Origin of the sequence: Paenibacillus sp. UMB7766-LJ446, from assembly GCF_030226665.1 — a bacterium.
Lineage (GTDB): Bacteria > Bacillota > Bacilli > Paenibacillales > Paenibacillaceae > Paenibacillus > Paenibacillus vandeheii.
The window spans coordinates 746,538-804,208 of record NZ_JASOYM010000001.1; the positions used below are offsets into that span (position 1 = coordinate 746,538).

65 protein-coding genes and 1 pseudogene (1 of these 66 only partly in view) are annotated in these 57,671 nt (G+C 38.1%); 5 read left to right on the plus strand and 61 right to left on the minus strand.

Features of this window, described 5'->3' with window-relative positions; all coding sequences use genetic code 11:
• On the plus strand, positions 1-31 hold the 3' portion of the coding sequence (locus QP794_RS03760; protein ID WP_285074992.1) for a response regulator transcription factor. It extends 1,580 nt beyond the left edge of the window; 31 of the gene's 1,611 nt are visible here — the last part of the coding sequence; the start codon falls outside the window, past its left edge; the stop codon is at positions 29-31.
• A 104-nt stretch (positions 32-135) separates the two neighbouring features.
• Positions 136-1,818, plus strand: a complete 1,683-nt coding sequence (locus tag QP794_RS03765) for a type 2 periplasmic-binding domain-containing protein (RefSeq protein WP_285074994.1) — start codon at positions 136-138, stop codon at positions 1,816-1,818.
• A gap of 84 nt (positions 1,819-1,902) precedes the next feature.
• On the opposite strand, the gene QP794_RS03770 is transcribed toward QP794_RS03765, so the two are convergent.
• Complete coding sequence (locus tag QP794_RS03770) at positions 1,903-2,793, minus strand: DUF6973 domain-containing protein (RefSeq protein WP_285074996.1); 891 nt, start codon at positions 2,791-2,793, stop codon at positions 1,903-1,905.
• Positions 2,794-3,221: 428 nt separating this feature from the next.
• Between QP794_RS03770 and QP794_RS03775 the strand changes: the two genes are divergently transcribed.
• Positions 3,222-3,455, plus strand: coding sequence for a hypothetical protein (locus QP794_RS03775; protein WP_483311867.1), 234 nt, complete (start codon positions 3,222-3,224; stop codon positions 3,453-3,455).
• A gap of 93 nt (positions 3,456-3,548) precedes the next feature.
• On the opposite strand, the gene QP794_RS03780 is transcribed toward QP794_RS03775, so the two are convergent.
• The 14 genes from QP794_RS03780 to QP794_RS03845 all read right to left on the minus strand — a co-directional run bounded on the left by QP794_RS03780 (position 3,549) and on the right by QP794_RS03845 (position 14,311).
• Positions 3,549-4,148, minus strand: coding sequence for a hypothetical protein (locus tag QP794_RS03780; RefSeq protein ID WP_285074998.1), 600 nt, complete (start codon positions 4,146-4,148; stop codon positions 3,549-3,551).
• 180 nt (positions 4,149-4,328) lie between these two features.
• Complete coding sequence (locus tag QP794_RS03785; RefSeq protein ID WP_285075000.1) at positions 4,329-4,631, minus strand: hypothetical protein; 303 nt, start codon at positions 4,629-4,631, stop codon at positions 4,329-4,331.
• A gap of 36 nt (positions 4,632-4,667) precedes the next feature.
• Positions 4,668-4,853 (minus strand): aspartyl-phosphate phosphatase Spo0E family protein, encoded by a 186-nt coding sequence (locus QP794_RS03790; protein ID WP_285075002.1) that lies wholly within the window; start codon positions 4,851-4,853, stop codon positions 4,668-4,670.
• Positions 4,854-5,512: 659 nt separating this feature from the next.
• On the minus strand, positions 5,513-6,214 hold the full coding sequence (locus QP794_RS03795; RefSeq protein ID WP_285075004.1) for a hypothetical protein: 702 nt from the start codon (positions 6,212-6,214) through the stop codon (positions 5,513-5,515).
• Positions 6,204-6,512 carry a hypothetical protein gene (locus tag QP794_RS03800; protein WP_285075006.1) on the minus strand — a complete coding sequence of 103 codons (309 nt, stop codon included), beginning with the start codon at positions 6,510-6,512 and terminating at the stop codon, positions 6,204-6,206. Before QP794_RS03800 ends, QP794_RS03795 begins: the two co-directional genes overlap by 11 nt.
• A gap of 379 nt (positions 6,513-6,891) precedes the next feature.
• A complete protein-coding gene (locus QP794_RS03805) occupies positions 6,892-7,467 on the minus strand; it encodes a DUF4238 domain-containing protein (protein ID WP_285075008.1) in 576 nt (191 codons plus the stop codon).
• On the minus strand, positions 7,457-7,822 hold the full coding sequence (locus QP794_RS03810) for a DUF4238 domain-containing protein (RefSeq protein ID WP_285075009.1): 366 nt from the start codon (positions 7,820-7,822) through the stop codon (positions 7,457-7,459). Before QP794_RS03810 ends, QP794_RS03805 begins: the two co-directional genes overlap by 11 nt.
• Before the next feature lie 322 nt (positions 7,823-8,144).
• Positions 8,145-9,140 carry a DUF4062 domain-containing protein gene (locus QP794_RS03815; protein ID WP_285075011.1) on the minus strand — a complete coding sequence of 332 codons (996 nt, stop codon included), beginning with the start codon at positions 9,138-9,140 and terminating at the stop codon, positions 8,145-8,147.
• A 225-nt stretch (positions 9,141-9,365) separates the two neighbouring features.
• On the minus strand, positions 9,366-10,526 hold the full coding sequence (locus tag QP794_RS03820; RefSeq protein ID WP_285075013.1) for a DUF4062 domain-containing protein: 1,161 nt from the start codon (positions 10,524-10,526) through the stop codon (positions 9,366-9,368).
• A gap of 203 nt (positions 10,527-10,729) precedes the next feature.
• The gene (locus QP794_RS03825; RefSeq protein WP_285075014.1) at positions 10,730-11,494 is read right to left on the minus strand and encodes an HNH endonuclease; all 765 of its coding nucleotides are present in this window, start codon (positions 11,492-11,494) and stop codon (positions 10,730-10,732) included.
• Between the two features lie 307 nt (positions 11,495-11,801).
• Positions 11,802-12,194: a DUF1643 domain-containing protein gene (locus QP794_RS03830; protein ID WP_350338846.1), complete on the minus strand. Its 393-nt coding sequence runs from the start codon at positions 12,192-12,194 to the stop codon at positions 11,802-11,804.
• Positions 12,116-12,313, minus strand: coding sequence for a hypothetical protein (locus tag QP794_RS03835; RefSeq protein ID WP_285075015.1), 198 nt, complete (start codon positions 12,311-12,313; stop codon positions 12,116-12,118). The genes QP794_RS03830 and QP794_RS03835 overlap by 79 nt, the downstream gene beginning before the upstream one ends.
• Before the next feature lie 215 nt (positions 12,314-12,528).
• Entirely contained in the window at positions 12,529-12,858 is a 330-nt protein-coding gene (locus QP794_RS03840) for a low molecular weight protein tyrosine phosphatase family protein (RefSeq protein WP_285075209.1), read from the minus strand.
• 238 nt (positions 12,859-13,096) lie between these two features.
• Positions 13,097-14,311: a hypothetical protein gene (locus QP794_RS03845; RefSeq protein WP_285075016.1), complete on the minus strand. Its 1,215-nt coding sequence runs from the start codon at positions 14,309-14,311 to the stop codon at positions 13,097-13,099.
• Between the two features lie 529 nt (positions 14,312-14,840).
• Here QP794_RS03845 and QP794_RS03850 point away from each other — a divergent pair.
• Positions 14,841-15,221, plus strand: coding sequence for a hypothetical protein (locus QP794_RS03850; RefSeq protein WP_285075017.1), 381 nt, complete (start codon positions 14,841-14,843; stop codon positions 15,219-15,221).
• Between the two features lie 195 nt (positions 15,222-15,416).
• Here the strand turns inward: QP794_RS03850 and QP794_RS03855 are convergent, their stop codons facing one another.
• The 43 genes and pseudogenes from QP794_RS03855 to QP794_RS04065 form a co-directional block, all read right to left on the minus strand.
• Positions 15,417-17,222, minus strand: a complete 1,806-nt coding sequence (locus tag QP794_RS03855; RefSeq protein WP_285075018.1) for a serine hydrolase domain-containing protein — start codon at positions 17,220-17,222, stop codon at positions 15,417-15,419.
• Between the two features lie 110 nt (positions 17,223-17,332).
• Positions 17,333-17,707 carry a hypothetical protein gene (locus QP794_RS03860; RefSeq protein WP_285075019.1) on the minus strand — a complete coding sequence of 125 codons (375 nt, stop codon included), beginning with the start codon at positions 17,705-17,707 and terminating at the stop codon, positions 17,333-17,335.
• Positions 17,708-17,819: 112 nt separating this feature from the next.
• Positions 17,820-18,275: a hypothetical protein gene (locus QP794_RS03865; RefSeq protein ID WP_285075020.1), complete on the minus strand. Its 456-nt coding sequence runs from the start codon at positions 18,273-18,275 to the stop codon at positions 17,820-17,822.
• 45 nt (positions 18,276-18,320) lie between these two features.
• Entirely contained in the window at positions 18,321-18,740 is a 420-nt protein-coding gene (locus tag QP794_RS03870) for a hypothetical protein (protein ID WP_285075021.1), read from the minus strand.
• 155 nt (positions 18,741-18,895) lie between these two features.
• Complete coding sequence (locus QP794_RS03875) at positions 18,896-19,840, minus strand: hypothetical protein (RefSeq protein WP_285075022.1); 945 nt, start codon at positions 19,838-19,840, stop codon at positions 18,896-18,898.
• 182 nt (positions 19,841-20,022) lie between these two features.
• Positions 20,023-20,640 carry a hypothetical protein gene (locus QP794_RS03880; protein ID WP_285075023.1) on the minus strand — a complete coding sequence of 206 codons (618 nt, stop codon included), beginning with the start codon at positions 20,638-20,640 and terminating at the stop codon, positions 20,023-20,025.
• Between the two features lie 132 nt (positions 20,641-20,772).
• Positions 20,773-21,255: an SRPBCC family protein gene (locus tag QP794_RS03885; RefSeq protein WP_285075024.1), complete on the minus strand. Its 483-nt coding sequence runs from the start codon at positions 21,253-21,255 to the stop codon at positions 20,773-20,775.
• 18 nt (positions 21,256-21,273) lie between these two features.
• Complete coding sequence (locus QP794_RS03890; RefSeq protein WP_285075025.1) at positions 21,274-21,582, minus strand: hypothetical protein; 309 nt, start codon at positions 21,580-21,582, stop codon at positions 21,274-21,276.
• Between the two features lie 86 nt (positions 21,583-21,668).
• Positions 21,669-22,073, minus strand: coding sequence for a hypothetical protein (locus QP794_RS03895; RefSeq protein WP_285075026.1), 405 nt, complete (start codon positions 22,071-22,073; stop codon positions 21,669-21,671).
• A gap of 210 nt (positions 22,074-22,283) precedes the next feature.
• On the minus strand, positions 22,284-22,889 hold the full coding sequence (locus tag QP794_RS03900) for an oxidoreductase (RefSeq protein WP_285075027.1): 606 nt from the start codon (positions 22,887-22,889) through the stop codon (positions 22,284-22,286).
• Positions 22,890-23,332: 443 nt separating this feature from the next.
• A complete protein-coding gene (locus QP794_RS03905; RefSeq protein WP_285075028.1) occupies positions 23,333-23,647 on the minus strand; it encodes a hypothetical protein in 315 nt (104 codons plus the stop codon).
• Positions 23,648-23,653: 6 nt separating this feature from the next.
• A complete protein-coding gene (locus QP794_RS03910) occupies positions 23,654-24,241 on the minus strand; it encodes a chloramphenicol phosphotransferase CPT family protein (protein ID WP_285075029.1) in 588 nt (195 codons plus the stop codon).
• A gap of 184 nt (positions 24,242-24,425) precedes the next feature.
• Positions 24,426-25,181 carry a hypothetical protein gene (locus QP794_RS03915; protein ID WP_285075030.1) on the minus strand — a complete coding sequence of 252 codons (756 nt, stop codon included), beginning with the start codon at positions 25,179-25,181 and terminating at the stop codon, positions 24,426-24,428.
• A gap of 256 nt (positions 25,182-25,437) precedes the next feature.
• Positions 25,438-25,971 (minus strand): GNAT family N-acetyltransferase, encoded by a 534-nt coding sequence (locus tag QP794_RS03920; RefSeq protein WP_285075210.1) that lies wholly within the window; start codon positions 25,969-25,971, stop codon positions 25,438-25,440.
• Between the two features lie 221 nt (positions 25,972-26,192).
• Positions 26,193-26,627 (minus strand): ApeP family dehydratase, encoded by a 435-nt coding sequence (locus QP794_RS03925; RefSeq protein ID WP_285075031.1) that lies wholly within the window; start codon positions 26,625-26,627, stop codon positions 26,193-26,195.
• Positions 26,628-27,203: 576 nt separating this feature from the next.
• Positions 27,204-28,040, minus strand: a complete 837-nt coding sequence (locus QP794_RS03930; RefSeq protein ID WP_285075032.1) for a carbohydrate ABC transporter permease — start codon at positions 28,038-28,040, stop codon at positions 27,204-27,206.
• A gap of 17 nt (positions 28,041-28,057) precedes the next feature.
• Positions 28,058-28,993, minus strand: coding sequence for a carbohydrate ABC transporter permease (locus tag QP794_RS03935; protein ID WP_285075033.1), 936 nt, complete (start codon positions 28,991-28,993; stop codon positions 28,058-28,060).
• A gap of 70 nt (positions 28,994-29,063) precedes the next feature.
• Positions 29,064-30,365: an ABC transporter substrate-binding protein gene (locus QP794_RS03940; RefSeq protein ID WP_285075034.1), complete on the minus strand. Its 1,302-nt coding sequence runs from the start codon at positions 30,363-30,365 to the stop codon at positions 29,064-29,066.
• A gap of 385 nt (positions 30,366-30,750) precedes the next feature.
• Positions 30,751-31,869, minus strand: a complete 1,119-nt coding sequence (locus tag QP794_RS03945; RefSeq protein ID WP_285075035.1) for a GntR family transcriptional regulator — start codon at positions 31,867-31,869, stop codon at positions 30,751-30,753.
• 322 nt (positions 31,870-32,191) lie between these two features.
• Positions 32,192-32,746: an ATP-binding protein gene (locus tag QP794_RS03950; RefSeq protein ID WP_285075036.1), complete on the minus strand. Its 555-nt coding sequence runs from the start codon at positions 32,744-32,746 to the stop codon at positions 32,192-32,194.
• A 296-nt stretch (positions 32,747-33,042) separates the two neighbouring features.
• A complete protein-coding gene (locus QP794_RS03955; protein ID WP_285075037.1) occupies positions 33,043-33,432 on the minus strand; it encodes a VOC family protein in 390 nt (129 codons plus the stop codon).
• Between the two features lie 238 nt (positions 33,433-33,670).
• Positions 33,671-34,075 carry a DUF4259 domain-containing protein gene (locus QP794_RS03960; RefSeq protein ID WP_285075038.1) on the minus strand — a complete coding sequence of 135 codons (405 nt, stop codon included), beginning with the start codon at positions 34,073-34,075 and terminating at the stop codon, positions 33,671-33,673.
• A 240-nt stretch (positions 34,076-34,315) separates the two neighbouring features.
• Positions 34,316-34,645 carry a low molecular weight protein tyrosine phosphatase family protein gene (locus tag QP794_RS03965; protein WP_285075211.1) on the minus strand — a complete coding sequence of 110 codons (330 nt, stop codon included), beginning with the start codon at positions 34,643-34,645 and terminating at the stop codon, positions 34,316-34,318.
• 340 nt (positions 34,646-34,985) lie between these two features.
• Positions 34,986-36,257, minus strand: coding sequence for a Gfo/Idh/MocA family protein (locus tag QP794_RS03970; protein WP_285075039.1), 1,272 nt, complete (start codon positions 36,255-36,257; stop codon positions 34,986-34,988).
• A 42-nt stretch (positions 36,258-36,299) separates the two neighbouring features.
• Positions 36,300-37,931: a type 2 periplasmic-binding domain-containing protein gene (locus QP794_RS03975; protein WP_285075040.1), complete on the minus strand. Its 1,632-nt coding sequence runs from the start codon at positions 37,929-37,931 to the stop codon at positions 36,300-36,302.
• Between the two features lie 43 nt (positions 37,932-37,974).
• Entirely contained in the window at positions 37,975-38,859 is an 885-nt protein-coding gene (locus QP794_RS03980; protein ID WP_285075041.1) for a carbohydrate ABC transporter permease, read from the minus strand.
• A gap of 15 nt (positions 38,860-38,874) precedes the next feature.
• Positions 38,875-39,834 carry an ABC transporter permease gene (locus QP794_RS03985; protein WP_285075042.1) on the minus strand — a complete coding sequence of 320 codons (960 nt, stop codon included), beginning with the start codon at positions 39,832-39,834 and terminating at the stop codon, positions 38,875-38,877.
• A gap of 619 nt (positions 39,835-40,453) precedes the next feature.
• The gene (locus tag QP794_RS03990) at positions 40,454-41,497 is read right to left on the minus strand and encodes a LacI family DNA-binding transcriptional regulator (protein WP_285075043.1); all 1,044 of its coding nucleotides are present in this window, start codon (positions 41,495-41,497) and stop codon (positions 40,454-40,456) included.
• Between the two features lie 429 nt (positions 41,498-41,926).
• Positions 41,927-42,310 (minus strand): RidA family protein, encoded by a 384-nt coding sequence (locus tag QP794_RS03995; protein ID WP_285075044.1) that lies wholly within the window; start codon positions 42,308-42,310, stop codon positions 41,927-41,929.
• Between the two features lie 77 nt (positions 42,311-42,387).
• Entirely contained in the window at positions 42,388-43,875 is a 1,488-nt protein-coding gene (gene nhaC, locus QP794_RS04000) for a Na+/H+ antiporter NhaC (protein ID WP_029881437.1), read from the minus strand.
• A gap of 32 nt (positions 43,876-43,907) precedes the next feature.
• Positions 43,908-45,040: pseudogene (locus QP794_RS04005) on the minus strand (MalY/PatB family protein).
• 35 nt (positions 45,041-45,075) lie between these two features.
• The gene (locus tag QP794_RS04010) at positions 45,076-45,756 is read right to left on the minus strand and encodes a helix-turn-helix transcriptional regulator (protein WP_285075046.1); all 681 of its coding nucleotides are present in this window, start codon (positions 45,754-45,756) and stop codon (positions 45,076-45,078) included.
• A 445-nt stretch (positions 45,757-46,201) separates the two neighbouring features.
• Entirely contained in the window at positions 46,202-46,651 is a 450-nt protein-coding gene (locus QP794_RS04015) for a DUF1569 domain-containing protein (protein WP_285075047.1), read from the minus strand.
• 192 nt (positions 46,652-46,843) lie between these two features.
• Positions 46,844-47,035, minus strand: a complete 192-nt coding sequence (locus tag QP794_RS04020; RefSeq protein WP_285075048.1) for a hypothetical protein — start codon at positions 47,033-47,035, stop codon at positions 46,844-46,846.
• 88 nt (positions 47,036-47,123) lie between these two features.
• Positions 47,124-47,309: a hypothetical protein gene (locus tag QP794_RS04025; protein ID WP_285075049.1), complete on the minus strand. Its 186-nt coding sequence runs from the start codon at positions 47,307-47,309 to the stop codon at positions 47,124-47,126.
• A 121-nt stretch (positions 47,310-47,430) separates the two neighbouring features.
• On the minus strand, positions 47,431-47,964 hold the full coding sequence (locus tag QP794_RS04030; RefSeq protein ID WP_285075212.1) for a GNAT family N-acetyltransferase: 534 nt from the start codon (positions 47,962-47,964) through the stop codon (positions 47,431-47,433).
• A 148-nt stretch (positions 47,965-48,112) separates the two neighbouring features.
• Complete coding sequence (locus QP794_RS04035) at positions 48,113-48,496, minus strand: hypothetical protein (RefSeq protein ID WP_285075050.1); 384 nt, start codon at positions 48,494-48,496, stop codon at positions 48,113-48,115.
• A 262-nt stretch (positions 48,497-48,758) separates the two neighbouring features.
• Complete coding sequence (locus tag QP794_RS04040) at positions 48,759-49,160, minus strand: GNAT family N-acetyltransferase (protein WP_285075051.1); 402 nt, start codon at positions 49,158-49,160, stop codon at positions 48,759-48,761.
• 321 nt (positions 49,161-49,481) lie between these two features.
• Positions 49,482-50,264: a nucleoside phosphorylase gene (locus QP794_RS04045; RefSeq protein ID WP_285075052.1), complete on the minus strand. Its 783-nt coding sequence runs from the start codon at positions 50,262-50,264 to the stop codon at positions 49,482-49,484.
• Between the two features lie 233 nt (positions 50,265-50,497).
• The gene (locus tag QP794_RS04050; RefSeq protein ID WP_285075053.1) at positions 50,498-51,217 is read right to left on the minus strand and encodes a ferritin-like domain-containing protein; all 720 of its coding nucleotides are present in this window, start codon (positions 51,215-51,217) and stop codon (positions 50,498-50,500) included.
• Positions 51,218-51,404: 187 nt separating this feature from the next.
• Complete coding sequence (locus tag QP794_RS04055) at positions 51,405-52,172, minus strand: nucleotidyltransferase (protein ID WP_285075054.1); 768 nt, start codon at positions 52,170-52,172, stop codon at positions 51,405-51,407.
• Positions 52,173-52,303: 131 nt separating this feature from the next.
• Positions 52,304-52,687, minus strand: coding sequence for a nuclear transport factor 2 family protein (locus QP794_RS04060; RefSeq protein WP_285075055.1), 384 nt, complete (start codon positions 52,685-52,687; stop codon positions 52,304-52,306).
• A gap of 337 nt (positions 52,688-53,024) precedes the next feature.
• Positions 53,025-53,477, minus strand: a complete 453-nt coding sequence (locus QP794_RS04065; protein ID WP_285075056.1) for a VOC family protein — start codon at positions 53,475-53,477, stop codon at positions 53,025-53,027.
• A 763-nt stretch (positions 53,478-54,240) separates the two neighbouring features.
• Between QP794_RS04065 and QP794_RS04070 the strand changes: the two genes are divergently transcribed.
• Positions 54,241-54,948: a CAP domain-containing protein gene (locus QP794_RS04070; RefSeq protein ID WP_285075057.1), complete on the plus strand. Its 708-nt coding sequence runs from the start codon at positions 54,241-54,243 to the stop codon at positions 54,946-54,948.
• Between the two features lie 339 nt (positions 54,949-55,287).
• Here QP794_RS04070 and QP794_RS04075 read toward each other — a convergent pair whose 3' ends face one another.
• From QP794_RS04075 to QP794_RS04085, 3 genes are all read right to left on the minus strand, one after another.
• On the minus strand, positions 55,288-55,800 hold the full coding sequence (locus tag QP794_RS04075; protein WP_285075058.1) for a P-loop nucleotide/nucleoside kinase family protein: 513 nt from the start codon (positions 55,798-55,800) through the stop codon (positions 55,288-55,290).
• 218 nt (positions 55,801-56,018) lie between these two features.
• Positions 56,019-56,495, minus strand: coding sequence for a DinB family protein (locus QP794_RS04080; protein WP_285075059.1), 477 nt, complete (start codon positions 56,493-56,495; stop codon positions 56,019-56,021).
• Between the two features lie 209 nt (positions 56,496-56,704).
• Entirely contained in the window at positions 56,705-57,448 is a 744-nt protein-coding gene (locus tag QP794_RS04085) for a barstar family protein (protein ID WP_285075060.1), read from the minus strand.
• Between the last annotated feature and the right edge of the window lie 223 nt (positions 57,449-57,671).

Consider the following 57,671-nt stretch of genomic DNA (forward strand, 5'->3'; position numbering starts at 1 on the left):
GCCGCAAGAGTACCGAGACCAGCATAAATAACATAATAGAGTCCTATCGAAACTAACAAACTCATATAGATGCCCTCCCGTCCAAATTGGTACAGTTACACTTGTAAAGATCATACATCGTAGGGGGATTGAACAATGATCAAATTCAAAACATGGTGGTCACTGCTCATGGTTATCGCGCTCATCACGATCACTGCGTGCGGCAGTGGCGATACAGCCAGTGACAATGGTACCAAAGATGATACACCGGCGCCCGTCGGTTCAGCTGAAGCAGAAGCTGCTTTTGCCAAAGGAAAATACGACCCACCCATCGAATTCAGTTCGGTATTAATGCCGAAGAAATACGTGCAAGGGGATACCAAAGAAAATAACGTTCACGATCGCTGGATGCTGGAAACGCTGGGTATGAAGCATAAAGATACCTGGTATCCGGCCAATGACGATCAATACAGACAAAAGCTTCAACTGGCTATCGCCTCTGGCGAAAAGCTGCCTGATTTTGTAACCGTACCGACCAATGCAGTATTGACCAATCAGTTGATCGACTCCGGTCAATTCATCGCCATCGATGAGTTGTTCGACAAGTACGCTAACAAAACGCTGAAAGATCACGCTGCAACTCATCCAGAGCTGTGGTACCCGTTCACCAAGGACGGTAAGAAATACAATATGCCGATCATGGAGTATACAGATAATGACGATACCCTGCTGTGGCTTAGAGAAGACTGGATGGAGAAACTGAATCTGGAAGCTCCAAAGACCATCGCAGATCTTGAGAATATCATGGACAAATTCAAAAACGAGAACCCGGATGGCCTGTCTCCTGACAAAGTATTCCCATTAGCGATCTCGCTGAAAAGTAATACGAATACCTGGATGGGCTCGCTCGACTGGTTATTCGGCGCATACGGCACCATTCAAGAACAATGGAACAAGGACGCGAGCGGTGATCTGGAATACGGCTCCATTAATCCCGGTGCGAAGCAAGCCCTTGCCAAGCTGAGTGAATGGATGGAAAAAGGATATATCCATGTCGACTCTGCCCTGTGGGATGAACGTAAAGCATCAGAAAGCTGGACGAAAGGCCAAGCAGGCATTCTGCCTGGTGCGAACTGGGTTCCTGACTGGCCTGCACCCGATCTGCTCAAGAACGTACCTGGCGCAAAAATCAAAGCCTATCCGATTCCAGCAGGTCCAGACGGCAAAATCGGTACGAAATGGCAGAACTCTGGCGTCAACGCAAGTATCATGATTAACAAGGATGCCAAGCATCCAGAAGCAATCTTCCTGTACTACAACTACTTGCTCGATAATCTGGCTAACCCAGCTGCAGGCAGTGAGTATGAATACGGCTTTGCTAAAGGTTATGACTGGGATATCGTAGACGGACAACCGACCAGTGACAAAGAGAAGATCAAAGACTTCTCCAACGAGTTCCCGTTCCTGACCGGCCCGGCTCGTATTCCGGATCTGTTCATGAAAACACTCGTGAAACTTGCTGACGGCGAGAAACCCGAAACACCTTACGAGAAACAAATGGCTGAGTTCCGCAAACCGGAAAACTGGGCCGCTGCCAAAGTCGTAATGTCGCAAATCGACATTCGTAAACAAAACTATTTCACTGGCGCTGCAACGCCAACCATGGTATCCAAATGGAACCTGCTCCGCCAGTCCGAGATGGAAACCTTCAACAAAATCATCTACGGCCAACTGCCGGTTGATGCCTTTGATCAATTCGTCGCCAACTGGAAATCTAATGGTGGAGATCAGATCACGCAAGAAGTGAATGATTGGTTTAAATCGGTAAGTGCGAAGTAAGAATTGAAAGGTTATATTATTAGAAACACTTATGAAAACGTAAAATCCCCACCTCTTACTATAAGTAAGAGGTGGGGATTTTACCTAATTTGCTTGGTTTACAAAGTCACTATCCTTACCCACGAAATTTACCCTTGACCCATTTACAATATGTTGCAATTTCCCACTTTTATAAACTGCTTTGATCGCATTTCTAGTTGCAGTAACAGAACTAGAAGTTGAAATATTTGAATTTATAGCCTGTACTCTACCTTCGGTGTTATTATTTATATCCATGTTAAATTCGATTGCGGGCTGATTACCGGGGGCATGTGTTTCGTGAGCATCAGTCCAAGATTTTGCCCAACCAACACTATCAGTAAATCCTACAATCCAGATGTTCCAAGCAGCATGTCTAAAAGCATCTGTTTTATCGTTGTGTCCATTTCTTCCAAACTTATATTCTGTATATTTTGCAGCTTCATCCCCAGCTACAATGGCTTTGAACCCTCTACTTGGATTCTCAGCATACAACTCTTTTTCTTTAGAATTTAAATCTACCATTCCCTCCACAAGATTATAAAATGTTGAATCAATCCCAGCAGTTGCAAGAGTATTATTTCTTGAAGGACTTTCACTGTATTTCTCACATAGGCTTATAAAGTAATCATTAATTTGATCCTCTGATGCCTCAGGATTCGATTTCTCAAAAGTTTTCAGTTCTTCAAAAATAATATCCTTATTGTCATAATTCAATTTAGAAATTGCATCAGGATATGTTTTATTAGATTTCAAAGATAGCTTTCCTTTATTTTCTCTTTCAATAGCTTGTCTCTCTATATCAGTTGGTTGGCTTACATCCACCTTTACCTCTTCCTTCTGAATCTCATGTCTAGAATCTTGTGTAGAAATCCCTTCAGAAGCAAACACAGCGCTACTCATCGAAAACACTAAAACAGCTGACATAAGAGAAATAGAAACTTTTTTATATTTCACTAATTAACATCTCCTTTTAATGTAATATATGTTATATAATCTCTAAATTTAAATAAAAAGTCAACATTTATCCTATAATTTTATAAGAATTATTGAGATTTTCTCCAAAGCGATTAAATAATAAAATAGCAACTCCAGCTACAATAATAAGTACTAGAATAACTATTAATAGCTTCCTCCAGTTCATACTTCACCTCCTTAACGAATTTCAATGTTACTCTAAATATAGACACCACTAACTTATCATTTGTTTTGTTTATCTTGAAAAATAATCCATTTGGACTACATATTTCAGGATTTTTATTTCAGTAAGTGTATCTCTGATCTCATTTAGATAGTTTAGCAACAGACGAGAAGCCTGAAACACCTTACGAGAAACAAATGGCCGAATTCCGCAAACCGAAAACTGGTATGCAGGTAAAGTCGTTATGTCCCAGATCGACATCCGTAAACAAAACTACTTTACTGGCGCTGCCACACCAACCATGGTATCCAAATGGAACCTGCTCCGCCAGTCCGAGATGGAAACCTTCAACAAAATCATCTACGGCAAACTGCCAATTGATGCCTTTGACCAATTCGTCGCCAACTGGAAATCCAATGGCGGAGATCAGATCACGCAAGAAGTGAATGATTGGTTTAAGTCGGTAAGTGCGAAGTAAGGATTGAAGAAGTAACACGGGTCAAAATAACAAGCCGAAGCGTGCATTGCCATCGCTTCGGCTTGTTTTTCTATATCTAGTTAACCCAGCACTTTAAAATACAGGAACTTCAACAGAATCTGTACCCATAACTCTTTTTCCATCTTTCTCTTCTGATCCGACCTCAATACCAATCTTTAATGAATTAGAGGTGAACACACCCTTTTGATCTGGACTTAATTCGATCACAATCGTTCCAGTGCCTCCGCCATTTGCTATGTAATTTCGTTCTCTCCCAATCTCAATCATCGTACGCCATGAAGAGTCATCAGAAGAATTCATCCAGGTTGATACATACTCAGCAGGCTTCAACTTCGATTGATGTTCAGGGTAACTGCTGGTGATGCTGAAGACACTCCATTGATCAGGGATATAAAATGCAACACCACCCCAGTCAGTGGGGTCAATCTCTACATGTGCTACTATCTTGATATGATCAATATGCTGCTTCTCACCTGCAACGAATATCGATCCTTGTGTCATAGTCTTTAAATTCGTTGATTTGGCATCCAGATCAAAGTTTTTGACTTGAATGCTATTGCCATTAACCATTGGCTCATTGGCTTCATTTTTATTGGTATTTAAAAAAAGCAGAATAAACACAATCGCAATAAACATAAAAAGTAAGATTAAGTATTTAGATCTTTTTTTCATATAACCATACCTCACTTCTGCCTTTGTTTGTTTAAGCTTAACACATACTCAATGCCCTCCTTTCCTTAATTTAGAATTTGGAAAAGTAGAGCATTAAAACCGGAACCGAAGCGATGAATTCACGCTTCGACTCCGGTTTTTAAGTTAAGATCGAGGTAGCTTCGGGTTCCTATTAGTGGATCAAGCCTCTGTATCGGTCTCCTCCGGCATCCACTGACCCAGCAAGGATACTGTGAGCTGAATGCCATCTCGTAGTCCCTGCATATACAACCGCTCATTTTCTATGCCTTTGCTGACAATATAACGATTCTCCCACTCGGTATATTCAGGTGTCTGCTCGACATCCTTACCTGCAAACAAAACTTCAAATGCTTCGTCTGTTCCCCCACGTACTCGACTCAGTTCAGGATCATGTTCGATCCGGGCAGTCACCTCATCCAGCCTTGCTTGAATCGCTCGTTGCATCCACCGTGGAAAATCCATTGCTTCTCCTCCCCTACGCGTTATGTACCTCGCTCATCATCGTACAAATCGGTTATGTCTCGCCTTCATCTCACTCACTTGGGCCACCAGTTCATCCACCCTCCGGCTCTGTTCCTGAACCTCAGGGTTCTCCCACAACGGAATCGCTTGCTTCAAGGATGCCTCACCAAGCTGATTAAGCTTGCGCCGTTCCTCTTCCAATAAGTCAAGCAACCGGCTCATACATGCACCTCTCTGATGGGTCTAAACTGCGCCATGTCTTGTTAAGACTAGACGTGAGCAGTCAATTTTAATGCGAATATCTATACCCGATACTGAATACTAATATTTTCATCTAATCCAAATTTTAAGATAAATTATGATTGCTTTAATGCGGCAATCGAATTAAAAATAAAAAAAACCGATATAAACTTCGGTGTCAATAATAAGACCAACTCTCAGCTTCTTATCCAACCTCACAGTCACAGCAAATTCACTGGTCTGTTAAGAAATCTCTCCCCCTCCAACCAAGGCTTTAAAAAGCTCCTACTCGATCCTCCATTAATCTCATCCTCAACTTTCAGATGTGTTGTATCTTTTTGTTTTGTTTGGTTTAGGGGTTTTGTATAACGGACCGCATTCATGACGTTGATTTCCCTAAGATAGCTATGTCTAAGGGAAATCAATGAGTCTGCCTGAATTTACTTCCCTGAAAATCCTTCTGCAGACCAAGGCGAACGCCGCCGCATGAATGTTTTGTTATAAGATGTAGCCGCCTTCTTTGAATTATTGCAAGTTTGTTCTTTACAACATTCCCGCTATCGTTTCCGTTAGCGGAATCATAATGGGTCTACAGCAAAAATTGTTATTTCGTGTATATCAAAGATTCTTGATTATGCAATTTAGAAAACAACCGGGTAAAGCCCCTCATAGTTGCTTTTTTTAAATTTCTTATTTTTGATCCAAGTTTTTTTATAAAAAGGGTTGCCATTATAAAGAGTCACGCCATCCGAAATATATACTACTCCGTTTTCTGTATAATCAATTACAAATAAAAGTAGATTCATTTCATCATTGAAACCGATATAAAATATCGTCGAATCCAACCATGGGATCGATTGAGTGTAAATGGTTATTTCATCCGCATTATCAATATCAATACAAATCATACCGATATCTACGTAAGGTTTTACAACTTCTTTATCAACTTTATTGTTATATATTTGGGCAGCTATCTGAAGATGTTCAAGAGTATCTTCTAACTTCTCTCTGGAAAAATGCTTCCACAATTGTTTTTCAGTTACTCTTGCAGTAAATAAAGTGTTAGCCAGATTATTCTCCACCGTATCTTCATCAGAACCTAAAAAATCCTGCTTCACCTCTAAATAATTTTGTACTATAAATGTAAGGGCATTATTTAATACATTTATCACCTTATGATAATCACTCTTTTTTGAAATACCAAAATGGGTTATCTTATTCCTAATGTAACCCAGTTCAATTAAATCAACATAAAAGGAGTCCTTAATAGAATATAATTTGTCTATTCTGTTAATACACTCTACGTACTCAATTGTCTTAACTTCAATATTATTAGAAATCAAGTAAGTTGTGCAGTTGAACTCCTTCTTTTTTACTTTTAAGTAATGTATCTAATAAATCTGAGGGCAAATCCCTATAGATCAGTAATTCGTTCAATTGAGATAAGGCGTCTTTAGTCAATATTTCTATCGCATTATGAATACAAATGACAGATAGTTTTAAATAGCTGTCTTTGCTAAATTCGTCAGTATGTATTTCGGTATGAAGGTCTTCAATCATCACATAGTTTAAATACTTATTATAAAAAGATAGCCCCATACTCAATGAATCTATTCCATTTTCTTTTAAATGAAATTCCACGTTATTTCCTCCATTCTCAATCTAATCCATTGTCCGTTCATTTAATTGCGTAATTTATGATAAGGTTCTTTGTGGAAAAAAATCAAACTCTTCTGCCAGTTAGCTTAAAGTTTAACTAAGCTTATATGCTTTGCGGCTTTTTCTTATAACGTTCCTGTATTCACAACCAGACGTAAATATATTGTTATATGATGTCAGCATCTTCTTTGAAACACTTCAAAAATCAATCTGATTATCCTTAGATATACAGGTGTAGGAATCTAGCAATTTAATTATCAAAATACAGAGCTAAATTTTGTTCTCTCAGAATGTACGCTTCATAGCAGTTATCTTTAAGTTTATTATTGTAGTAAAAGAGTTCTTCTTTAGAAAGTTTTTTTTAAATATAGTCACTTTGATTATCACCTTTTGAAATTCTACAAGCGATTTTCGGAGTCAACGGAAAGACGTACTCTGTGGCTCCATCATCATTTGTAAATCTACATACAGGATTGTCACTGGTTATAAACTCGAATCCATCAGGAGCCAAAAATAATTCAGTACAAAGTTCATTAATGATCTTTTTTGCTTCAAGCATAATAGATCCTTTTCCATCGAGGAAATCACGGAATAATTTCAGAATATAACTATGAGCCATTTCGTCGTACCATGTTTCCAAGAAAGGATACAAACGTTCCTCCTCCGGAATATGAATAGATTTAAAATCAAACACATTTTCACAAAAAGCATCTAAAATTTTACTTAGGACTGGATGATATGGTTTCGTCCTCCACTCTAACGAGACCATAAATTTGATAAGATCATCACATCTAATAGCAGTGAGTTTTTGAGCAGTAGGATTCTTATATACTTCTTTTGAAATATCTGTAACAATCGAATTCCAATAATTTTCATATTCTGTATTCCAATCCCCCTCAATATCTCTGATATGAATGGATAGAATTTCATCTTTCAAGGCTTTTTTTTTCTGCTTCAGTCACAATATCACCATCAGGCTGATATATACTCCAAATATCAAATTCATAAAATCTATTGTTCATTTCTTCCGTATCATTAATTAAGTCTTTATCTATCTTCACTACGTAGTCTTTTAATGGTTCAAAAAACCTTTTGCAATCTTCTTTAGTACGAGAAAGAGCGCCTGCTCTTAAAGAATGATAATGATCAATGCCGCCAAATTTTTTTGTACTCTTCTCATTCCCAACGCTCTTAGTTCCTTTCTCTACTAAATACACAGAGGATTTCCCGTGCTTCCATCCTCTCATATATGTTTGAGGTATGAGGTGATGATATACTGCTTTCGACTCCATATAAATTCTCCTTACTTTTAGTTTTGTTTATGCTGATTTCCTATAACGTTCGTGCATTAACGAACCCGAAAGGCTTAAGTGGAGCGCATGCGGAACGGGTCGGCAGACTTAGCCTTGCAGGGTTTTCACGTAAGTTCGCTTCTCTGCCAAATGCTTCATCGTGATCTGGGAGCGTAGTGACGATGCGTTAATGCTATGTTAAAAGATGTTCTCGCCTGCTACGATTAACTTACCAAATCTAATGTTCTCAATACTTTTTCTCTTTGTTCTATGTTTAAGGCAGTAAATGAACTAAAAAGAGTTTCCATTTCGTTATTAGTATTTATAGTAATTTCGTCATATATTCACTCTTAAGCACAATTAGATAATTACCTTTATCAGAAAGTAATGTCAATTCATGCTTGTAATCATCATCTTGGCTTGAATATATTTCAGAACTATAATAGAAAAATTTACTTTTTATTAAATATTCATGCCACGAGATTCCATTATCAATCATACTGTTCACTTCAATTAATTCACTCAGTATTTTTTTTATATTATTTCTCGATACACTAAAGTAACTAAATACTCTATTAAAAAATTTCTTTGTATCTGCTTCGTTATCCAAGTTACTAATAACTTCTTCAGCTTGTTGTTCTCCTAATTCTTTTGTAATTATTTTTTTGATTAATTCTTCGGTCTTCACAGATGCAATTGTTAGATTTTCTATTAGCTTATTTGTTGTAGAGATTTCGTTATTTCTTTGTCTTTCAATTAAAAAGTCATAGAACATTCCTGCCCATTGTTTAGCTAAATTTTCTTGAATTTCTCTAGCATAATCAAAAGAAAAAATCGCATTATTATTTGTAGAAAACCTTACATTATCTATAAATTCAAAAATTAATTTACTATATTCTTGTTTGTCAATTGCAGAATAATATACAGACTCTGCTTTTGGATTGTGCTTTAAATTATCCTTATAAATTAAATGGTTCTCCATTACGTTTCTTTTGATAAAGGTAAAAACAGGAATATTATTATCTTTAGCAACCAAATATTCTTTATTAGTTATTGACTTTGGTAGGTTAACTCTTTTCTCTTTGTCTTTATAATACTCTCCACCAAATCTTCCACCGATTATCAAAATAAAGAGTTGACAACTCTCAACTTCTTTTATACATGCATCATGAGAATGTAAATCTGGACTATAAAACACATCTCCTTTATCACTTAAAACTGGGACAAAATTATAGCCTCTTATAAAAGTTTCAAGACTATCCCTGACTTCTGATAAATCAAAACAAGTAGAACTTACAAAAACCCTTGGAGTTGCCATATTATCCATCCTTATCTATTAGTTAGTTTTTGCGGGGATTTCTTATAACGTTCCTGTATTCACGAGCCGACGCATGTCGGGTGTCCGGCGGATGCCGGACCAAGGACGAATGTCCGCAGCGTGAATATTATGTTAGGCGAAGGGACTGGTCCCTTTAAATATACGAAACAATAAGAAGCCAGAATTATTATCAATATTTAATTTCCCTAGCTTTTTACCAAAATATTAATCTGATGAATTTTCTTCATCTTGTACTAAATTCAAATCGCCGTCTTGATTTTCAATAAACACATCACTAAATTGCTTATTAATGTATCGAAAATTTCTCATTGGTCTATTATCATCAATATCATAGATAGCATTTATTATTGCTTGTCTACTTGTTTGATTTAGAATAATGAATTCCATCCAGTCATCTTTAAGCCTTTCAATGAAACCAATCGGATATCGCAATTCAAAAAATGTCCCATCTTCAAGTATTAAAGCAGTTAACCGATTAAACCTATTTGGATTATCAATGGGAATAATATCAATAATGCTTAATCTTGTTAAGAGTTCTTTAAATGTTATGTCTAATAATAGTAAGTCTCTTGTATTTGAATTCTTAAGCTGTCTAAAAAAATCCACTAAATGTCTAAATTTTATAGCACCTCTTGCTGTATCTTTTAGATCGCTACTAGAAATAGATGTCATTATCGCAGTTTTTATGTCGGCAATTTGATTTGCCAAATAATCTATTTTGATTTCTTCTTGCTTTTTAAATCTTTGTTCATACAATAATCTTTGAAGTAATCCTGACCACTGTTTTCTTAGATACGATTCTATGTCCTCCATTTTATTGAAACTAACTATGCTGTTATTTTCGATTCTGTGCCTTAAGAAGTTTATAAATTCAAAGACATACTTCGCTGTTTCTGGTTTATCAGCAAAAGATGGGAAATCTAAGCTTTCAATAAATTCTTTGTCTTTATTTTTCTCGTAAACTAGATGATCATGCATGACCTTATTCTCTACGAAGGTGAATATTGGAATCCCTGACTCTATTGCCCGAATAACTTCTAATTGAGTGATAGACAGGTTAGCAGAATCGTCAAGTATTTTATTACTTTTACTCTTATCTTTCAGATACTCCAGATTTACTACTTCGGCTGCTTTAGGAATTGCTTTCCCTCCAAAACGGGAACCCATAATTAAAATCAAGACGTCACAATTTGTAACTTCTTGAACACAACTTGTGTGAGTATGTACTCGCGGATCGTATAATACATCAGCATAATCGCTCATGACTGGGTCATAACCGAAATTATTAACGAAATTTCTAAGCTGAGATCTTACTACGTTTAAATCATAACAAGTTGAAGATATAAACACTTTTAAATTAGCCATTGTATAGCCCCTTTTTTTGGTAATAATCTAGTTGAGTTAGTTCAAACTCTTCACTAGTGATTCAGAACTTTCGCCTAACGTTCCTGTATTCAAGAACCCCTGAGGGGGTTGTCTGCTGTAATGCCTCTTCGAAATCCTTCCGCAGACCAAAGCTCCACAAGGAGCTTTAGCTTGAATATTATGTTAGATGATGTTCAAATCTTCTATGAATTAGCTTTCAGTTGATTAATTTCTTCCCATGACCAACCTTCAACCATCCTATGATGTTTTGGACAAACTAAAACCACGTTCTCTTCAACATACTCGCCACCATTTTTCCCTGGAATCACTCTATGCATATTCAATTTCTTAATGTATTCGGGTATTCCACAAATAAAGCATTCGTAATCAAATTTTTCTAGAATCAATTGCCTAAATTTAAATTTAAAATCCATCATTTCTGAAAATTCAAATGCTCGATGTCCATTAGTTCTTGCATATTCTAAATTTTTGTACGCTCTTTTGATCACGCTCTTATCATGCTCTTGCGGAGAGGATTTACTATATCGTCCAGATTCAAAATACCATAAATTATCATCTGGATTAAAAACGCCGCATTCACTACGAGAAATAGAAAACTGTTTTTCAACTTCTTCAGTATCTTCAATCAAATGTTTAATAGCCCACTTTGCTCTTTCTTTCATAGACCTTGGTAAAGACTCAATATCTCTTAGTCCAGACATTTGAATTTCTAAAATTAGTTCTTCTTTATCAATGCTTAAATCACCAGAACTAATAGATTCGTTCAAGTCATTCAGCTCATCCAAATATTTAGAGGGAAGTAACCAACATTTTTTTGTCGGACTCCATTTACGTTCTTCTTTAGGGATCATCACTTTTAATTTATCTAGTATGTGATTGAAAGGAATACCATTACTACTGGAAATTTTCACTTGTAAAACATCTTGATCTTTTATAATTTCTAACATATTGTTACTCCTTGTTTGAATTTCATCTAACGTTCCTGTATTCACGACTCGACGACTGTCGGGTGTCTGGCGAATGCCAGACCAAGGACAATGTCCGCAGCGTGAATATTATGTTAGATGATGTTCATATCCTTATATGTTTATAAGGGATTATTCTATTTAAGGCGTCAATCTTTATTTTTATCATACTTTTGATCTCACCATTAGAAGGATGAACAGGATTTTTTAAGCTTGTCAGTTCATTGTCGTATGCTACTCCTCGAGCTTTAGCTCTCTTGTTCTCTACATGAAAAATAAATGTTTTTTTCTACTCAAATTTCTTCAAAAAATTCATTACATATTCTATTTCTCTAAAGTAAGTTGTTGCATAAAAATCAATTGGGCAATCTCCCCAAGCTAAAACTATAAATTCACTATCTGAAATCTTTGTTTCTATCATGCTTCTATTACTAAAAATTATATCTGACACTTCTATTACATTATTTAAAATAATTTTTTCGAGTTTTTCGTTGAGTTCTTTAGATTTTGAACTACAAATAGAAAATAAATTCACTATATTTATTGTTTTTATATCCCTATATAACTTGTTATCATTTTTATTAAAGTGCTTTACTATTTTATTTATGGTTGCATCTGATTCTTCTGATCTGCATTTGATGGATTCATCATAATAACTGTTAATTGTTTGATTCCACTCGATTTCAAAGTCACACTTAAATATTCTCGCTTTTCAATTTCATCTCCATGTTGTAAATCCTTCCAAACAACTTCTTTGTGACACTTTACTTTCTCAATGTTGGTCCAATCGTAAGCAATCATCCATTCATCCTCTTCTTTGCATGAATTTCATCTAACTTTCCTGTATTCACGAACCCCAACGGGGTTGTCTGCTGAAAATCCTCTCCGAATTCACCTCGCAGACCAAGGCTCTATAGGAGCCGCAGCATGAATATTATGTTATAAGATGTCGGGGTCTCCCTTAAACTACTTACAAAATGCTCTTTTTCGTACTCCGTTGCTTTTATTCTTAACTATTATTCCGGTACTTCAATGTATTCCGATACTCTAGATTTCAATATCTCTATTAATTCTTCATCCATGTATTCATAATCATCCGGTATATTTAAGCATATCAACCGTTTGTTTATTAGTTTATTTGAGAATTTATCTTTAAGCCTTCTTACATGTTTTTTCTCCATTACAAAAATTATTTCTGCCCATCCAATGTTTCCTTCAGTGACTCTGATTCTAGCTCCCTCTTCTGTTCCAGCAGATCGTACTTGATATCCATTGTATCCTTCAAAAATCTTCTCTGCTGTTAAGCTACGCCATTTGTTTCGACTACAAATAAATAGTAATTTAATGTTTCGTCACCTATCTCATATCTATTATTTTGGTTTATTATAGCACCTGAATTTAAGCAATTTACCCGATTTCTTATAACGTTCCTGTATTCACGACTCGACGCATGTCGAGTGTTCGGCGAATGCCGGACCCAGGACGTATGTCCGCCGCGTGAATATTATGTTATAGGATGTTCCTTGCTTTTTAGTACTTCATTTCAATGTGATGTTATTATAACGATTACTTTTTAACAATCATTTATCTACAATCAATTCTTATATTTAATATTTGATTAAGAACATATTCTTTATATAGTCGCTCTCTCTCATTCTTCGGGTTTCGTTGAACATTGTTATCTATTTTTTGTCGCTCGATTAAACGTGTAGATTCATCTACATATTTAATAAAATCAAGACGCAAATCATCAAATATAGATAAGTCGTAATCTACAAACACATTTTTATCATGATTATAGACAATGTCTTCTTTAATTATATTGAGGCGATTAGTAGGAATTGAATTAATAATTCTAGGATCAATAAACCAATGCTCAAATTGAATCATGCTACTTTCAATTCTATTTAATAGGTTAATTTCAGTAGCATTCATTTCATCCCATTTCTTAGATAATGTTTCATAATAAGCATCTTCAAATATCCAATATATCTCAGTTGAATCTGCATATGGTACTACCGTGAAGAGTAAGTATGTTTTGTTTCCATTAATTCGTAATATATGTTGGTTTACAACCGCCACTGGAATTTTAACCGCTACTTTTCGATAGAAAAAAGAGAACCCCAATAGGTTACACCGTTGTTTTAAAGTATGGTTGAAAGGATCTTCAAATTTCTTTTCTTCTATCCATTCTAATAAAAATTCCATTTTCGTTTTCAGATCATAGAATATACGATGTTCGTAATTAATTGAATCAATTGTTTTTCTAATAATGTCTTCTAAAATCTCTTCTTTTTTTTCTAAAACTTTGACATTTCCTTTAAAAAATTCTGATTCTGAAGAATTAAAAACAAAATTCCTCACGAAATCAAAGGAAGAGTCATCAAATACCTTTGTATAGTAATTATTATGATAATCTGCATAACACACGCTTCTATAACATTGAAGTAAAATTTGTTTAACACTATATTTATGTGGGCTATTATCAATGTCTATAAAAATTGACGTATCATGTTTTTCGCAAAATCCTTGAAAAGTACTTGCCACTCCTTTTCCGATAGGTTTAATAAATAAGCTTTTACTTTCAAAACCATTTCTTTTTGATTCAAAGTAATTCATTTCTCCGTTAACAGAAATTTTTGCAAGAGAAATACTTTCGGATATAGCATGTGAACCAATTGAAATTTCTTTGCAATCTTTTTTGTAACATTTGTGATCCGCTTTTTGATAATTAATCCATTGTCTTTCAGCATCTTTGTTTATTTTACTTTTTTCTTCATCACTAAATTGAAAGTTCAAATTGATAACTCCTTTTCACTATTAAAATTAAATATATTTTTATGAATAATTTTTTTTAGGAATTTCCTATAACATCTACTCTATGTACTTCGTAAATACCACACTTCCTATCAGATATCTGAACTACGTATATGATAACCTATGCGGTGATATTTGCGAAGAAAAATTTGGTGAAAAAGGGAAATTATTAGGATAATGTATTTCTGCATGATATCCCAGGTGAGAATTAAAAGAGATCCAACCCTATCATTTTCCCCTTACCTTGTCAGATGATGAGTGTTTGCTTTTTAATATCTAACCACTACAACACAGACGCACAACGAAGCCCGGAAAAATATACTGCACCCTCGTAAGTTTTACGCCTTCTGCAACGGTTCTTTGATCGTTTGGTTGTTTATTTACTACCATTTCATACGGAATGAAACAACCCACTTACAGATAACGGAAAATGCTGATAAAATATAACGGATGATCAAGTTGTTCTCATGGAGCGGTATTGTCAGTAGTACAACATAAGGATGGTGTTTATTTGAATAACAAGATGTTATTATTTAGCGTCGTTACACTTTGTATTTTACTCATATTGGGTTTTCTGAGGTGGGACAATCTTGAATCCAGCGCAGACTTTCATTATAAGTATGATCGATGGGCAGGTCAGAAATGGGTAGAGTTCTATCCGCCGCTAGCTGCTTCTTCCAACAGCATGGAGTTTCCACTTATATATAGGGATGAAATAAATCAAAATGATATAGATAAATATTTAGGAAAACAAGCTCTCTCTGGAGAGTTAGTGAATAAGTGGATTGAAAGAACAAAGTTAACGGATGGATATGTAGGTCTATTATTATTGAATATTCTAGTGGTCATTTACAGTTCTATTAAAATATTTATTTTGAGAGACAAAAAATAGGATGATCTTGATCCCCCTTCAATATGCCGAGGCACAAGTTGCCAAAAGACATACTAACACAAAGGCAGCAGTCCCACATAAGGAACTGCTGCCTCTACTCTTTATAATTTTCCCCACTTATAATATCAATGATGTATAGAAATCATCCGCGAGCCATTGCAATGCTTTGAATATCTATATTCAGCGTTTAATCTTCTAAACATACAAATTCCATCCCACAATAAAAGCAGCCAAGATGAACGCTGAGATGCCAGACATGATGTACATCACCTTTTGCTTTTTGCTGTAACTGTTCTTCCGCAGTTTGTAAATAAGCAAGCCAAGAAACGCCACTGCTAGAACCACATAAAGTAGGTTAAACATTAAATTGATACGTAAAGAAGAATAAGCCGGAAAACTTTGATAACTAATCCTGGTATGAATGATGAACAGATTAAGAGGTAGTACCACCCCTGCAAAATTAATAACAAGATGATATTTATCAAAATTGGTTGGAGGATTTCCTCGTTTATATAGTTTGTTAAGAAGCATCCGGATTAAATAGCCGATCAAAGCACATAAACTGAAAACGATAGCAAGCGCAACAGGAATAAGAGATATCTTAATCAAGTTTACCTTTAGATTCGATACAGGCAAATAATCAATATAAGGAGTGACGGAAATTTTCTCAACAACACCATTATGCTCGACAACATTATAAGATTTTGCTATGTCAGCTTTTGTATATTTCGTTATATCAAGAAACGTAAATAAATTAGTAAATCTAGCGGCTACGCGTCGTGCGGATTGGAAATATCCTCCCCCCTCCGACGTAACTCTATTAGAATTGACGTTATCACCAAAAATTCCTTTAATAAGTCCATAATAATAAATTTCCTCAAAAGACTGGTTTGTCATGACGACCATTCCAAATTTAGATACGGGATCAAAGACAAGTTTGCTGGAAAATCCTTTCAGATTCCCCTCATGCATCAGTGTAGGCACCCAGTATTCCATCTCAACGAACCCATGCGCAAATCGCGGAGTAGAGGTCCCGTCATAATATAGACTTGTTGATAACATTTCGTTCAACGTATCCTTGTTCTTAAATAATACATTGTTATCATCCACAGGCATCAACGCAGCAAGAAATTTGCCTAAATCTTCTGCTGTGCCTATGGCTGCCCCTGTAGGATAAAACGTAACGTATACTCTGTTCTCAGGGATCAGTTTCAAATCTTTTGTATACCCTTCAACCTCATTCCTTCTCTGTACGATGTCTGGACTATCTCGCCCCGTTGGATGAATCGTAGTGTCGTTCATATGAAGAGGTTCGAAAATATGTTGATTAACATATTCATAAAAAGGTTGTCCACTTATCTCTTCCACGATGTAACCAGCTAGACCAACACCGTAGTTCGAATAACCCACTATGCTATTCGGTTTATAGATCTGTTTTGGCTCATTTCTACGCAACGTTTCTCCTAATGCTAACGTTTCTTTCTCGGAGTAATACAAAACCCCGGCCGCTGTTTGATCTTCCCAACCCGCATTGTGATGCATCAGGTTCAAGAGGGTAATTGGATCATCGTATTTCAGCTTTTTGAAAAATCCATCTGGCAGATATTCTTGGATATCTGTCTCCAAATCAAGCTTTCCTTGTTCGACAAGCTGCATCACACTCGTATAGACCAACAGTTTCGAGATTGAAGCCCATTCAAACACCGTAGAGGTATCTGCCTTTCGCTGATTCTCAATATCTGCGTAACCATATGCTTTATTCACAATGGTTTCACCATCTTTGATAGCCACAACCGACACGGCAGCGGTATACTTCTCATACGAGGCAACATAAGCATCAATCGTTTCCTCTAAATTGGATAAAGGAATCCTGGATGGTGTAGTCTCAACCTGTTTCTCATTAGCGTGGGCAGGTACTGCTATTGCCATAATGATAAATATGTATGAAAGAACACAAACGATTACTTTGTTAACCGTGTGATGTCCACGTTTCATCTGCATTAGCTTCTCTCCTTTTATATTAAATGTTAATTACATCTCTTGTTTCAAGTATGCGTTTTCAGAACAGCCCCCATGAATCCAAGTTATTTTCAAATGCAATTACACTCCATTCAGGAGAGAGGTCGAAGAAGTTCACCTTTCCAATTCACGATGGTTATCTCTTTATCTTTCAAGAGGCACCAATCAATAATCTCACCTATCAATTTTGGCGTGATGATATCATCCCTCCATTTCGGTGTTAGTACTCTTCTGTATCCTATATATTCTTTTGTCCAGCCTTCGAATTCTTCTCCGATGATGACTATGAATGGGATCTTATTCTTAATACTGTGTTGTCCCACTTCATAAGTGACGATTAACTTCTTATCCTCAGAAACAATATGTAATTTGATTATTCCTTCATCGTCAATGTCCGGTTCAACATACCAGTAAAATAATCGATTGAAGCGAACGATTTTACGTTTATATTTTTTTCTTACGCCCATAACTCACCTCACATATTCCTTTTCGTCTGTAGCAGTATTTGACAGTTTGCCAACCCACAACATGAACACTTTGTTATCCGATGTTGACGGGCCTTATGATTCATTCATTTCATTACTTTGTTAATCTTTCTTTATTGCCTAATACAATTTCATGAATTTCATCATATAATTGTAAATCTATAAATTCTTTATGAATCCATAGTCCTTCCTCAACATCTCCTCCCCCCATACCTCCACTAATCCCATCACCAGGAGAATGTTTTTCGTAATATAGTCCTTGACCTTCTCCGTCATTACAGTCCCATGCAATGGTATCTAAATCTTTTAATAAAGTATGTAGTGTCTCTTCACTGCAGTTTACTAATTTCATAGGGCAAGACAAGTATATTTGTCCTCCATAATCACCCTCCATAATTACATATGCATCTGGAGTATCCACAGCTTTCTTAAAACTATCTATAAATTGATTGTTTGGTAGTCCATTTGCTTCATTAAGGATATGTCGAATAGGGCTATGGTGCTCTGGAATTACATCCATCTCTTTGTTTTCATCTTTTTTTCTTTCCATAAAGATACACCTCTTTATTGATATGTTTTCGTCAATTTCGGATAATTAATCACTTTTGCAATTAATCACATCTTGAAGATCCATAGTTGCAAGTTCAAGTGCAATCGCTAATCTAATCTGTGGATATTTCCTAAGTCCTTTTAAATAGGTATTGTCAAGTTGTTTGCTTTCAATTATAGGTTCAATATTAGGGTCGTAACGATCAATTTCTACACTTGCAATAGTATCGTTATTAATTAGCAACGAAAAAATGTCTTCCCCTTGTTCAGGTGTCCAGAATAGTATATAAGCGGTTTTCATTTGTGGAAAAAACCTCTTAATAACAGAAAGTAATCCTGATCTTATTTCATCATTAAATAATGACTCATGCGATCCTATTAATTCTCTTCTTATATCTTCTTCAGTTTTACTGCCCTTCAATTTTATTAATTTCATAATACCTCGCAAGTTATCCTTTAATTTCAAATTTTGATTTGTTAATTTCCTGTAACGTTCCTGTATTCACGACTCAGCGTATGCTGAATGTCCGGCGAATTGCAGACCCAGGACGAATGTACGCAGCGAGAATATTATGTTATGTGTTGCTTCCGACTTCCTTCAAAGTCTTTTTCTGAAAGTTGTCAAATTTCATCGAAAGTAAAACAAAGATGATTTAAATTCTCTATAGGAATTTCAACACTTTTGAATGTTCTTGTACCTGTCGACACTTCCTTGACGAAAGGATTTACTCCAGTAAAGTAACATCTCACTTCCATTTTAGAAGAAATCAGAGTAATTAAAGTATCCAATTGTTCTCGAAATTTTTTTGATTTATTGTAAGCATTTATTTGTTGTTCTTTCAAATAAATGCTAGCTTTAAGTGCCTTTCCATCAATAAATGGATATTCCTCAAAAACAATATTGAAATTTTTTCCGTATTTCTTAATCTCTCTAATTTTCCCAAAATAAATAAGGTCTTCTTCATCTTTGAAATATCTGATATTCTTAAAAAAACTTTTAAAGCTTTTTGTCTTGGAACCTATAGTTAATTTTTGAGATTCAATTAACTTAGGGTCGCCTTTTTCAAAACAATCAACTATATTATCCAACACACTTGTTCTAATAATTGACTTTTTATAATTGGTATCATTCCCAATGTTACTACGAGAGGCAGTGATTTTGTCTCCAACTTCTATCTCATCATCTGTTATTGGAATTCCCGCTAGTTTGTTACTAAATCCTTCTAATAAAAAAACAGAAGGAAAACGACTTATTTTTATCCCTACTTCGTTTATTCTTTTTGATTCTTCAGTATTAACTTTATAATTTTTATCAGAAAATTTGCAATTCAAAGAGTGTTCGCTTTTTCCTTTTTTCGCAAAATTAGGAACCTGTTTACTACCTTCATAATTGTATATACAACGCGCATACAATTCTGCTTGACAATTAACAGTTGTACATTTGTAATTCATTTTCTTCCCATAATATTCGCTAGACTCGTTGAAGTAGAGCTCTCTTGCAAAATACGGTGTAATTGCTTTACCTAATTCTATACAGAATGCTTTAGTGAACTTATTATTATTCATTAGACACCTCATGATTTGTCATTTAAAAGAATCTTTGATAAAGCTTTTAGGAAGTTACATATACCGTTCCTGTATTCACGACCCAGCGTATGCTGGGTGTCCGACGAATGTGGGACCGAGGACAAGTGTCCGAGGCGTGAATATATTGTTATCGGAAGAAATATGTCCTCTTTGAGATACTTTCATTTTTTATCTTTAAATCTCCGGTTTACTACGAATCCAAAAAATTCTAATAACTCTTCAATTGTTTGTATAGATCGGATTTGCCTTAAATAATTGATATTTTTAAATAACAAACTATTCTTTTCTATTAAGTCTTCAATAACAATTGATTTCTCCGGGAAAAGTATGTTTAGATGTTCAATATACTTCTCCTCTGATTTTCCTATATAAAATGATGGAGCATGTAAATAATTATTACTTTTGAAAACAAAATGAAAACCTAATTTACCTAAATACTCAGGTATATCAACTTTAATATGCAGTGCTTTGTCCTGAATTCTATAATATAAATTTCTATCAACATTCTCTAGGTTCGTAACATATCTATCAGGATAATACTGCGTAAGTTTTGTAATTATCTCATCCTCAACTTTTGGATATTTAGATGTTGGTCTGAAATTGTACCCTAAAAAATCAAAGTATGATTGAAGATATCCAACAACATTTTTAGTATTCATTATTGCCCTTATCTCTTGATATAGTTCTTTAGGTAAGGCTTTATAGTTTGTAATTTCTCTATTGCTAACGTATTGATTTATCTTATCAATAAGATCTAATTCTTCCTTCGTATATTTCATTAACTATCTCCTTAATCTACATATTATTTCCGATAACATCTAATCTATGTACTTCGTAAATACCACACATCCTGCCTGATATCTGAACTACGTATAGGTGGGGTGTTGTATTGGAATAACTTTTTTATTCTTTTAACCTTCCATATTAAATACTTCACTATAGATTTTACGCAGCTCGGTGGGGTTATCATGCCACTGAATGAGCTTACCATTGATAATTTGGACCAAAACATCCAGACACCTATGCCATCCTGCGGCGGTATTCACTGCCCATGAAGCATCGTTAGACGTATGGGTAAAGATCATTCGACACCCTTTATCTTCTTCCTGCAATAAAATGTTAATCAGATCATCAACTTCACGGAAACCAAATACATATGGCTTTTCCAACTCTGTAATGATACCCTCATATGTCGTTCCTTCACCGTCATCGAAGGCAATCCTGCCACCAAGTCTGAGATCCATCTCTCCTGTTGCGAAAGGATACCATTGGGAGAAGCAACTGGGCTTCGTGATCACAAGGAAAGCATCTTCTGGATTGTGATGAAGAAATCGTTCAAATTTTAGAGCATAACGACCGTTTGACTCATGTAATGTACCATATTCATTCATCATTACATCCTCCTTCTTTTATCACATATATCCATCTTCGGGTTCACCAACATCAAAACCTAATATTTTTGACGCTTCCAATTTGAACGTTTCTATCCAAGACATCCAATCATCGTTATTCATCTGTGCATAGAGTGATAATCCACTAGGCTCTACAGATGCCTCAATAAAAACATCATCCTCTTCAGACCCAAACCAATATGGAATTCCCCTTTTATAACCAATCCATCCGGGCATACGCTCATACACTTTAGAAACTTTATCCCATACCTCATCAGGCAGATCATACCTTATATTTAGGTTGCAATGTTGAGAATTTATATTGTTCATTTACTTTCTCCCCCTCTACCTCAGACGGACATCAAGATATATCCTCTATTTTTATTTATAAGTATCAAACTTCTTCAATTACTAATTCAAGGATATATCTCTTGGTCTTTATATACTATTTTCGTTATCATTTTTGAATATTTTAATCTCGTTATTTCAATAAGTTCATTTGGCTGCATTAAATTCACGATGTGACTATCATTTATTTTAATTTTGGTATTACCTCGTCCCAATCCTTTGACTATTACGATGTTATTATTCACATCTACTATTTGTCCAATTGTGTTGAACTGCTCTTGTTTCTTGAGATCAAGGTATGTTACAAGGCCAAGTATACAAAATATAATAAAGCAAAAAGTTGATAATGCAGTTGTCCATACAGGAGGATGATATGCTAAGTTATTGGTAGTTACTTGAATTACGATTATAAAAATATATAGAACGATGAATAGAAATTGCTTTTTTAACTTGCCTTTAGCTTTTTCGTTCATAGCTTCTCCTTATATGGTAATCACATAACGTTCGTGTATCTACAAACCCTCACTTCCTCAAAGAGTGCAGCGACTTATCGCAATTCAGTAAGGTAGTGCAGGGTTACCTGCTGACTCCACTTCTTCGAATACCCTCGGCAGACCAAGGAGCAAAAGCAACGCGGCGTAGATATGTTGTTATTTAGATGTCAATTGCCTTCCACAAACTACTTATAGATTGTATTTCATTTTAATTCTTTCATATAATTTATAATCCGTATTTCTATTTACAATCTCTCCAATTAACTCTTTCCATTTGTTTTCAATCCACTTAGGACTTTGTTCTTTCAGAATATCCTCGTTAAATTGACTATCAATATACTCCCAATCTTGTTTAAGCACTCCTATATCCTTAATAAGTTGATTTCTCGATTCTTTTTCTAGCGACACTTTATTCGATAAAATGTCGTCTATGATATCTGCTCTTATATACCAATACATATCTCTAAACACATTATAGATTAAATGGGTTGATGATAATTGATCTTCCCTGAAGTCGGAATTCAGAAAGATGAATGATTCTTCACCGACTTTCAAAGATACCGCCACATTTCCTAATGCGTGTATGACTGTTTCCTTCGAAGAGCCGTCCTCTAAGCTTTTTAACACATAATCTAAATTCTGAATTGATTCTTTTATACCAATTTGAGTTCCATGATTTAGTTTAATCGTGTAATCAGCTTCTTGATTGTCTTTGTACGCTTTGAATTGATAGTTGAAGTACATGCTTATTATCAATCCAACCATTAGTAGGGTTATTGCAATAATTTTCTTCATTTAATCCCCTCTCTTATTCGTGCAATTGAATTCATATAAAATCTAATTTTTGTATTTTAGAAATACAACATATTCCATCTGGTGTCTGAACTACGTATATGATAACCCATATTGCTACATTTGCGAAAGAAAATTGGCGAATAAGGGATATTTATAAGTTTTCTTAAACCCTTATCCATACGATCCAAAGGGCTTTGAATACGCTGAATATATGCCAGGGTTGTACAGGATGCGAGTATGCATTGAATCTGTGGAACCTGTCGTAATAGTGATAAAACAAAAAAAAGGCCCTTCTTCATCCCATAGGGAATCAGACGACCTTCCAATTCTTTCGAATAAATGTATGATCTTCAGCAGTAGGGACAAGTATAGCAGTTCAGATGATTATTATTGATGTTGTATGGATGAATGGAATGTTAGATGATGTTTTTGAGTTATTCAAATTATTCTGGATATTTCCTTGAGGCTCCTATCAATTCATCTTCCTCATCAAAAACTTTTAAAACTCTGTCAATGTCATTTACTTCATAGCTTCTAACGACAATAAGCTGTTGCATATGAAGGCCTGGTGGGTCTATGTCCGGCCGAGACAAGTTATTTAGCAAGCGTTCTGGTGTATATAAGATGCTCCATCTTCTGGAACCATCAGTGAAAACCATCGTGATCTCTATCCAATTCCATTCTTCCAGATTATCCGATCTCACCTCATCATCAAAATGCCACCTTACTAACCGTGGTCTTGAATTCAGTTCTTTCACAATGTTTTAAATCTCTCTTCTACTTAATTTCTTAAATGCCGAGTATTCCTGCTCGGAATTCATATAACTTAATATCTTTTCCGCACATGCAGCTGAGCTAAGCTCTTCCGTGTTCACTTCCAGATCATATTCATCATAGGAGTATATGTAGTCGAACTGGGAATGGGCGAGTCCAACCGCGCGATCTCCTCTGCTCTGCTCTCTTCTGGTGAGTTCTTCTTTCGAACAGTGTACACCTACAAACAATATAGGATAATCCGAAAGCAAATCATAAAAACCGTTAAACCACTTGTCATTGCTGATGACCGTATCCACAATGACATTCAAGCCCATCTCCGAAAACAGTTTAATGGTTGCATAGTACAACGAGCTAATCGGATCGAACAGGATATCTGTCATCACATGAGGTTCCACTTCTCTTGTTGGTTTCATATCCGGGTATGTATTATCAATAAATTGATCATAATTATGGAGAAATTGATCTACAGATAGATGATGAAATGGAATCTCACCCTGTTTTTTCAATTCCATCGCGATGCTCGTCTTCCCCGAACTTGACGTTCCGTTCAAAAATATAATGAGTCCTCGTTCCACATTAATCACCCTTATCATTAAAATTGGTAGTACCTTTCAGATCACATTGTTGTTTTGCTAAGTCTAAGCTGGCCTGTAAATCACTGAATTGTGCTCATACCATGGTGTTCTAACTGACACCAAACATCCTCCCTATTGCTTCGTATCCTTTTTAGAAGTTCGGTCAAAACAATCGTAGCGGTTATTAACGTCTGCCAATGAATAGCTTATTTTGAGTCCAATGAAGATTATAGCCATAACGGTATAGTTCAAAGTAAGGATACAGGCAGTCTTCCGCCTCCTGTAAATCTTGATAGCGGGGCCATTGTAAATAATAGGATACCCAATAATCGCAAGCGATGGAATAGTATGCTTCGTTCAATAGCTCGATATTTTCGCTGTAATCGCTACGTGAACGGATGAGATCTCCGAGCGCTTCGTAAACGACCTCGCTATCTTCTTCATCCGTGCCTTGAATCAGTCTTTGCTCTAACTTGGCAATTTCACCCGTCGGCAATACAACGACCTCCTTTACACATGTCAAAGCCCGGAATGCTTCCTTCGCTGAGTTCGCCTCTTCATCTTTCTCGTGCACCATGGAGAACAGGCTCTTCAACCTTTTTATTAGCTCTTCCCCCAGACCACGCAACGTTCCTTCGGAAGCATCCTCATTTCCACCGTTGAAATAACCTGGCACATATTCGCCGGCGAAATCCTCAGGATTTAACATCTCATAGATCGGACGTATTCTATCCAAAAAACGTTGGCCGTCCGGAATTGGCTCAAACACACGTTCCACTCCTGTTCCAGATGGCATGAACCCTTGAAAAAAGCCGTAGAGATGATCTGCTTCGACCTCCATATCATCATCTGGTTCTATTTCTTCTCCGCTCAGTGCTAACAAATAGCGCCCATACTCCTGTTGATCCATTTGTACCATTCCCTCTCTCTGTTCAACCAAATTACCACTCTCTCCATTCTTCCGTAATCTTGATCCTTAACTGCTCTAGCCCCAATGGTTCCTCTCTGAACTTAGCTTTATTGTTTGTATGTTTAATAGTCTTGTACAATTAATTTACAATTATCTTCAGATATATGTATAGTCGAAATAAAGTAATATTCTAAAATGAAAACAGCCGGGCCGAAGGGCGAATACCCTGAAGCATGAACACTTGTTATGAGATGTCATCGACTCCATGGAAATACAATCAATTTTTTTAATTAGTTTTAGTTAACCTCGCTAACACTCCGTCAATGTTATCCCATTCATAAATTAATTCATTAAGGACTTTTCCTCCAATTTTTATTTGAACTGATTTACACAAGTGAGCACCATAATACTCATAAAAATAGCGGGCCTTGTTATCCTCTAGAACATTAACAAATATCTTCTGATAACCCAATGAATTGAATCGAAAAAATATACTTTTAAGTAATTCCTTCCCTAATCCTATCCCTTGATATTCCTTAAGTATGTAAATTGAAGTCAAATCACCTGAGTCGGGCACCGTATTTGTCTCTCTCTTCCAACAATCTGCAAATCCAATGATTTCCCCTTCTGTGTTCTCTGCTAATATCACAAAATTGTCTGTTTTTCCGATATTTTTAATCCATAATTCAGTTCTTTGTTTATATGATAGATTGGTTAAGAATTCCTCTGGAATAATACCCTCGTATGTAGTTCTCCAACTATCCACATGAACTTTTGCAATTCCTTCAGCGTCATTAATCGTAGCTTCTCTGATCTGCAACATAATCATCCCCTAAATTTTTTAGTAAAACTAATTTTTATAAAAGTATAGAAACAAATTGCAACATACAATTAGTCATTTATATTATTTAGAGTGATTTCTTATAAGGTTCTTGTACTCATGACATCCGACAAAGTCAGATGCGTCCGGCAGATTCTGCTTACCTGAATTGCCTCTGGCCGGTACCAAGGGCGTCAGCTCATAGCATGAATCCTCTGTTATCACAAGTTGTTGTTTTCTTCGGATTGCTTAATAGTAGGTTGTAAATATATCATGATTTCTTCTGCATTTATAATTACTTGATTTCCTACTGAGGCTACTCCTCTTCCCACTACAAATCCACGCTTGTTTTTAATGATCTCATAGTATAAATCTATCCGATCTCCCAAAAATGCTTGACCAATCACTTCAATTCCTTTAAGTGAAGAAAGAAATCCTACACCATTCTCTTCTGAAATGACTGCAAAAGCACCTAACTGAGCCAAAGCCTCTATTATCAATGTACTAGGAATAACAGCATTCCGTTCATTCATATACCACTCATTATTTGAAACATTTTTATATCCCTTAGCCCATTTGTTTTTTTCGACTTCCAGTACTTTATCAATTAACAAAAATGGATACCTATGAGGCAGAATATCTTGAATATTAATCATTTAAGAGACTCCTTTTTTTATAAATTGCAATAATTTCTGATAACGTCTTTTCTACGAATTCACTTAATGTTCCATATATATTATTAGACGAAGAGAGGGTTAATCCTCCATCTCCGACATGTTGCTTCTTATGAGTCGGTCCAGAGGTTTGAATACGTTGGAGCTGTTTAAGGCTGACATGTGTGTAAATCTCGGGTTGTCTTCAGGCTTGAGTGTCCGAGGAGATTCTGAATCTCCTTATTATTGTTTATAATTCTTCCTCTTGCCTTCATTAAATAATACTTAGTAATGCAAGTGTCAGATTGGAATTCTCCTTGAGTTTGAGCCTCATTATTATGCAGAATGCATTGGTACGCAAAAAGGCAGCTTATGCTTTACACATCGCTGCCTTTTTGCTTATTAACTTTTTTCCAACGGACCTATCAATCGTTATCTACATAAAAATTGTGGTCGCCGATTTGGAAATCCTGCGAATTCGGCTTACGTTTAATCAAATTCAGCATCCCATCTCTGCCTTGGTGCGTCCTAACATCCCTGGGGTTCCGCATCGCTGTAGCTTCATTCATACAAAGATGTTCAACCTTTTATACCGCTAAATGTAATACCGCTAATGAACGTCTTTTGAAGAAAAAAGAACAAAACAATAATAGGTAATGTCATCAAGGTGGATACGGCCATTAATAGACCCCATTCGGATCCCTTTTGACTCTGAAATTGCTGCAATCCGAGCGAAACTGTGTAAGATGGTTCATTGGTTAAATAGAGCAAGGGGCCCATGAAATCAGTCCAGCTCCCCATAAATTGAAACAATGCCACGGCTAAAACGGCGGATTTGGCTAGTGGAAACATGATCTGTAAATATATGCGGAACTCACTAGCGCCGTCTAAGCGGGCCGCTTCGCGTAGGGCATCAGGCAGTCCCATGAAAAACTGTCTCAACAGAAAAATGTAAATTGGCACTCCAAAAAATTGGGGTACAATCAGTGGAAGAGATGTTCCTACCCAACCTAATTTAGTAAACAACAGGAATAGAGGAATCATCGTCACCTGTCCGGGAATCATCATAACAGCGAGGGTAACAAAGAAAAGTATACCTCTCCCACGGTACTCTAACTTGGCAAAACTATATGCAACCAAGGGACAGGATATGATCACACCAAGTGTACTAACGATGGTTATAATCGCCGTGTTTTTCAGATATGTCCAGAAAGGGATATACTCAACGGCACGGGAATAATTACTCCACAGAATGGGATGCGGAATCCACTCTGGTGGGAATGTAAAGATTTGTGTGAGTGGTTTAAGAGAAGTCGAAAGCAGCCAAATGAACGGAATCATGAAAAATGCAGAAGCAACAATTAGACATACATAGGCTAACACACGATTGATTCTTTTGATAGCGATAGGATTCATCCCTTACTTCCTCCTCCTTATTTCCCTTGATAATGAACCCAGCGTTTAGACGTAATAAAAATAATTCCGGTTAATGCCATAACTATAATAAATAAGATCCATGCCATTGCGGAGGCATAACCCATTTTGAAATACCTGAAGCCGTTCTCATATAAATACATGACGTAAAAAGTCATGGAATTTGCAGGAGTTCCTTGCCCTTTGGTCAACGTATAGGGAAGAGTAAACTGTTGGAATGCACCGATCATTCCCATGACAAGGTTGTAGAAAATAACGGGAGTGAGCAAAGGCAGGGTTACCTTTCTCGTTTTCTGAAACCAGTTAGCTCCATCGATCTGCGCTGCTTCATAGTACTCATCAGGGATGTCTCCTAATCCAGCAAGGTAGATGACGACGGCTTGCCCAATACCCCAAAGCGACATCAAGATGAGCGAAGGCTTGGACCACGACTCACCGCCAAGCCAAGAAGGCCCTTCGATACCGATATTCGCTAACATCCCGTTCACCAATCCGAAGTTTGGATGTAACAACCACATCCACAGAACAGCCAAAGCCACTTGTGGAACAAGTGTAGGCAAGAAAAAGATCGTTCTGAATATAGCCATTCCCTTGACCTTCATATTCAACATCATCGCGAGTGCCACACCGAAAAATATACTTAATGGAACAAAAAATACGGTAAAATAAATCGTGTTGTATATGGATTTCCAAAACAGAGGATCATGGAAAAGCTCTCTATAATTATTCATTCCGACAAATTCACCAGGCTGTAGAATGCTGTAAGTAGTGAAGCTGAAGTAGATGGACATTAGCATCGGAATTGCATAAAAGCATAGCAGCCCTATAGCCCAAGGTGAAGCAAACAGCCACCCAACCACGTTTGTTCTGTGGAGTGCCCGTTTACTTGCCGATGGAATTGCGTTTACTTGAACTGAATCGGCTAGTTTCGCCATGTGCATTCTCCTTCCAATTGTCATTCTTTAGTAGGCAAGGAGAGAGTTCGCTCCCTGCCTACCGAGCACCCTATTTGTCGTATTTTTCTAAAGCCTTATTAACAGTCTCTGTTACTCTATCCAGGTTCTCTTTCGGAGTACCGTTACCACGGGTAGCCTTTTCCGTTGCGGAAGCTAACTCATTCCACAGCAGTTGTCCTTCAGGAATAACCGGGCGGTTATGTGAATTGGGTAAAATATTGATAAATTCTTTCATAATCGGATCGTCCTTGTAACCGTATTTGTCGTTAACCGAATCGATAACGGAAATTTGAGAGTCAGCGTTTAATAACGTTTGCCCTTCTTCTTCCCCTAAGAATTCGAGGAATTTCCAAGCAGCAGCGACGTTCTTGGCGCCTTTAGGAATAATAGCGGAGCCGCCTCCTGACCATGTCGTAAAATCCGCTCCTGTTGGAGTCGGTATCGGTGCAACGCCGTAATTTAGATCCGGCTTAAATTTTTCGATACCCTTCACCGTAAAGTTTCCACTTATCTTCATGCTGACTTGACCGGAAATGAACGGATCCATTTCCTCCGTGCCAGCTGCGCTTGTGAATCCGGCAATATCCTCAACATTGTATTTTTTGCCGAAGTCGGTCATCCATTGTAGCGCTTCAACGACTTTAGGATCATTTGCAGTAATTTTGCCGGTGGCAGCGTCCTGGAATTCTCCTCCAAATGCCCATCCCCAAGTATACAGCCAGCCTTGCGAATACCATGGAATGAACCCGATCCGTTTGAAACGTTTACCTTCCTTGATGGTTAACTTTTCGGCGGCTGCTTCAAGCTCGGCGATCGTTTGTGGTGGTTTGTTGGGATCCAGCCCTACTTCGTTGAAATGATCCTTATTGTAAAATAGCAGGCGAGAGTCCGTATCCATCGGCATTGCATAAAGCTTTCCTTGATAACTGGACTCCTCCCAAGCAAATGGATAATACATTTCCTTACGAATGCCGGATTCTGCTGCCATCGAGGATAAGTCAGTCAGAGAACCTTGCGCAGCCCAAGTACCGACCTTAAACCGGTCGAAAAGTGCAACGTCAGGAGGATTGCCGCCTGCGACTGCAGTCAGCAGCTTCTGATCGGATCCCTCGCTGGATTCTGTATAAACTAATTTCATTTTGATGGTAGGGTTTTTCTCCTCAAATGCCTTTACAACTTTATTCAAATTATCTAAATCAATTGAGGTAAGACCATGCCACATCGTAACCGTTGTTTTCCCCTCTCCGGCCTGATCGCCTGAGCCTTCCTTCGTTGAGCAAGCGGTTAGAAGAAGTAACATAGCCAGAAAGTAAGCAAGAATTGGAAACGCGAATTTTTTGGATCTCCTCATTCAAAGTCCCCCTTAAGTTAAATGAATTAGTTTAACTTGAATTCCTATAGAATCCACTTCATTTTCTGATAAATCCATAATTTATGTAAGCGCTAACAAGAATGATGGTATGAACTATTAAAAACAGAAAATGATGAACGAAGTGAATTTGTTATAGAAACCCACTAGTTATACTAAGTATATTAATATGACATCATGAAGAGTGTCAATTGCAATATTACGACATAAATGTTCATGCCTGTGTGGCAATAATTAGATATAAATAGACTCTTCGTAGTTTATATTTCTGATATCAAAAAAAGTGCCGATAAGCCCCTGGGGACTTCTCGACACTTTGAACAATATCCTTGCTTTTGTTGAGCTGCACTTGTATTAACCGTACCTGTTAATTTTTCACGACCATACGATGTTCAATAATGTTCAGCTCGGGAACTGCTGTTCCATGCAACTGAGAGATTAGCATATCCACTGCCAATTCACCCATCTGCTTCTCATCCTGCTTAATATGAGTGAAGATGGGCTGACCCAGGTGATCGTTCAGGGAGTCGAAACAAACAATCTCGAATTCGTCCAGAGATTTCCCCATCGAGTTGATGACCTGAGCCAGCATGGTAGCTATTAGAAATTCCGACGCGACAAACGCCTTTACATCAGGGTGTTGTTTCAAAAAATGCTTTACTGTTTCTTTATCACTTTCAATCGCTGTTCCGTTTATATTCACGGGAAGGGTGCCCTTCAAGTTCGTCAATACATAATCTTTGTTCAAATTCATTCCTTCTTGGGTGAAGGCCAACGTATATCCGAGCAGCCTTTCCTCCAATGTTGAAGTGTTCTCTTCCGGCGGAGATAAAAAGGCAATTTTTTTATGACCTTTGCTAATTAGATGTCGCGTAAGATCCATGGCTGCTTTCTTATTGTCTGTGTATACCGAACAAACCGGAATTCCTTTTAGATATCTATCGACCAAAACAATTGGAAACCGATCTAATACAAGTCGAAGCAGCTCCGAATTATAGTGTTGACCATGAATGGGGGTCACGATTAATCCTTTGATGCCCAAACCAATAAATAAGTCGATCGCGCGTTTTTCCTCATCCCGATCCCCGCAAGTTCGCTTGATAATGAGTTGATAATTATGCTCAGCACTCCGCTTTTCCATCGATCTAAGAAGTTGTAGGCCAAACTCGTCAGAAAAATTCGGTATAATAAACCCGATTAACCGCTTGTCATCCTCAGGAACCAAGGTCGTTCTTACCTCTGAATATTGCTTCGGTTCTTGTCCTCCAATTATACCATCGGCCACAAATGAACCTTTTCCTTGCATTCGTTTGATAACCCCAGAATCTGCCAATTTCTCCAGAGCCTTTTTAGATGTAATACGACTGACGCCAAATTTTTCAGCCAACTCTTTTTCAGAAGAGACTCGGTCTCCTTCTTTTAATCGACCTTCTTTAATCTCTTGTACAATATAGATATATATCTGCTCGTATAAATGCAATTCCACAAAACCACCCTGACATCATAATATTAGTATACTAAGTATATTACACAAGAAGTAATTCGCAAAGTTACTCAGATTACCGACAAACTTCTGTGGCATGGAGTTTTCCAAGTCTACTATGTCAGCGTAATAGATCTCATTACTTGTGTTATCTGAAGGAACAAACACGCAATCACAATGTTCTCCATCATTACTAATATCTCCAAACAAAATTTTATGTATTTGGTCTTTTGATAAAATACCCACTTCTAATTCAGAAAGATACATTTTAGAATCCCCTTTCAGAATTATGTCATGGATATTATGTTATCTGAAGTATCGGCCTTTATCGAATTCTAGTACCAGTGATTGCTATTATTTGTTTAATAATTCCCGCTGTATTATTGGGGTCCTTAATGATAAACATATAATTTGCTTCATCTTTACTAGGTTGTATTTCTGACAAATTTTCTTGTCTCTCCAATACTTCCAAAAAGCTTGATGCACTTCTAAATATAGCTTTGCTTCTTTGGGTACGTATAACACGATCTTTCAGTAAATCATTGGGTAAATCAAAATAAACAATAATACTTTTAAATCCTTTATTATGAAAATATCGGAGAACTTTTGCTCTTCCTGATTTATTCAAGTTAGAGTTACTTAAGATAATGTGGAAATTGCTTTGCTCCGTAGCATAGTTAACAATTGCGTCAGTTACAGAGAATTTTAAAGTGTTGGGACCTTCCATAGGACGAAGTTTCTTGTAATGCTCATTAATAAATTCAGCATGATTATCTTGATCAATTACAATAGCTTGTTGTAATACGGATTCTAATTCTTTGGCAAAGGTGGTTTTGCCACTATGAGTTTTTCCAACCGTCATGACTACCAAGCGGTCCATAAGATTCTCTCCTATTTCTATTATGGTTTTTGCCGATCTTTCAGATAACGTCCCTCGTATTCACGAACCCGAGAGGCTTAAGGCGACGAAGTCGCCAGGTGGCTTCGCAGGGTTGTCCGCCTGAATCCGCATCCTTGAATTCCATCGGGCGGACCGAGCAGCCTAATGGCTGCGATACGTGAATACGTTGTTCTCCGAAATTCTTGCCCTCTATGAGTGTTCTCTCAATAGCCTTGAATTCAATCAGGAACTTACCAACTTTAGTATAGATATAGGATCAATCACATCAATTTGAATTATTTCCGCAAGATGGTTTGAATCCGATCGTTTTGCTCCTTCTCACTCAAATACTCAAAGAAACCAAGTCGATTTCCCCAGGGATCAGTAAATGTACCCCACCTAACAGGAACCCCTTCTTTTGTAAATATTTCAAAGTTTTCGACATTTAGCTCCTTATTAATTCTATCCCGTTCAGCAACAATATCAGTAACACCAAAACGAATAGGTCCATTATCTTCTGAAGGTTTGCCTTCGGCTACTTGCAACCAACACCCATGTATAATCTCCCATTCTGCAAATCCTGCATGAGGAATGAAGTCAGGTTCTTTATTTAGTAAAGTTTGATACCACTTTTGTCCCTGTGTCATATCTGAAACTCGAACTTGAATAGTAGTTTCAAAAATCATATTACTATCATCCTCTTCTCTTAGATTAATGTGATTGTGTAATGTAATAATCTAATCTTAAACTTCCAAATCCTTTGCAAGAATTTCTGATAACGTTCCTGTATTCATGAACCCCAAAGGGGTTGTCTGCTGAAATGCCTCTCCGAGATCCCTTCTCGCAGACCAAGGCTCCATCGGAGCCGCTGCTTGAATATTTTGTTATGTGAGGCTCCCTCTTCTCGAAAAGCTATCAATTTCTTTACAATCGTTTTTCTAAGTCATTTATTGTATTTAACCAGATTAGATATTCTTCCGATTCTTCCCATAGCTCTTTTAGTTCTGAATCTTTCTTAATTTTCTTAACTGCTCGTTTAGCTTTTGAAATGAGTTCTTTCCCTTTACCTTTATGTGTATTGATCCAGTCATATAAGTCCTCAGTATCACTTTGTTTATTCAAAATCTCTTTCCCTGGACTACCTTGTAATGCTGCAAGGATCTCAATTGCGCCTAGAGCATTTGAAGCTAAATCTGACTCAATATATTCTTCTTCTAATACTTCTTCAATCGTCTCTTCAATTAATTCCATGTCATCAGTATCAAATAAATCTAACTTCCAATCTAATACATCATCATTCTCAAAAATTCCAGTTCCCCATGCTCCCATTAATTAACCTCCAAAAAGTGTCATTATGTTTTAAAGCTCTCAGGGAATTTCACATAACGTTCCTGTATTCATGAACCCCAAAGGGGTTGTCTGCTGAAATGCCTCTCCGAGATCCCTTCTCGCAGACCAAGGCTCCATCGGAGCCGCTGCCTGAATATTATGTTATAAGATGTCGGGGTCCCCCTTGAGCTACTTACAAAATGCTCTTATTTCGTACTCAGTTGCTTTTGTTCTTAACTATTATTCTGGTACTTCAACATATTCCGATACTCTAGATTTCAATATCTCTATTAATTCTTCATCCATATATTCATAATCATCCGGTATATTTAAGCATACCAAACGTTTGTTTATTAGTTTATTTGAGAATTTATCTTTAAGCCTTCTTACATGTTTTTTCTCCATTACAAAAATCATTTCTCCCCATCCAATATGTCCTTCAGTGACTCTAATTCTAGCTCCCTCTTCTGTTCCAGCAGATCGCACTTGATATCCATTGTATCCATCAAAAATCTTCTCTGCTGTTAAGCTGCGCCATTTGTTTCGACTACAAATAAATAGTAATTTAATGCTTCGTCACCTATCTCATATCTATTATTTTGTTTTATTATAGCACCTGAATTTAAGCAATTATCCCGATTTCTTATAACATCTTATTCACGCACATCGTAAAATACTCCATACGTGGAGTATTCGCGAAATTATTATGCTATCCTGCCCGTTAGCCGAGAAGACTGCCGACACAACATTATCGGTATCCTTCTCATGATGGTTTATTTAGCTAACGTCTTTCAGAGACTTTAGAACGATGACTTTTTTTCAATACACCGCCAAGCCCTCCAACGAACAAAAAAGCTGTCCCTCAAAATATATTCATACCTTGAGGGGCAGCTTATCGTTACACTGCTGATTATTTAGATAGCTCTTCCTTCACCATAAGCTGACGGGCATATTCGTTCAGATCGATAGACTCGCCCCCGTTCAGCCGCGACTTTTCAGCTGCGAATGCGATCAGATGGCTCCGGACGGAAGCCGCAGCCGATGTCAGGCTCTCCTGACCGTTATAGTGACGCACCTCATCCAGGAAATTCCTCACAATGCCGCTGTCTCCCCCACCATGACCACTGGTTTGAGAAGGGATTGTGATTTCTGTTTTTTGATGTGTCAAAAAGTCGTACATGACGATTCGATCTTCCTCACCGCGAAGTTCTCCTTTAGTCCCCATGATCTGGATTCTACGTTCCTGCTCAAATGTAAAGCCGCACATACTGAACATGGCCGTAGCTCCACCTTCAAATTCCATATTCACGACCTGATGATCTACCACATTATTGTCACTCCGGTATACACACCGGCCGTAATCGGTATCACGCAAGCCCTGTATGATATTCGGTTTTGTCAGCTCCTGTGTAAAATGTCCTGCCCAACCCCTGAACTGGTCACTCAAATAAAATCTTGGTGCAGAATATGCGCAGGTTGGTTCTACAGCACAATCCAAGCATCGGTCAGCGGAACCTTTCGGTGCATTGCCTTCATGAAAATGTTTAAGAGATCCGAACGAACTGACCTTGAGGCAAGGCCGATCTACTAGCCAGGATAATACGTCCATATCATGGCATGACTTAGACAGGATCATCGGGCTGGATGTGTTGGAATTGTTCCAATTCCCTCGCACAAAGCTGTGAGCAATATGCCAGTAACCCACATTCTCATTCAACTGAATGGAGACAATTTCTCCGATACGTCCTTCTTGTATCACCTTCTTGATTGTATTCCAGAACGGTGTGTACCGCAGCACATGGCAGATCGTCAGCAGCCGGTCATTATCTCTGGCCGCTTGTTCCATCTCAAGACATTCCTTCGGATCTGGTGACATCGGCTTTTCCAGCATAACATGATACTTCTTATCTAAAGCCTGCATGGTCGGGCCATAATGCATTCTGTCCTGTGTACAAATAACCGCAATATCAGCCAGCTTAGGTTCAGCCAACAAGGGCTCCCAAGACTCATAACAGCGTTCCGGCGGAATCCCGTGCTTCTCAGCAAATCTTGCTCTCCTCACTGGATCGGCTTCGGCAACTGCAATGAAGGAAAGCTCATGCGGATAATCAAGCGCATAGGGTGCATAGCCACCCGCTCCCCTCGCACCTGCTCCAATCAGGACTGCTTTCAGTTGACTCATATTTATTCGCTCCTTTATGATCTGAAATCTACGAATGACCTTCTAATCCGCTTGGGTATAACGGTCTGCTGCTGATTGATAGATGGCTACATATCGTTCTACGCCCATCTTTTGGAGAGCTGACACATACTGATCCCAATTGTCAAAGGATTCATTTCCAGTAATGAATTTGTCACGCATTTCATCTACATACGTTTCAATATCCGTCTGGAAAGTGGTCAGATCCCGCTGCTCTTCCTGTGTGAAATTAAACGGAGGCCAAATTTGATCTTGTGGTAAGATGTGAGACTCTGCTTTTTTCGCATTTTCAACCGAAGTTGGCAGACCTTCAGCACCCTTGAAGTATTTCTGCTTCACAAAACCAGGGTAGTATCCACCCGGCCAAATCAGGTATTGCCCTACCGCCTGGTCCAGATTAAGGCCATCCGGGTTGTTTTTGATATTGTCGACATAGTCTACGTTACCGTCTGCGTCTTCTTTATATGTCTCATCTTTCCAACCCATGAAAAACGTTTTGATTCCCTCATCGCTGTAGAAATAATCCATCCAGCGGATCATGGCCTCTGGATTTTGGGCTTTATCTGTCAGTACGAACATCCCGATATTACCAAGTGGAGAACCATAGGCGTTGTATGTCTGATCGCCATGAGGACCCTTCAGTACTGGCATGCCAACATAACCTTGCTGATTGTATATCGCAACCGGATCGACATTATCAACGACTCCGATCAAGCCTTCCATACCTTTAGCATCCACTTCGGTACTCTTAACAGATACAATGTCCTGCTCGAGCAATCCGTCCTTGTAGAGCTTATTCACGAACTGTAACAGCTCCTTGTAATGGGGATCGGTTGGAATAAAGCGTACTTTATCCGTCTGAGGATCTGTATCAATGTTAATGTTGGAGGTTCCATGATTATTCACCCCAAATGAACCTCTCAGGTAGTTCACCACACCAGCCGTTCCCACACCGCCCCAGGCAATCTCGTCCTTCTGCCCGTTGCCGTTCGGGTCCTTTTCTTTAAATGCTTTCAACATATTATAGAAGTCATCTAATGTCTGCGGTTCCTGCAAACCTAATTTATCAAGCCACTCTTGCTTCACCCAAGGTGTTCCGTACAGAACCGACTTGAATTCCGGATCATACAAGGTTGGCAGCCCATATATGTTACCATCCGGCATCGTAATCCCTTTGCCAATAACCGGATACTTCTCCATTAGAGCCTTAAAGTTAGGCGCGTATTGGTCGATCAGATCATTTAGAGGAATGAATGCGCCCTGCTTGCCGTATTTCAGCAGATCCGATCTGGAAAACGCCGAGGCGTAGAACAGCTCGGGGTAAGCGCCGCCTGCCAGCAGGAGATTGCGTTTTTCCTTCAAATTATCCTTCTGCACCGTATCCCACTGGATATGAACATTTGACATCTTCTCATACTCTTTCCAGAGTCTGAGATCGTTCCAGTCCGCATTGGCAAAAAACTTTCCGGCAAATCCGCTCACTTTAATGGTGTCATTCACAATCGGAAATCCACTCGCATTGACTTTGTCATTGGTAGCTCCTTTATCCTTGGTACTTCCCGATGAATCAGCCGCATCCTTGGAACTGCACCCGGCCAGCATCGATACGGACATCATACAAACTAGAGCCATACTCCCCCACTTTTTGAGCGTCATTCTTATTCCTCCCTTTGTCCCATCGATATATCCATACAAGGAATTATCCTTTAATGGCACCAATCATTACGCCTTTAACAAAATATCTTTGCAGGAAAGGATAAAGCATAAGCACCGGTATGTTGGCAACGACAAGTACAGCATACTTGATGCCTTCCACTTCCCTTTGCTGCTTAATCGCAGACTCGGTTGACATTTTGACCATATCGTTCGTCTGGCCTTGAATCAGAATCTCCCGCAAAATGAGTTGAAGTGGAAATTTGTTCTTGTCTGACAGATACAACATTGCGTTAAAGAAGGCGTTCCAGTGCCCAACAGCATAGAACAGAATCGTCACCGCTATAATGGGCATGGATAATGGCAGTATAATCCGGGTTAACGTTTGAATATTGGAGCAGCCATCAATTGTCGCCGCCTCATGCAACTCATGTGGAATCGATTGCTGGAAGAATGTCCGCATAATGATGATGTTCCAGATCGAAACTGCATTCGGAATGATCATGACCCATAATGTGTTTAACATGCCAAGGTTTTTGATTAGCATATAAGTTGGAATTAATCCGCCACTGAAGAACATCGTGAAAACAAACAGGGCCATGATGGCATTGCGGCCTATAAAATCCTTTCGAGATAGCGGATATGCCGCCAGAATCGTCATGACGAGATTAATCAGCGTCCCCACTGACGTATAGATCAGTGTATTGGTATAACCTCTGAGGATATCTTTGTTCTGAAAAATCTTCTCGTAAGAATGGAAATTGATTCCTTTGGGCCATAGGAACATCTCACCACGCAGGACAGCCTGCGGATCGCTGAACGAAGCACTTAACACAAAAACAAGCGGGTAGATAACAATAAGCGTAATTATAATTAACAAAAAATGGTTAACTATATTAAAAATACGATCTCCTCTAGATTCAACAAGCATGCATCAGCAACTCCCTTACCATAGGCTCGTTTCACTCATACGTTTTGAGATCTGGTTAACAGTGACTAATAAGATGAAATTGATGATGGAGTTAAACAGACCAATCGCCGCCGAGAAGCTGTATTCAGCATCTTGTATCCCGCTCCGGTAGACGTAGGTAGAGATAATGTCCGAGGTTTCTAAATTCAGTGTGTTCTGCATCAGCAGGACCTTCTCGAAACCAATACCCATGATGCTTCCGATATTTAAAATGAACAAAATGATAATGGTCGGCATAATACTCGGTATATTAATATGCCATATTCGCTGCAACCGGGTTGCCCCATCCACACGCGCTGCTTCATGAAGCTGAGAGTCCACGCCGGCTAATGCCGCCAAATAAATAATCGAGCTCCAGCCCATGGTCTGCCATACATCCGACATCACAAACAAGGTCTTGAACCAAGAAGGCTCAGACAAGAAATTAATGGGAGTACCGCCAAACATACCAATGAAATGATTAATGATTCCGTATCGCGGCGATAAAAACATCATCATCATGCCTACAGCTACGACGGTTGATAGAAAGTGCGGCGCATAGGTTATGGTCTGAACAAACTTTTTGAATTTTTCCGCCCTTACCTCATTCATCAGGAGCGCCAAAATGATAGGGACTGGAAAACCTACCGCCAAGCTGTACAACCCAAGTCCAAGCGTATTTTTAATTAATCTCCAGAAGAAATAACTGTGAAAAAAACGTTCAAAATGTTCAAACCCGACCCATGGGCTTCCCCAGATTCCCTTCGTTGCAATGAAATCCTTAAATGCGATTTGAATGCCATACATCGGCAAGTACTGAAAGACAATGTAATAAGCGACAACTGGCGAAATTAACAAATAGAGCTGCCAATTTCGTAAAATGGGGTTCCACTTTTGACGTCTTCTCTTCTTTTCATGTACTGCATTCACTGCAGGTTGTACAGTTGTATTGGCCATGAACATCCCCCCTGGAAATTGTCACCACAATCCTGCCTGGCAAAATGTCTTTGTGTTAAACCACCAGCGTCCTTACGCTGTTCGAAGCAGTTCCCACCTTTCTTCCTTGGATTTCTAAGATTTGATTTAAAGTACTTATATGTTAGAAGTTGTTACACAAAGTGAGTGGATAACTTTAATAGATGACTTCGTTAGCTGATGCAAGGAGATTTTTTTGGATATATGTTTGGATATATGTTTGGATATATATTTGGTTATATTTTGGAGTGTATCTTATGTAAATTGGTAGGTATCAGTTTGGTTAATAGATTATATGAGTTTTAGAGGATTCTTGTGTATTTTATATAAACACTGATTTATAGGGGAATGTAAGCGTAATCAATAATTTAGTTTATGAGATAATCTTATCTTCTGACTAAATCCAAAAACATAGAAAATAAATCCAAACGCTTAATTTCATACATCATAATATAGCCCATCGACAGTTGTCAAACATTTTTTTGGCTTTATTTGGATCGTTTTTGGCTAAAAAACAAGAAAAACCCACGCGGATGCATTCCTCGTAAGTTTTATATTAAAGTTATCCGGATCCATATGTAATATAATATCACACAACTAACTAGTCATTTGTACGATCATAAACAGATGATTCCCTCACAATAAGGGTGCTGGGCAACAAAACTTTATGGAGAGATGAATAACGTCCTTCCAGATAATCGTTAATTAATTGTGCTGCCACTTTGCCGATTTCATATTTTGGAACTTGCACGGACGTCAGAGGTGGTGTCGTATACTGCGCCATAGAAATATTATCCATACCCACGAAGGCTATGTCTTGAGGAATACGGCCATTTTGTTCAACCACTGCCCGCATGGCAGGAATAGCGAGCATATCACTTGCACAAAAGATTGCCGTCGGCCAATCAGACTTGGGCGTCTTGGTCAGGAGCTCCGTCAGTCTGCTGTAGCTGAGGTTCACATTCCAGTTGGTGTTGATAATCCAATGTTCATTCAGATTCAGATTTGCTTCCAGCATGGCAAATTTATAACCGACATACCTTTCTTCGCTCTCTATTTGTTCCGAATATGCGGGGCCACCAATAAACCCAATCCGGGTATGGCCTTGCTCGATCAAATGACGGACTGCTGTGCGGGCAGAATATATTCGGTCACAGTCAACGACCGGTACAGTAAGCCTTTCGTCATTGAGACTCACACCCAGTACAGTGATATTCTCTTGCTCAAGCAGCTCAAACAATTTTTCATCGTACCAGCTAATTGCGACTATACCTTGAGTACCTGTTTCCTGAAGCATCATCTTGATCCGTTCGGTGTCACTAAGTTCTTCGCAAGTGCGGACAATTGCTGGAGGTAGCCCCATTTCCGTCATTTTAACGTGAAAGCCTGTCAGTACCTGTGAAAAATACGGATGATCGTCCATCAAAACCTGTGGCACGATACAAGCTATCCGTTTGGCTGAGGTAATCTCTTTGCCAATGGATTTGGAGGATTCATCCAAATTGTATCCCAACTCAAGAGCAGCTTCCCTAATTTTCCGCTTTGTCCCTTCATTGACCGGTCGATTGGTATCATTGCTGATCGCGCGCGAAACCGTTGATATGGATACGCCTACACGTTCTGCGATATCTTTTAATTTTGGCATTACAGCACCTCCCCTTGCTCTCTTCATTTGGAGCCAAAATTTATGTTTAGCAATGATCATATCATAATATTGTAATATTTTGGCGTCAATTAAACAAGCCGCGACACGAGTTCTGTTATAATAGTAACACGCGATTTTTGCTATTTTTCATAAGCTTTTACTATTTTTGAAATGTGAAAGTCTGATCAAGCTTTTAGTGGAAACATGATCTGTAAATATATGCGAAACTCACTAGCGTCGTCTAAGCGGGCCTCTTCGCGCAGGGCATCAGGCAGTAGTTTTTCCCGAAAGGCACCAATCTCGCTCAAGTTGATCATAGACCACGAAAATGTTTGGGCTGGAGAATCGCTCAGAGAAATTGTCGCAATTGGTTTGACAATCTGCCCGATAAAAAAGCCCCCGGTTTCCCGGAGGCTCATTGAATACTAGTTATTTTACCGCGATAACTTCAATCTCCACAAGTCCGCCCTTCGGCAGCTTCGCAACCTCAACGGCGCTACGTGCCGGATAAGGCTCCGCAAAGAAGGTGGCATAGACTTCATTAACAGTTTGGAAATCGCCCATGTCTTTTAGAAATACCGTCGTTTTCACTACATGCTCCATGGCATACTCTGCAGCTTCCAAAATTGCCTTTACATTAGTTAGCGATTGCTTCGTCTGCTCCGATACAGAATCCGGAAACTCTCCTGCAGCATTCATTCCAAGCTGCCCGGAAGTAATAATCATATTCCCAAATTGTACAGCCTGTGAGTAAGGACCGATAGCACTTGGAGCGTTTGAAGTTACGATTGTTTTTCTCTCTTGTTTTGTCATAGAAATTCTCTCCCTTTATCCACGCATTAATGCGCTTTTTTTTCTGTTTTTACAAGTGAGGGATGTGATCCCCCCTCTTATAATGATTTAGCTGCTTTTGCATCATCATATTCCTTGAGCATTTCCTGCTGCTGCTCTGGAGTCAGCTTGGTGATTCCAAAGCCTGTGAAGCCCCAGATCGTCGCGAAGATAATACCCGTCCAACATAAGATTGCCCAAGGCAAATATGAAAGGGTTGCGACGCCAAGCGTACCAGCCATATAAGCCCCTGCAGCAGTCCATGGCAGGATTGGTTCGACAATGGAAGCAGAGTCCTCAATTGTTCGGCCCAGGTTCTTCGGATGCAAACCGCGGCGGATATAAGCCTCACGTAACATTTCACCTGGCATCAAGATCGATACCTGACCATTGCTTGTTACACCGATCATTGTCAAACCAGTAGCAATTGTTGCCAGGATCAGCGAGCCCGTCGAGTGCACATACTTGAGGATCTTATCTACAATCAATTCCAGAGACTTCGTAAGCGATATTACACCAGCAAATGTAATGGCACAGAAACAAATCAACAATGTACCCATCATAGAGTTCATACCACCGCGATTCAGAAGGCGAGGAATATCCGGAATCACAGCAGCTGCATCAAAGCCTTGAATGTGAACCATAGCTACATCGAAGCCGTTAATGACGGAAGTAATTACATCATGCAGTGTAAACCCTTGAAAGATCATACCGTTCGCCAACGCTACAAAAGAGGAAATCAGCATCACCGGTATGGTAGGCTTTTTGCGAATCGATCCATACAATACGATCAGTACCGGAAGCAGTAATAGTAAATTCCAGTTGAACACTGTACTTAAAGTATCCATAATCGTAATAACCTTCTCAGGAATTGCCACATCCGAGCCACCGCTATTAAAACCAGTGATCAAGTAGACCGTTCCTGCTACGATAAAGGATGGTACTGTCGTATAGAGCACATGACCAATATGTTCATACAGGTTAACTCCAGTTGACAGCGCTGCCAAATTTGTTGTATCTGATAACGGGGACAGCTTGTCTCCAAAATAGGCCCCTGCTACGACTGCACCTGCAACAGCAGCCAGATTCGCATCAAGGCCAGCTCCTACCCCCATAAATGCTATCCCAATTGTACCTGCCGATCCCCAAGAAGTACCTGTACATAAGGAGACAATGGAGGTGACAATGAATGCCGTAATCAGCAAAAATTGCGGATTAATAATATCAAGTCCGTAATAGATCATCATCGGTATCGTACCGCCGATCATCCAGGCACCAATCATAAATCCGACAGTAATCAGGATCAAGATAGCCGGCATGGTCTTTGCGATTTTTTGTGCGATGGAACCCATAATGTCATCATAGTTGTAACCCAGCTTGATGGCGATGATTCCGGCAACCACTGTGGATATAATGATTAACGGCTCAGGCGGCAATTCGAATAAAACATATCCTAAACATAACAGCAAAATCATAGTAACAATCGGTAATAAAGCTAAAAACAGAGTTGGTTGCTTTACCGTCTTTTCCTTATTTGGCATAGCCATTGTAAGGTTCCCCCTATCGATGATGTAAGAAGTTATCTGTTACTTAAAGGGTAATTGCTGGCCATTCGCTCAAAAGCCTCTTGCAATAGCGCCCTGGGAGCACCGAGATTCAGGCGAATAAATCCTTCACCATCCACGCCAAAGGACGAACCAAAGCTTACGCTAACACGGCTTTTATTTTGAATCCATTCAATTAAATCGCTTTCGTTTCTGCCAAGGGCAGTACAATCTACCCACAGAAGGTAGGTTCCTTCCGCTCTCACGATTTTTAGTTCAGGCATATGTTCAGTAAAAAAATCTTCTGTAAATGAAATATTATCCGTAATATAAGATCGAAGCTCGTTAAGCCAATCATCACACTCCGTATATGCAACCTCCAAAGCAGGGATGGCAAAAAAAGTAGGATTATGAATGCCAGCTTGGCGTAACCCATGTTGAAACTGATCTCTTAACTGCTTGTTTGGGATAACAATGTTAGCGATTTCAAGACTTGCTAAGTTAAAGGTTTTACCTGGCGAAGTGCAAATAATAGAACGCTCCGCAATCTGTTCTGACAATTTCGCGATAATCGTATGCTCATGTCCTTCGTGAATAAAATCGGCATGAATGTCATCCGATACGAGCAATGCATCATACATACACGCCCAGTCGGATTATGTGGAGAGATTAACATAACAATCTTGACCCCTGCACTCATTTGGCGCTCCATATCATCAAAGTCGATTTCATATCGTCCATTACTAAGTACCAGCCGACTCTCTACGAGTTTTCTATCATTGATTTCAACAGCATTAGCGATAGGTTGATATGCCGGAGTATGCATCAAAATTCGGTCGCCAGGTTGTGTGAATCTCTCGATTATAATCGAGACGGCCTGTACAATCCGCGGGCAGAACACAATCCATTCTTGAGGTACATCCCATCTGTAAGCTTTATCAAGCCAATGTTGTACGACCTTATAATACGGAGGGAACGCATCGGTATATCCGTAGATTCCGTGCCGCGCTATCTCGCTCACCTTATTCACGACTTGAGGAGGCGCTTGTATATCCATATCCGCAACAGAGAGAACGATCATATCATCCCCCAAGCTGTTCACTACCCCGTCCCATTTCGCGCTATTGGTGCCTATTCTGCTAATCACTTGATCAAAGTTATAGCTCATGATCTCACCTTCTTGTTTTCCATCTAGATTTCTGTTTATTTCAGCTTTTGTAAATAGCGATATACCGTAGGTTCAGATATTGATAAAGAAGCTGCTACCTGTGAAACGCCGCCTTTCAGTAAGAAAACTCCAAGCTCGTTTAATTCGCGGACAACTTCAATCTTCTCCTGCGATGACAAACGTTCCGGCGGAATTTTTAATTTGCCAATGACAGAAGTTATCATATGTTGCAGCAGATCATCTGCATTTCCTTGCAGGTACTCCGTTGTTTGCTTTTCTTCTTTCGACTTTTCAGCAGCAGCAGGCATTACATACGGGTTAGGTCCTCCTTGTAAAATATGTTGAACCCATTCAGCCGCTACTTCCATATGAGATACGTCAATATTCAGGCAGAGCAGGCCAACCAGCTTATTCTGATCATTCTTTATATAGTAGGTAGACGATCGGAAACTCTGACCGAATTTGCCTGATGCTTTGTAGTTGGCTATATACTGTTCCTCATGATAAGCTTCTGATTTGAGGATTCTCAAGACAAGGTCAGTGGATGCATCGCCTACTTCACGGCCACTAATATATCCGTTCTCAATAAAAACAATAGAGTGCTCCGGATCACTGATATCATGTACGACGACTTCACATTTAGGTCCTATAATTGCCGCGATAAATGAAGCAATCGGAAAAAATCTCTCAAGATACTGACGATTCTCAATCTCCATCACTTTGGTCTCCTTTCTCTTCTTTCAACAATGTATTTTTATTTTTAGAATAATAAATTATTATCTTGATAAAATAGTATCACAGTTATAAAACGCTTTCAACTTTTTTTTTGTGGATGACCCTCATTTAAATAAAAAAAGCCTGCACGATCACTCCTGTGATCTGTGCAAGCTTCTCACTCATTTTCTCGAACATTGAGTCGAAAATACAACTGAATTACAACGCGTTATTTTTCCCAAAGCTCGACCCAGTCGACCTTCAGGATCTTCAATCCAAATAAACTTTTTAAATTCACTAATCACTTTTTGGTGCGGATGTGTCTCGGGTAATTACACCTTCGACTTTTCTTCCGGGACCGAGGGGGCCCGCCCTACAAAGAGTGAACATATTGTTATAGGATGTCAACTCCTACTCTGAATAGCCTACATCATCATGTTTCATTAACTATACGCCAAACTGTTTTAAATGATGGTCTAGATGTTTATATATGCACTTGCCCCATTCTTCAGGAGAAAGTTTACCAAAAAAAGGATGTGGTCGGGTTGTACATTTCTCAGGTCCATTATTTTGAAACGTAATTATATTTTGTATTAATGTTTCTTTTTCCACATCAAAGTCTCTTTCATCTACAATCATGATATTGGGAATTGTGGACATATTCTTTGGCAGTGGCTTATCGTTATAGACAATGGGTTTTACAAACTTTCCTATAACTAACCCAAGCCAGCTTCTTGAGGAAGAAGAGTTCCCCATCGCTATTTCCTGAAAAGATGAGCAATGAGCTAACATTTGCGCGACATTCATTTTTCCCCAACGCGGTTGTGAATCTGAACGTAATTGTTTGATACGGACAATAATTTCATTTGTATGATTTTGTTCAAAAATGCTATTCATTAGAACGATTCCTCCTGAAAAAAGAGTTTTCTTGCGCTGATTTCCTATAACCTTCCTGTATTCACGACCCAATGTATTCTGGGTGTCCGGCGAATGCCGGACCAAGGACGAATGTACGCAGCGTGCATATTATGTTATAGGATGTCAGCCGATTCTCTGAAACACAAATCATTCTTGTACCATTCCCTTAAATCAACTATATTTCTTTTTTAGTATTTCTATATGTTCAAGTGAGATTTCTGTGATTTTCGAAATGTCTGATGCTTCAAATCCTAGTTTTAGAGCGCTTCTTGCAATTTTCAAACTATGCTTTACTTTAGTAATCCGATCTTTAAGTAACACATCTCCAAAATCCAGATACTCATCAGCGATCTCACCGTTCAAAAAGAACTCTATATCATAGGTTCCTATATGTTCTTCTACGTAGAATATATTAATCGAACAAAATACCACAGCTTCTGTTGTGTTAAAACTATATTAGGTATATGGCCCGCTCTTCAAGAGTTATTAATTCATCATATAATTTGCCCATAAAAGTACTGTGATAGTCACCTTTATTTTCATCACGCCACTTCCTATATGTCTTCCAATAATGTTCTTTCGTACGTTTCACCGCATTATACTTGCTATCCCATCCAAGTAGAATATCTTTATTCACTCAAGCACTTCCCGTCGAAAGTATGTAAGGTGTAATGGATCCTCTTTATATGTTGCTGATTTCATCTAACGTTCTGGTGTTATGAGATGTCGTCGACTCCATGGGAATACAATCAATTTTTTTAATTAGTTTTAGTTAACCTCGCTAACACTCCGTCAATGTTATCCCATTCATAAATTAATTCATTAAGGACTCTTCCTCCAATTTTTATTTGAACCGATTTACACAAGTGAGCACCATAATACTCATAAAAATAGCGGGCCTTGTTATCCTCTAGAACATTAACAAATATCTTCTGATAACCCAATGAATTGAATCGAAAAAATATACTTTTAAGTAATTCCTTCCCTAATCCTATCCCTTGATATTCCTTAAGTATGTAAATTGAAGTCAAATCACCTGAGTCGGGCACCTTATTTTTCTCTCTCTTCCAACAATCTGCAAATCCAATGATTTCCCCTTCTGTGTTCTCTGCTAATATCACAAAATTGTCTGTTTTTCCGATATTTTTAATCCATAATTCAGTTCTTTGTTTATATGATAGATTGGTTAAGAATTCCTCTGGAATAATACCCTGGTATGTAGTTCTCCAACTATCCACATGAACTTTTGCAATTCCTTCAGCGTCATTAATGGTAGCTTCTCTGATCTGCAACATAATCATCTCCTGAATTTTTTAGTTATAAAATTATGGAAACAAATTGCAATATAAAATCACTGATTTATATTATTCCCCTTCGGGTGGACCGAGGATCCGACAGGCTTCGAAGCGTAGATATAATGTTATACGAAGTCCTTGACCCCTAGAGTTGCCACCAAATTGTCTCTTCCCCCTTATTTCTTTGGCCTTTATATAATATTTCTCCATCTTTTTGAGACATTATATCGAATTTAATAAGATAGCTCTTTCTAAATAAATCGGTTTCTTGAATTCCTTTTTCAATCTCATTAATGAATTCTGTAACCACGTATTTAGCTTGTTCATTAGTCAATCTACCCTCAACTAAGATTCTAATATTAATTGTTTTTTTATCTGAACTTGTTGCTGTTGTAACTACTAAGTCCTTATCATTCATAGACTTCTCTGCTTTGGCCGTTGCGGATGCTAATTCGTCAAAATCAATTTTTGGTTTTGTGCAACCAATCGTAATTATGGAGCAAAACAGTAAAATTAGTATTGATCTCATAATGTCTCCTTTGGTCTGAATCTCTTTAAGGATTTCGTATAGCGTTGTTGTGTTCTTGACGTCCAACCATCTTAAAAGAGCGTATGCGACTGGCCGCGACGCGGTTAGGTGGTGCGGATGTGTCCGAGGACTATGCTTCCTTGCTACTGAAATTCCTCTTCGATTTAACTTCTAACTTCTTTCGGACCAAGGGGCCGATGTCCCGACGCATGAACATGTTGTTATCTGGTGCCCTCAACTTCTTTGATCAACTCACAAAATCCTATACCATATCTGAAATAAACATGGCTTTAGTTCCTTCTTCTGGCTTAAATCCAAATATTCCATAGAATTTTTCTGCACTATCATAGGATATAAGCACTTTTGTTTTGATATTAGAATATCGACTAAGCATTTTTTCCATCATTCTCTTTCCTATTCCTAATGATTGATATTCTTTATGTACTAACATGTAATGAAAATATACTGTCATCACTCCGTCAGACAGTGCATTTATTAAGCCAACTAATTTGGTATCATCCCATGCCGTAATAACCGTATGCGAGTTGTTTATTGCTTGTCTAAGATCTTCTGGGAAATCTCCTGATCTCCAGTCCACCGAGTGAAACAGTTCTTGAATTGCTTGTTTATCAATGTCTTTTATTTCTTTGAAGATGATTGTCATAATATCGCTCCTATGTTGTTGTATTCTCGACGCCCCACCACCTTAAAGGAGCTCGGAGCCATAGGCGAAGCCGGTTCCCGACTGGGCGCGACCGCGCTTAGGTGGTGCGGGAGTGTCGCCTGAATCCACTTCCCCGAAATGCCTCTGGCAACCTAGGCCCCTTTTGGGGCCGCAGCGGGAATACGGTGTTATATATTGTAGCCGCCTTCTTCGATTTCGCATAATTTATTTATGTTGTCATATTTACATTTAACTCTTGGTTGTCTATTTAGTATTTCCCTTTTTATAAATGCATTAATAAATGGATTATATCTATTCCAGTTATAAAGAACTGCATATCCGCATTGATATTTCAACAAGGTTTATTCTTATTTCTGATCTGCTATTCCAACTTCGACTATCCCATTCGACACCACTTAAATCATCACCGCCATACAAGATAATACCTAATTTTACATTTCTAAATTGTGAAACAGCCATAAATGCTGCTGCTTCCATTTCTACAGTTACACACCCTTCTGCTTTCCGCAACTCAACCTTTTCTTTAGTCTCTCTATAAAATGAATCTGTCGTCCAAGTTTTGGCCTTTATATATCTGACATTATGTATATTAAAATCGTCCTCTATGATTTTTAATACCTCTAGATTACATTCAATTTCTCTTGATGGCTTAATGTAATGGTATGATACTCCTTCATCTCTCACTGCAGAGACGGGTACTATTACATGTCCAACAGCAATGTCTTTTTTTAATACACCTGCACCACCACAAACTATAAATTTCTGAAAACCATAGGCTATCAGTTCTTCTAAGAATCCTGCTGAACCTGCAGCTCCTAAATACCCCAAAGTAATATGTACTTTTTTTCCTTGATAATATGTTTCATATATTGGCAAATCTAGAGTCTCGCAATGCAGACATGCAACTTCTTTCAGCTTTCCCTCCGTTTTCATTTTTTCAATTACATCTCTAAAAAATGTTATTACACAGTATTCAAATTCTTCTTTTGGCTTGATAAAATTACTAGCCTCTATTATTGCAACTCGCGATTCATCAAATTCCAATATCGGGAATTCTTTACTATAAATTTTTTTGCTCTCCATCTCGACTTACCTCCAAAGGAATTAAATTTTTTTATTATTTATTTGCGGCTATTACATATAACGTTACTGTATCCACGACGCCCCACCGACTTAAGCACGTTAGGGGCGACCGCGATGCGGTTAGTCGGTGCGGATGTGTCCGCCTGATCCCACTTCCCTGCCAATTCCCTTCGGGCTGACCGAGGGAGCGTCAGGACCCGAAGCTTGGATATAATGTTATCTGACGTAAACCTCTACTGTGAATTAGCTATAATCTTCTTTGTTAAGTTAAACTCATGACGGCATTCATAGTAATAACTTTTGAGTTTATATCCCCCAGCTTTAAATACAGGCTTATGTTGATACCACACTATAATTAGCGTTCCTTCAAAAAGGATTCTACGAAGGATATAAACTATTCTGTTAAAGAGAACGCTTCTATTTTGAGCAAATTTATGAAGTGTTTCGGATTGAAACTGAACATGTTTCTCCTCATCACTTAAAATCTGATTACATAAATCTATTAATACTTCTGACTTTGTAGATTTTTGCAAGGCTTTATAGTACAACTTAGCAATGATCTCAGCAGTTAATAGAACAATGACTGATTGTTCTAGACTCGCATATCGACGTAATCTTCTAAATACATTGTCCACCCAATGTCTACGAAGGAGTGGGATTCCCTGTACCTTCATAAATCTGCCTAGATCTCTAGCATGCCTCTGTTCTTCTTTAATGAATTCTATAAGTGCTTCATAGTAATCCTGATCTTGTGTCTGATGTACATATTCTTGCGCACGTTTAATTAGATGTTTACCTTCAGATTTTTCTCCTAATTGAAACTGTTGAATTGACTTAATGATTATTTCTCTTTCATTAGTTGTTAATTTATAGTTGTCATCCCAATGAATATATTTGAGGTTTTGATTATTTCTTCGATAATATTGCACCCATTTCGAGAAAGTGATATTCATTATTTGCTCCTAAAATGTAATAGGTTTATGTCAGATAACGTTGTGTATTGACAACGTCCTGGCCCCTTAGAGTCGCTGCTTATAGTTGTGAGGCTTGCCGAACACCTAATGCAGTAACTTCCGACGGGCTTAGGGGGCTGGATGTGGTCATTCGCTTCTCAGAGTGACCCGGATCGTCAATATTTTGTTAGTCGAAGGAAGTTCTGGAAGCAGCCATTGCATTTAAGGCGTTCTCAAAATAGCTATATACTTCATCTGCAATTCCCAGAAACTCTTCAACAAGTACATTACTATCCAAGTAACAAGCATACAGATAATCAACTAAAGCGGAGTCAATATCGCAATAGTCCAATATGGCATTCTTCATCTTAATCATGTCATCTTGCCATACACCTGTATCTATTAAAACCAAAGAGTATAATGCACGAATTAATCTCTTAGAATAACCTTTAATATATCTAGTTTTCATTGTGTTATCACTAGCATTAGAAAGTAAACGATGTATACGATCCACTTCCTCCTTGGTCTCTGTATTTAAGTCTAAAATGAACTCTGGAGAAATAATTATCGGTGGTACTTTTTCACCAACGTCATGACCATATACGCAAACACAAATGATCTTAACCCAAAAACCCCACTCATTTGGTTTACTTAATACATCGTCAATCGAGCAAATTGTCGTATCAATCTTAGTTAATACTGGATATTCTCCCAAAAGCCTGTCTTTAATATTTGACAATCTTTCGTAATCAATATCTTTGGAATTTACACATACAATAGTAAAGTCTGCATCTGACTTAAAAGGTTTAGCAGTTCCTTTTGGAATCGAGCCACACATATAAATGCTATGAATCTTATCTTTAAATTCGGCAAGTATATGATCTATATACTTATCAACAAAATACTTATATTCACTTTGTATTACAATTCTATTTATAACTTTTTCTAATATCATATAGACTCCTCCTAAACTAAGAACTTCTTTCGGCTAACGTTCCCGCATTCACGACGCTTGGCGTATGCCCGATGCGTGAATATATTGTTATCTGATTTCAGGCTAATCTATGAATAACTTTCAATAATGTTTCAACTATGATCTTCAATCAGTATTAACTTCTTATCTTTCATTTGAAATATTGATTTCCCTTGAAGTTTTAATGTTTCTCCTGCCTTCATTCCATTAGGGAGATCACTGGACAATATTCCCTCATAATCAATGTCAACCTCTGCTTTATCTCCTGCGAAAGTAATGTTTTTTATTACTTGACGCCTTTGAGAAAACACCTGAATTGACTGCTCTGCTAATGTGCGAAATTCCTGAATCCCCTTTGTTTCCGAATTCACTTCACCTTTAGAAATGTTTCGAAAATGAATATTCTCATTCAAAACTCCTATCATTCCATCAATGTTAAACGTGTTATATGCGCTCAGGTATTTTTCAATAAGATCTTTTAAATTTGAGTTCTCCAAGTCGAATCACACTCCTAGATTCTGATATTACATATTTGTCCTGATTTCAGATAACGTTCCTGTATTCACGACGTCCCACCACCTTAAGCCCGAAGGGAGCCGCTATTCGGTTAGGTGGTGCGGATGTATCCGGCTGAATATGCCTCCGTACTACTGAAATGCCTCTTCGGAACTACTTCTAACTTCAGCCGGACTGAGGGGCGAATGCCCCGAAGTGTGAATATAGTGTTATATGAGGCACCTGACTTCTCAGAGTTACTTTCACACTGTCTTCTGTTTCTATTTTCACTCTATTACTTTATATTCCAGTAAATTCCTTTTATAAACCGTCACCTACTTATTTGTTACCGAGTTGTTCCGCCAAACCGATTAGAAGTCCTTCGATTCCTCGAATGTAGCAGAGCCGATACGAGTCCTCGTACTGAACCACTTCGCCAACGAGCTGCGCACCATACTTAGTGAGTCTGGATACCATTTCGTCAATGTCTTGAACTGTAAACATAACGCGTAGATACCCGAGGGAGTTAACAGGAGCAGTCCGGTGATCTGATATAGTAGGCGGGGTGAGAAATTTCGAAAGTTCAAGTCGACTGTGCCCATCTGGGGTAACCATCATAGCAATCTCTACGCACTGAGAACCTAGTCCGGTTACACGACCAGCCCATTCACCTTCGACAGTGGCTCGCCCTTCGAGGTTCAAGCCAATCTCCTCGAAGAAAGAGATCGCGTCATCAAGGGATTCTACAACGATGCTGACATTGTCCATTCTTAGTAATTTGTTTTTTATCATAGTTTTATCTCCTCGTGTACAAATTTACTATCTGATCATCTTCAATATTTTTCAAAGAATAATTATTTAATTCTAAAACAAATGCTTTGTAACAATTGTTGACAACAATAAGTAGTCATAGTATTCGAAAATGTGAAATTGGGTTTTCGGGTAAGTCATAACTTTCTTGTATTCACGAAACGCCCTGGCTTTAGATAGCTCTTATCTTAGGCTGGGGCGTTTGTTGACTGAGATTTCTTCCATGATTATACATCTGTCAATCAAGGAGCGATAGCCCCGCAGCTTGAATTCTGTGTTAAACGCAGTTTCTGACTTCATCGAATTATCAAATACTAGCTTTCAGTTTGTTTTATATGATGCAGCATATGGTTTAATTCTTTAAAATTGTCTATACCACCAACGGGGGCGTTTAGTTAAGCAGGACTTCGAAAAGTACACTGTATCTCGCGGCAATAATGAATGAGTGAAATTAGTTTGAATAGATTCTCCCAATTATCCATCGAAATGCTCCAATCATCAGGAATCCCATTGAAATAGATAACATTCATCCCGTGATGCATTTATGACCCGATATGGCCTTCTTTATCCATAACCATTCGCAACACGCTTTGCTTTCCTCGAGACAAAAAAAAGACAAGGCTATCTAAATGGTATCGCTCATAAAAAAGTACTGGATAAGGAGAGAACCATATTAGGAATAAGTAAATGGCATACAGGAAAACATAAATCCGGGAACTTCATTAACTAACTAGGAGGTTGGCAAATGGCAAAGTTTTTCGTTTTAACAATATTATTATTGGTGGCAGGCTGTTCGTCCCATAACAATATGATGCAAAAACAAGTGACTCCTGAGCAAAAACAAATTTCAATTCATGATCATGCTTCTGCACCAAACTCTGTCCTCACACAGGCATCATCAACAGCTACATCTTGGCAAGAGAGATCTATTACAACAAAAGAAGCCCAAAATGGAATTCCATTGGATTTGTTGGATGTGATTCGAACACCGGATGGAAATCCAGTAAACCAGGCACCTGCAGGAAATCCTGAAAATAAGGAGCCAACAGGACAAGTACAGGAAGGTAAAAAAAATACTACGGATAAAACAGATTTTGAGCAGCAGGTTCTGGATCTAGTCAATCAAGAAAGGGCCAAAACAGGATTAAGTTCCTTGAGTAGGAATGAAGAATTGTCAAATGTGGCTATGGTCAAGGCACAGGACATGTACAACCACAGTTACTTTGATCATAATTCGCCAACACATGGATCCCCCTTCGATATGATGAAGGAATTCGGGATCACATATAATACCGCTGGAGAAAACATCGCAAAAGGGCAAACCACCCCTACCCAGGTTATGAAGGAGTGGATGAATAGCCCTGGCCACAAAGCAAATATACTGAATAATAGTTATTCTCATATCGGTATTGCTTATTATAACAACACATGGGTCCAGGAATTTACTGGGTAGCGCCTTTCATCTCCCAACAATAAAGTATCAAAAACCCGCAATTTATGTCGGGTTTTTGATACTTACAGATCCTGCATACGCCACCAGTTGTTTTGTTTCCTCGAACCGGATTAAATTGTAAATCTTATCCACCTTCATCTTATTTGCATTAATTTCACCTACCGTTTTTATGTGATAGATTGTCAAACCAAGTGCGACAGTTCCTCTGTGAAAGATTCGTGAGCGGTTTTCCAGCCCAGACATTTCCGAGGGCGACGTAGATACTGTGTTATCCAATGGACTTGCCTTCTTGATTCTGCTTTCATCGTCTTTACTTTTGTTTTCATTCGTTTATGTATTCTAGGACTTTGACAAGTATTCTGCGATTGGTTTCGATGAATCTACCACTATATAATTCTCTTCTTCTGGTTTTTTACTGTTTATTAAAGCTCTATAAAAACCTTCTTCTGATGATGGTGCTTCGATTTGACTCAAAAGTCTTTCTCGATTTTTTAATCGATTTCGAATTAATTCAATGTCTTCGACATAACATTCCACATACTTATATTTCTTTTTGTGTTTTCTCGCTAATTCAAGCCCAGTTTCTAATAAATTGCTGTACAAACAAGGACTATCCATGATCACGCTATGTCCATTCGATAAATAATAATCCACCAACGACCAATCTACATCATAGGACAGTTGTCCTATTACTTTACCTTCCATCGTGTATCCTTGTGATGATAGCGATTTTAAGATTGCTGTTTTAGAAATGTCATGATCAACAATGACAGCCCCAGTTGTTTGGCTAATCTGTCTTGCTAATGTCGACTTTCCTGAACCAGGGAATCCTGACATCTGTAAAAAAAACATACATACACCTCTATCTTAATAGTATTTGCGAGTCTTTCGGATAACGTTGTTGTGTTCCTGACATCAATTCCCCATAGATAGCTCTTATCTTAGGGGAATTGATGTGTCTGCCTGAATCTGCTTCCTTGATATCCTTCAGGCAGACCGAGCGGCGACAGACGCGAAGCTGGAACACAGTGTTATAAGATGTTGGGGCCATCCCTGAATTCGCTTACACTTTACTGTATTGACTTTACGTACTTTTCAATTTGTTTTTTATGGTGTTTATCGTGGGGAATAAATCCTCTTAAATATCCCCTAATCGAAAACTTCTTTCTGTCTCCGTCTTTATATTCCTTTATATAATCTTCCTCTGGTAATCCGGTGATATCATCAATGATCTTGTTTCTGTGTTCAATGAATTGGTTAATGATAGAATCTCTTGTTTGGCTCTTTGCATATTCCCTTGCATTAGCGTTGAATTCATCAAAGTTCAAATGCCTTACAGTCACGGATTGACCAAGCTTAATCTTCTCTATGCCTTCCTCATAAAAATATTTGTCCCAAAGCATGATATGACTTACAACATCTTTCAATGACCTTTTCCCCTCTGAAATGGGACTGTTCCAATGTTCCTCATCTATAGTCTTTAACTCTTGTACAAAATCAATAAAGGTTTTGAATTCTTCCACCATTTCCAAAGAGGTCTTCGCCATGTACATTACTCCTTTGAGTTGTTTTTATATCCTTTGCCCCAATTTCTTATAACGTTTCTGTATTCATGAACCCCACAGGGGTTGTCTGCTGAAATGCTTCTCCGCATTCCTTCAAGCAGACCAAGGCTCCATCGGAGCCGCAGCGTGAATATTATGTTATAAGATGTCGGTGTCTTCTTCGATTAACTTTCAAAAAATCATTTTTAGTTTTAAAGTTTGATTGTAACATTATGTTCGTTAAGCACTTCTAAAATATTTTCAATTATTTCGCATTTATCAGCAAATCCATTGATTTCAATCGTAAAAGGTGGTTTCACACCAAAGCCTCCGCACAAGCAATCTGACAAGCTGTCCAGACATCCGCCGAAATAACCTCCAGGGCCATTGATGGATTCACCCAGCGCAAAATAAAAAGAAATCTTATCTGTGATATGTCGACCATCAACATAATACGTTTGATTAGTTATGTCCTGAATATTACTGGAGATTTTACAATAATTATTTCGATTTCTAATTATTTCCATCCAGATCTCGCGCTGGTGGTTAGTAAATTGAGACCAAATATTTTTTTGTTTTAACTCTCTACCAAGATCCCAGAGTCTTAGAATTTCCATAGAAAGAGCAATTGGAAGATAACCAGCAATATTAACATCTCGCCCATCTTTTAAATCTGAAGAGGTAAATACTTTCTGAGTATTCAATACAAAATAATAATTACCTATCTTATTACCACAATGATCTAAAATAAGTATGTATAAATTACTTATGGGATACTTTCGGTTTGAGCAAATCTGTTTAAAGTCAGCGCTGAAATGAAAATTAATAAAACTGAGATCGTAGTAATCCTCATCCGCAGTTTCACTAATGTTCGTTTCTAATAATCCAGCAATATTATCGCAATGTCCGATAATTAAACTGCCATCCTCGTCGAATAGACTATATTTGTAATTCATAGATTTACTCCCTATGTATTTGCATTAATTATGGGTTTACTCTTTACGCCGATTTCTTATAACGTTCCTGTATTCACGACATCGTTCCCCCTTAGATAGCTCTTATATTAGGGAGATCGATGTGTCCGTTGAATTAGCCTCTCTGCCAATAGCCTCTAACGGACCAAGTAGCGGCGATAGCCGATCCGCAACGTGAATATAATGTTATAAGATGTTGCGCCTT

What these genes read in the sequence shown, in the direction of transcription:
- QP794_RS03940 (WP_285075034.1), bottom strand. Translation starts at nt 30,365, where the DNA reads ATGAGGAGATCCAAAAAATTCGCGTTTCCAATTCTTGCTTACTTTCTG.
- QP794_RS03930 (WP_285075032.1), bottom strand. Translation starts at nt 28,040, where the DNA reads ATGAATCCTATCGCTATCAAAAGAATCAATCGTGTGTTAGCCTATGTA.
- QP794_RS03775 (WP_483311867.1), top strand. Translation starts at nt 3,222, where the DNA reads ATGTCCCAGATCGACATCCGTAAACAAAACTACTTTACTGGCGCTGCC.
- QP794_RS03780 (WP_285074998.1), bottom strand. Translation starts at nt 4,148, where the DNA reads ATGAAAAAAAGATCTAAATACTTAATCTTACTTTTTATGTTTATTGCG.
- QP794_RS03980 (WP_285075041.1), bottom strand. Translation starts at nt 38,859, where the DNA reads ATGCTTGTTGAATCTAGAGGAGATCGTATTTTTAATATAGTTAACCAT.
- QP794_RS03950 (WP_285075036.1), bottom strand. Translation starts at nt 32,746, where the DNA reads ATGGACCGCTTGGTAGTCATGACGGTTGGAAAAACTCATAGTGGCAAA.
- QP794_RS03895 (WP_285075026.1), bottom strand. Translation starts at nt 22,073, where the DNA reads ATGAACGAAAAAGCTAAAGGCAAGTTAAAAAAGCAATTTCTATTCATC.
- QP794_RS03825 (WP_285075014.1), bottom strand. Translation starts at nt 11,494, where the DNA reads ATGTTAGAAATTATAAAAGATCAAGATGTTTTACAAGTGAAAATTTCC.
- QP794_RS03835 (WP_285075015.1), bottom strand. Translation starts at nt 12,313, where the DNA reads ATGATTGCTTACGATTGGACCAACATTGAGAAAGTAAAGTGTCACAAA.
- QP794_RS04050 (WP_285075053.1), bottom strand. Translation starts at nt 51,217, where the DNA reads ATGAATATCACTTTCTCGAAATGGGTGCAATATTATCGAAGAAATAAT.
- QP794_RS03975 (WP_285075040.1), bottom strand. Translation starts at nt 37,931, where the DNA reads ATGACGCTCAAAAAGTGGGGGAGTATGGCTCTAGTTTGTATGATGTCC.
- QP794_RS03890 (WP_285075025.1), bottom strand. Translation starts at nt 21,582, where the DNA reads ATGAACAATATAAATTCTCAACATTGCAACCTAAATATAAGGTATGAT.
- QP794_RS03900 (WP_285075027.1), bottom strand. Translation starts at nt 22,889, where the DNA reads ATGAAGAAAATTATTGCAATAACCCTACTAATGGTTGGATTGATAATA.
- QP794_RS03990 (WP_285075043.1), bottom strand. Translation starts at nt 41,497, where the DNA reads ATGCCAAAATTAAAAGATATCGCAGAACGTGTAGGCGTATCCATATCA.
- QP794_RS03925 (WP_285075031.1), bottom strand. Translation starts at nt 26,627, where the DNA reads ATGATTAATATTCAAGATATTCTGCCTCATAGGTATCCATTTTTGTTA.
- QP794_RS03855 (WP_285075018.1), bottom strand. Translation starts at nt 17,222, where the DNA reads ATGCAGATGAAACGTGGACATCACACGGTTAACAAAGTAATCGTTTGT.
- QP794_RS04015 (WP_285075047.1), bottom strand. Translation starts at nt 46,651, where the DNA reads ATGAATAGCATTTTTGAACAAAATCATACAAATGAAATTATTGTCCGT.
- QP794_RS03935 (WP_285075033.1), bottom strand. Translation starts at nt 28,993, where the DNA reads ATGGCGAAACTAGCCGATTCAGTTCAAGTAAACGCAATTCCATCGGCA.
- QP794_RS03880 (WP_285075023.1), bottom strand. Translation starts at nt 20,640, where the DNA reads ATGAAATATACGAAGGAAGAATTAGATCTTATTGATAAGATAAATCAA.
- QP794_RS04085 (WP_285075060.1), bottom strand. Translation starts at nt 57,448, where the DNA reads ATGAATTACAAATATAGTCTATTCGACGAGGATGGCAGTTTAATTATC.
- QP794_RS03995 (WP_285075044.1), bottom strand. Translation starts at nt 42,310, where the DNA reads ATGACAAAACAAGAGAGAAAAACAATCGTAACTTCAAACGCTCCAAGT.
- QP794_RS03885 (WP_285075024.1), bottom strand. Translation starts at nt 21,255, where the DNA reads ATGATGAATGAATATGGTACATTACATGAGTCAAACGGTCGTTATGCT.
- QP794_RS03785 (WP_285075000.1), bottom strand. Translation starts at nt 4,631, where the DNA reads ATGGATTTTCCACGGTGGATGCAACGAGCGATTCAAGCAAGGCTGGAT.
- QP794_RS03790 (WP_285075002.1), bottom strand. Translation starts at nt 4,853, where the DNA reads ATGAGCCGGTTGCTTGACTTATTGGAAGAGGAACGGCGCAAGCTTAAT.
- QP794_RS03875 (WP_285075022.1), bottom strand. Translation starts at nt 19,840, where the DNA reads ATGAATAATAATAAGTTCACTAAAGCATTCTGTATAGAATTAGGTAAA.
- QP794_RS04080 (WP_285075059.1), bottom strand. Translation starts at nt 56,495, where the DNA reads ATGGCGAAGACCTCTTTGGAAATGGTGGAAGAATTCAAAACCTTTATT.
- QP794_RS03810 (WP_285075009.1), bottom strand. Translation starts at nt 7,822, where the DNA reads ATGGAGTCGAAAGCAGTATATCATCACCTCATACCTCAAACATATATG.
- QP794_RS04065 (WP_285075056.1), bottom strand. Translation starts at nt 53,477, where the DNA reads ATGATAAAAAACAAATTACTAAGAATGGACAATGTCAGCATCGTTGTA.
- nhaC (WP_029881437.1), bottom strand. Translation starts at nt 43,875, where the DNA reads ATGGCTATGCCAAATAAGGAAAAGACGGTAAAGCAACCAACTCTGTTT.
- QP794_RS03955 (WP_285075037.1), bottom strand. Translation starts at nt 33,432, where the DNA reads ATGATTTTTGAAACTACTATTCAAGTTCGAGTTTCAGATATGACACAG.
- QP794_RS04045 (WP_285075052.1), bottom strand. Translation starts at nt 50,264, where the DNA reads ATGGAGAGCAAAAAAATTTATAGTAAAGAATTCCCGATATTGGAATTT.
- QP794_RS04055 (WP_285075054.1), bottom strand. Translation starts at nt 52,172, where the DNA reads ATGATATTAGAAAAAGTTATAAATAGAATTGTAATACAAAGTGAATAT.
- QP794_RS03765 (WP_285074994.1), top strand. Translation starts at nt 136, where the DNA reads ATGATCAAATTCAAAACATGGTGGTCACTGCTCATGGTTATCGCGCTC.
- QP794_RS03865 (WP_285075020.1), bottom strand. Translation starts at nt 18,275, where the DNA reads ATGGAAAGAAAAAAAGATGAAAACAAAGAGATGGATGTAATTCCAGAG.
- QP794_RS04010 (WP_285075046.1), bottom strand. Translation starts at nt 45,756, where the DNA reads ATGGAGATTGAGAATCGTCAGTATCTTGAGAGATTTTTTCCGATTGCT.
- QP794_RS03960 (WP_285075038.1), bottom strand. Translation starts at nt 34,075, where the DNA reads ATGGGAGCATGGGGAACTGGAATTTTTGAGAATGATGATGTATTAGAT.
- QP794_RS04075 (WP_285075058.1), bottom strand. Translation starts at nt 55,800, where the DNA reads ATGTTTTTTTTACAGATGTCAGGATTCCCTGGTTCAGGAAAGTCGACA.
- QP794_RS04070 (WP_285075057.1), top strand. Translation starts at nt 54,241, where the DNA reads ATGGCAAAGTTTTTCGTTTTAACAATATTATTATTGGTGGCAGGCTGT.
- QP794_RS04040 (WP_285075051.1), bottom strand. Translation starts at nt 49,160, where the DNA reads ATGACAATCATCTTCAAAGAAATAAAAGACATTGATAAACAAGCAATT.
- QP794_RS03860 (WP_285075019.1), bottom strand. Translation starts at nt 17,707, where the DNA reads ATGGGCGTAAGAAAAAAATATAAACGTAAAATCGTTCGCTTCAATCGA.
- QP794_RS03815 (WP_285075011.1), bottom strand. Translation starts at nt 9,140, where the DNA reads ATGGCAACTCCAAGGGTTTTTGTAAGTTCTACTTGTTTTGATTTATCA.
- QP794_RS03820 (WP_285075013.1), bottom strand. Translation starts at nt 10,526, where the DNA reads ATGGCTAATTTAAAAGTGTTTATATCTTCAACTTGTTATGATTTAAAC.
- QP794_RS04035 (WP_285075050.1), bottom strand. Translation starts at nt 48,496, where the DNA reads ATGAGATCAATACTAATTTTACTGTTTTGCTCCATAATTACGATTGGT.
- QP794_RS03985 (WP_285075042.1), bottom strand. Translation starts at nt 39,834, where the DNA reads ATGGCCAATACAACTGTACAACCTGCAGTGAATGCAGTACATGAAAAG.
- QP794_RS03970 (WP_285075039.1), bottom strand. Translation starts at nt 36,257, where the DNA reads ATGAGTCAACTGAAAGCAGTCCTGATTGGAGCAGGTGCGAGGGGAGCG.